This is a genomic window from Streptomyces sp. NBC_01116 (assembly GCF_041435495.1).
Classification (GTDB): Bacteria; Actinomycetota; Actinomycetes; order Streptomycetales; family Streptomycetaceae; genus Streptomyces.
In genome coordinates this window covers 5,717,833-5,774,025 of the sequence record NZ_CP108644.1, presented here as the reverse complement: position 1 = coordinate 5,774,025, position 56,193 = coordinate 5,717,833, and the positions used below count along the sequence as shown (strand labels likewise).

General features: G+C 73.3%; 53 protein-coding genes (1 of these 53 only partly in view). 21 read left to right on the top strand and 32 right to left on the bottom strand.

Annotation, left to right across the window (positions count from 1 at the left end; all coding sequences use genetic code 11):
* Positions 1-22 precede the first annotated feature (22 nt).
* Positions 23-2,287, top strand: coding sequence for a DEAD/DEAH box helicase (locus OG245_RS25545; RefSeq protein ID WP_371625781.1), 2,265 nt, complete (start codon positions 23-25; stop codon positions 2,285-2,287).
* A gap of 142 nt (positions 2,288-2,429) precedes the next feature.
* On the top strand, positions 2,430-3,287 hold the full coding sequence (locus OG245_RS25540; protein WP_371625780.1) for an alpha/beta fold hydrolase: 858 nt from the start codon (positions 2,430-2,432) through the stop codon (positions 3,285-3,287).
* Between the two features lie 67 nt (positions 3,288-3,354).
* Here OG245_RS25540 and OG245_RS25535 read toward each other — a convergent pair whose 3' ends face one another.
* Positions 3,355-4,266, bottom strand: a complete 912-nt coding sequence (locus tag OG245_RS25535) for an NYN domain-containing protein (RefSeq protein WP_371625779.1) — start codon at positions 4,264-4,266, stop codon at positions 3,355-3,357.
* Positions 4,267-4,473: 207 nt separating this feature from the next.
* Here OG245_RS25535 and OG245_RS25530 point away from each other — a divergent pair, with 207 nt between their 5' ends.
* Positions 4,474-4,626, top strand: coding sequence for a hypothetical protein (locus OG245_RS25530; protein ID WP_007446805.1), 153 nt, complete (start codon positions 4,474-4,476; stop codon positions 4,624-4,626).
* A gap of 117 nt (positions 4,627-4,743) precedes the next feature.
* Here the strand turns inward: OG245_RS25530 and OG245_RS25525 are convergent, their stop codons facing one another.
* The 3 genes from OG245_RS25525 to OG245_RS25515 form a co-directional block, all read right to left on the bottom strand.
* A complete protein-coding gene (locus OG245_RS25525; RefSeq protein WP_371625778.1) occupies positions 4,744-5,349 on the bottom strand; it encodes a MarC family protein in 606 nt (201 codons plus the stop codon).
* A gap of 228 nt (positions 5,350-5,577) precedes the next feature.
* A complete protein-coding gene (locus OG245_RS25520; protein WP_371625777.1) occupies positions 5,578-6,453 on the bottom strand; it encodes a PHP domain-containing protein in 876 nt (291 codons plus the stop codon).
* Between the two features lie 98 nt (positions 6,454-6,551).
* A complete protein-coding gene (locus OG245_RS25515; protein WP_371625776.1) occupies positions 6,552-7,229 on the bottom strand; it encodes a DUF6758 family protein in 678 nt (225 codons plus the stop codon).
* A 180-nt stretch (positions 7,230-7,409) separates the two neighbouring features.
* Here OG245_RS25515 and OG245_RS25510 point away from each other — a divergent pair, with 180 nt between their 5' ends.
* Positions 7,410-8,648 (top strand): MFS transporter, encoded by a 1,239-nt coding sequence (locus OG245_RS25510; protein WP_371625775.1) that lies wholly within the window; start codon positions 7,410-7,412, stop codon positions 8,646-8,648.
* A 34-nt stretch (positions 8,649-8,682) separates the two neighbouring features.
* On the opposite strand, the gene OG245_RS25505 is transcribed toward OG245_RS25510, so the two are convergent.
* Positions 8,683-9,267, bottom strand: coding sequence for a suppressor of fused domain protein (locus OG245_RS25505; protein ID WP_371625774.1), 585 nt, complete (start codon positions 9,265-9,267; stop codon positions 8,683-8,685).
* A 445-nt stretch (positions 9,268-9,712) separates the two neighbouring features.
* Between OG245_RS25505 and OG245_RS25500 the strand changes: the two genes are divergently transcribed.
* Both OG245_RS25500 and OG245_RS25495 read left to right on the top strand, forming a co-directional pair.
* Positions 9,713-10,840 (top strand): magnesium and cobalt transport protein CorA, encoded by a 1,128-nt coding sequence (locus tag OG245_RS25500; RefSeq protein ID WP_371625773.1) that lies wholly within the window; start codon positions 9,713-9,715, stop codon positions 10,838-10,840.
* Between the two features lie 49 nt (positions 10,841-10,889).
* A complete protein-coding gene (locus tag OG245_RS25495; protein WP_371625772.1) occupies positions 10,890-11,426 on the top strand; it encodes a hypothetical protein in 537 nt (178 codons plus the stop codon).
* 20 nt (positions 11,427-11,446) lie between these two features.
* On the opposite strand, the gene OG245_RS25490 is transcribed toward OG245_RS25495, so the two are convergent.
* On the bottom strand, positions 11,447-12,217 hold the full coding sequence (locus OG245_RS25490) for a hypothetical protein (protein WP_371625771.1): 771 nt from the start codon (positions 12,215-12,217) through the stop codon (positions 11,447-11,449).
* 245 nt (positions 12,218-12,462) lie between these two features.
* Between OG245_RS25490 and OG245_RS25485 the strand changes: the two genes are divergently transcribed.
* Genes OG245_RS25485 through OG245_RS25475 form a run of 3 tightly spaced genes read left to right on the top strand, consistent with a single transcriptional unit; the run spans position 12,463 to position 15,476 of the window.
* A complete protein-coding gene (locus tag OG245_RS25485; RefSeq protein WP_371625770.1) occupies positions 12,463-13,752 on the top strand; it encodes a magnesium transporter MgtE N-terminal domain-containing protein in 1,290 nt (429 codons plus the stop codon).
* Positions 13,739-14,299, top strand: coding sequence for a DUF1003 domain-containing protein (locus tag OG245_RS25480; RefSeq protein ID WP_371625769.1), 561 nt, complete (start codon positions 13,739-13,741; stop codon positions 14,297-14,299). Before OG245_RS25485 ends, OG245_RS25480 begins: the two co-directional genes overlap by 14 nt.
* A gap of 43 nt (positions 14,300-14,342) precedes the next feature.
* The gene (locus tag OG245_RS25475) at positions 14,343-15,476 is read left to right on the top strand and encodes an Mrp/NBP35 family ATP-binding protein (protein ID WP_371625768.1); all 1,134 of its coding nucleotides are present in this window, start codon (positions 14,343-14,345) and stop codon (positions 15,474-15,476) included.
* Between the two features lie 142 nt (positions 15,477-15,618).
* On the opposite strand, the gene OG245_RS25470 is transcribed toward OG245_RS25475, so the two are convergent.
* From OG245_RS25470 to sigE, 5 genes are all read right to left on the bottom strand, one after another.
* Entirely contained in the window at positions 15,619-16,278 is a 660-nt protein-coding gene (locus OG245_RS25470; RefSeq protein WP_371625767.1) for a hypothetical protein, read from the bottom strand.
* A gap of 126 nt (positions 16,279-16,404) precedes the next feature.
* Complete coding sequence (locus OG245_RS25465) at positions 16,405-16,905, bottom strand: sec-independent translocase (RefSeq protein WP_371625766.1); 501 nt, start codon at positions 16,903-16,905, stop codon at positions 16,405-16,407.
* 119 nt (positions 16,906-17,024) lie between these two features.
* Entirely contained in the window at positions 17,025-18,911 is a 1,887-nt protein-coding gene (locus tag OG245_RS25460) for a trypsin-like peptidase domain-containing protein (protein ID WP_371625765.1), read from the bottom strand.
* Between the two features lie 89 nt (positions 18,912-19,000).
* On the bottom strand, positions 19,001-20,056 hold the full coding sequence (locus OG245_RS25455) for an anti-sigma factor (protein ID WP_371625764.1): 1,056 nt from the start codon (positions 20,054-20,056) through the stop codon (positions 19,001-19,003).
* A complete protein-coding gene (gene sigE / locus OG245_RS25450; protein WP_176726485.1) occupies positions 20,053-20,814 on the bottom strand; it encodes an RNA polymerase sigma factor SigE in 762 nt (253 codons plus the stop codon). Before sigE ends, OG245_RS25455 begins: the two co-directional genes overlap by 4 nt.
* A gap of 178 nt (positions 20,815-20,992) precedes the next feature.
* Between sigE and OG245_RS25445 the strand changes: the two genes are divergently transcribed.
* Positions 20,993-21,658, top strand: a complete 666-nt coding sequence (locus tag OG245_RS25445) for an O-methyltransferase (protein ID WP_097871002.1) — start codon at positions 20,993-20,995, stop codon at positions 21,656-21,658.
* A gap of 138 nt (positions 21,659-21,796) precedes the next feature.
* On the opposite strand, the gene OG245_RS25440 is transcribed toward OG245_RS25445, so the two are convergent.
* A complete protein-coding gene (locus OG245_RS25440; RefSeq protein WP_003966491.1) occupies positions 21,797-21,964 on the bottom strand; it encodes a DUF3117 domain-containing protein in 168 nt (55 codons plus the stop codon).
* A gap of 315 nt (positions 21,965-22,279) precedes the next feature.
* On the opposite strand from OG245_RS25440, the gene OG245_RS25435 reads away from it, so the two are divergent.
* The gene (locus OG245_RS25435; RefSeq protein WP_371625763.1) at positions 22,280-23,092 is read left to right on the top strand and encodes an enoyl-CoA hydratase/isomerase family protein; all 813 of its coding nucleotides are present in this window, start codon (positions 22,280-22,282) and stop codon (positions 23,090-23,092) included.
* A 7-nt stretch (positions 23,093-23,099) separates the two neighbouring features.
* On the opposite strand, the gene OG245_RS25430 is transcribed toward OG245_RS25435, so the two are convergent.
* Together OG245_RS25430 and OG245_RS25425 are read right to left on the bottom strand one after the other, a co-directional pair.
* The gene (locus OG245_RS25430; protein WP_371625762.1) at positions 23,100-23,696 is read right to left on the bottom strand and encodes a DNA-3-methyladenine glycosylase I; all 597 of its coding nucleotides are present in this window, start codon (positions 23,694-23,696) and stop codon (positions 23,100-23,102) included.
* The gene (locus OG245_RS25425; protein ID WP_371625761.1) at positions 23,693-24,145 is read right to left on the bottom strand and encodes a DivIVA domain-containing protein; all 453 of its coding nucleotides are present in this window, start codon (positions 24,143-24,145) and stop codon (positions 23,693-23,695) included. Before OG245_RS25425 ends, OG245_RS25430 begins: the two co-directional genes overlap by 4 nt.
* A 76-nt stretch (positions 24,146-24,221) precedes the next feature.
* Between OG245_RS25425 and folP the strand changes: the two genes are divergently transcribed.
* Positions 24,222-25,094, top strand: a complete 873-nt coding sequence (gene folP / locus OG245_RS25420) for a dihydropteroate synthase (protein WP_371625760.1) — start codon at positions 24,222-24,224, stop codon at positions 25,092-25,094.
* 126 nt (positions 25,095-25,220) lie between these two features.
* Here the strand turns inward: folP and OG245_RS25415 are convergent, their stop codons facing one another.
* Together OG245_RS25415 and dapE are read right to left on the bottom strand one after the other, a co-directional pair.
* Positions 25,221-26,006 carry a TIGR00730 family Rossman fold protein gene (locus OG245_RS25415; RefSeq protein WP_371625759.1) on the bottom strand — a complete coding sequence of 262 codons (786 nt, stop codon included), beginning with the start codon at positions 26,004-26,006 and terminating at the stop codon, positions 25,221-25,223.
* A gap of 115 nt (positions 26,007-26,121) precedes the next feature.
* The gene (dapE, locus tag OG245_RS25410; protein ID WP_371625758.1) at positions 26,122-27,201 is read right to left on the bottom strand and encodes a succinyl-diaminopimelate desuccinylase; all 1,080 of its coding nucleotides are present in this window, start codon (positions 27,199-27,201) and stop codon (positions 26,122-26,124) included.
* A gap of 61 nt (positions 27,202-27,262) precedes the next feature.
* Here dapE and OG245_RS25405 point away from each other — a divergent pair, with 61 nt between their 5' ends.
* Positions 27,263-28,189, top strand: coding sequence for a hypothetical protein (locus OG245_RS25405; RefSeq protein ID WP_371625757.1), 927 nt, complete (start codon positions 27,263-27,265; stop codon positions 28,187-28,189).
* A 290-nt stretch (positions 28,190-28,479) separates the two neighbouring features.
* Entirely contained in the window at positions 28,480-28,935 is a 456-nt protein-coding gene (locus OG245_RS25400) for an ATP-binding protein (protein WP_371625756.1), read from the top strand.
* A 94-nt stretch (positions 28,936-29,029) separates the two neighbouring features.
* On the opposite strand, the gene dapC is transcribed toward OG245_RS25400, so the two are convergent.
* Together dapC and fdxA are read right to left on the bottom strand one after the other, a co-directional pair.
* Positions 29,030-30,124 carry a succinyldiaminopimelate transaminase gene (gene dapC / locus OG245_RS25395; protein WP_371625755.1) on the bottom strand — a complete coding sequence of 365 codons (1,095 nt, stop codon included), beginning with the start codon at positions 30,122-30,124 and terminating at the stop codon, positions 29,030-29,032.
* Positions 30,125-30,319: 195 nt separating this feature from the next.
* Positions 30,320-30,640 (bottom strand): ferredoxin, encoded by a 321-nt coding sequence (gene fdxA / locus OG245_RS25390; protein ID WP_007446848.1) that lies wholly within the window; start codon positions 30,638-30,640, stop codon positions 30,320-30,322.
* Between the two features lie 117 nt (positions 30,641-30,757).
* Between fdxA and OG245_RS25385 the strand changes: the two genes are divergently transcribed.
* From OG245_RS25385 to OG245_RS25375, 3 genes are all read left to right on the top strand, one after another.
* Positions 30,758-31,810, top strand: coding sequence for a GNAT family N-acetyltransferase (locus OG245_RS25385; RefSeq protein ID WP_371625754.1), 1,053 nt, complete (start codon positions 30,758-30,760; stop codon positions 31,808-31,810).
* Between the two features lie 81 nt (positions 31,811-31,891).
* A complete protein-coding gene (locus OG245_RS25380) occupies positions 31,892-32,773 on the top strand; it encodes a tetratricopeptide repeat protein (RefSeq protein ID WP_371625753.1) in 882 nt (293 codons plus the stop codon).
* A 281-nt stretch (positions 32,774-33,054) separates the two neighbouring features.
* Positions 33,055-33,660 (top strand): LuxR C-terminal-related transcriptional regulator, encoded by a 606-nt coding sequence (locus tag OG245_RS25375; protein WP_371625752.1) that lies wholly within the window; start codon positions 33,055-33,057, stop codon positions 33,658-33,660.
* Here the strand turns inward: OG245_RS25375 and OG245_RS25370 are convergent.
* From OG245_RS25370 to OG245_RS25350, 5 genes are all read right to left on the bottom strand, one after another.
* On the bottom strand, positions 33,629-35,458 hold the full coding sequence (locus OG245_RS25370) for an ATP-binding cassette domain-containing protein (protein ID WP_371625751.1): 1,830 nt from the start codon (positions 35,456-35,458) through the stop codon (positions 33,629-33,631). The genes OG245_RS25375 and OG245_RS25370 overlap by 32 nt on opposite strands.
* Entirely contained in the window at positions 35,455-37,299 is a 1,845-nt protein-coding gene (locus OG245_RS25365) for an ABC transporter ATP-binding protein (RefSeq protein WP_371625750.1), read from the bottom strand. The genes OG245_RS25370 and OG245_RS25365 overlap by 4 nt, the downstream gene beginning before the upstream one ends.
* A 74-nt stretch (positions 37,300-37,373) precedes the next feature.
* A complete protein-coding gene (locus tag OG245_RS25360) occupies positions 37,374-37,505 on the bottom strand; it encodes a SapB/AmfS family lanthipeptide (protein ID WP_003966507.1) in 132 nt (43 codons plus the stop codon).
* A gap of 45 nt (positions 37,506-37,550) precedes the next feature.
* Complete coding sequence (lanKC, locus tag OG245_RS25355; RefSeq protein ID WP_371625749.1) at positions 37,551-40,175, bottom strand: class III lanthionine synthetase LanKC; 2,625 nt, start codon at positions 40,173-40,175, stop codon at positions 37,551-37,553.
* A 209-nt stretch (positions 40,176-40,384) separates the two neighbouring features.
* Positions 40,385-41,362 carry a winged helix-turn-helix domain-containing protein gene (locus OG245_RS25350; protein WP_371625748.1) on the bottom strand — a complete coding sequence of 326 codons (978 nt, stop codon included), beginning with the start codon at positions 41,360-41,362 and terminating at the stop codon, positions 40,385-40,387.
* Positions 41,363-41,514: 152 nt separating this feature from the next.
* Between OG245_RS25350 and OG245_RS25345 the strand changes: the two genes are divergently transcribed.
* Together OG245_RS25345 and OG245_RS25340 are read left to right on the top strand one after the other, a co-directional pair.
* Complete coding sequence (locus OG245_RS25345) at positions 41,515-42,753, top strand: MFS transporter (RefSeq protein WP_371625747.1); 1,239 nt, start codon at positions 41,515-41,517, stop codon at positions 42,751-42,753.
* Entirely contained in the window at positions 42,750-43,334 is a 585-nt protein-coding gene (locus OG245_RS25340) for a sugar O-acetyltransferase (RefSeq protein ID WP_371625746.1), read from the top strand. The genes OG245_RS25345 and OG245_RS25340 overlap by 4 nt, the downstream gene beginning before the upstream one ends.
* A 64-nt stretch (positions 43,335-43,398) precedes the next feature.
* On the opposite strand, the gene OG245_RS25335 is transcribed toward OG245_RS25340, so the two are convergent.
* A complete protein-coding gene (locus OG245_RS25335) occupies positions 43,399-43,902 on the bottom strand; it encodes a DUF4265 domain-containing protein (RefSeq protein WP_371625745.1) in 504 nt (167 codons plus the stop codon).
* 298 nt (positions 43,903-44,200) lie between these two features.
* On the opposite strand from OG245_RS25335, the gene OG245_RS25330 reads away from it, so the two are divergent.
* Positions 44,201-45,976, top strand: a complete 1,776-nt coding sequence (locus OG245_RS25330) for a coagulation factor 5/8 type domain-containing protein (protein WP_371625744.1) — start codon at positions 44,201-44,203, stop codon at positions 45,974-45,976.
* A 217-nt stretch (positions 45,977-46,193) separates the two neighbouring features.
* Here OG245_RS25330 and OG245_RS25325 read toward each other — a convergent pair whose 3' ends face one another.
* The 4 genes from OG245_RS25325 to OG245_RS25310 all read right to left on the bottom strand — a co-directional run bounded on the left by OG245_RS25325 (position 46,194) and on the right by OG245_RS25310 (position 50,226).
* Positions 46,194-48,320 (bottom strand): hypothetical protein, encoded by a 2,127-nt coding sequence (locus tag OG245_RS25325; protein WP_371625743.1) that lies wholly within the window; start codon positions 48,318-48,320, stop codon positions 46,194-46,196.
* A 175-nt stretch (positions 48,321-48,495) separates the two neighbouring features.
* Entirely contained in the window at positions 48,496-48,969 is a 474-nt protein-coding gene (locus tag OG245_RS25320; protein WP_371625742.1) for a DUF6113 family protein, read from the bottom strand.
* Positions 48,966-49,940: an N-acetyl-1-D-myo-inositol-2-amino-2-deoxy-alpha-D-glucopyranoside deacetylase gene (gene mshB / locus OG245_RS25315; RefSeq protein ID WP_371625741.1), complete on the bottom strand. Its 975-nt coding sequence runs from the start codon at positions 49,938-49,940 to the stop codon at positions 48,966-48,968. The genes OG245_RS25320 and mshB overlap by 4 nt, the downstream gene beginning before the upstream one ends.
* 91 nt (positions 49,941-50,031) lie before the next feature.
* A complete protein-coding gene (locus tag OG245_RS25310; protein ID WP_097870105.1) occupies positions 50,032-50,226 on the bottom strand; it encodes a hypothetical protein in 195 nt (64 codons plus the stop codon).
* 170 nt (positions 50,227-50,396) lie between these two features.
* On the opposite strand from OG245_RS25310, the gene OG245_RS25305 reads away from it, so the two are divergent.
* Positions 50,397-52,523 (top strand): prolyl oligopeptidase family serine peptidase, encoded by a 2,127-nt coding sequence (locus OG245_RS25305; RefSeq protein ID WP_371625740.1) that lies wholly within the window; start codon positions 50,397-50,399, stop codon positions 52,521-52,523.
* A gap of 41 nt (positions 52,524-52,564) precedes the next feature.
* Here OG245_RS25305 and OG245_RS25300 read toward each other — a convergent pair whose 3' ends face one another.
* From OG245_RS25300 to OG245_RS25285, 4 genes are all read right to left on the bottom strand, one after another.
* Complete coding sequence (locus tag OG245_RS25300; protein ID WP_371625739.1) at positions 52,565-53,602, bottom strand: hypothetical protein; 1,038 nt, start codon at positions 53,600-53,602, stop codon at positions 52,565-52,567.
* Positions 53,603-53,810: 208 nt separating this feature from the next.
* On the bottom strand, positions 53,811-55,049 hold the full coding sequence (locus tag OG245_RS25295; protein WP_371625738.1) for an ABC transporter ATP-binding protein: 1,239 nt from the start codon (positions 55,047-55,049) through the stop codon (positions 53,811-53,813).
* Positions 55,039-56,016: an ABC transporter ATP-binding protein gene (locus OG245_RS25290; protein ID WP_371625737.1), complete on the bottom strand. Its 978-nt coding sequence runs from the start codon at positions 56,014-56,016 to the stop codon at positions 55,039-55,041. The genes OG245_RS25295 and OG245_RS25290 overlap by 11 nt, the downstream gene beginning before the upstream one ends.
* Positions 56,017-56,029: 13 nt before the next feature.
* Positions 56,030-56,193: the 3' end of an ABC transporter permease gene (locus OG245_RS25285; protein WP_371625736.1), read on the bottom strand. 814 nt of this gene lie beyond the right edge of the window; only the last 164 of its 978 coding nucleotides appear in the window; its start codon lies beyond the right edge, outside the window — the gene reads right to left on this strand; its stop codon occupies positions 56,030-56,032.

Genomic DNA, 56,193 nt, shown 5'->3' with positions numbered 1-56,193 from the left:
AGCCCTTGAGGCTGTCGGCATCATGTCCCCCTTCCCCATCCAGGAGCTGACGCTCCCCGTCGCCCTCTCCGGCTCCGACGTCATCGGCCAGGCCAAGACCGGCACCGGCAAGACGCTCGGCTTCGGTCTCCCGCTCCTGGAGCGCGTGACCGTCCCCGCCGACGTCGAGGCGGGCCGCGCCAAGCCCGAGCAGCTGACCGACGCGCCGCAGGCGCTCGTCGTCGTCCCCACCCGCGAGCTGTGCCAGCAGGTCACCAACGACCTGCTCACGGCCGGCAAGGTCCGTAACGTCCGCGTTCTCGCGATCTACGGCGGCCGGGCGTACGAGCCCCAGGTCGAGGCCCTCAAGAAGGGCGTCGACGTGATCGTCGGCACCCCGGGCCGTCTCCTGGACCTGGCGGGCCAGCGCAAGCTCGACCTCTCCCACATCCGCGGGCTCGTCCTCGACGAGGCCGACGAGATGCTGGACCTGGGCTTCCTGCCCGACGTCGAGCGCATCATCACGATGCTGCCGCCCAAGCGTCAGACGATGCTGTTCTCGGCCACCATGCCCGGTGCCGTCATCAGCCTCGCGCGCCGCTACATGTCGCAGCCGACGCACATCAACGCCACGTCGCCCGACGACGAGGGCACGACCGTGAAGAACACGGTCCAGCACGTCTACCGCGCCCACAACATGGACAAGCCGGAGATGCTCTCCCGCATCCTCCAGGCCGACGGCCGCGGGCTCGCGATGATCTTCTGCCGTACGAAGCGCACGGCCGCCGACATCGCCGAGCAGCTGGAGAAGCGCGGCTTCGCCTCCGGCGCGGTCCACGGCGACCTCGGCCAGGGCGCCCGCGAGCAGGCGCTGCGCGCCTTCCGCAACGGCAAGGTCGACGTCCTGGTCTGCACCGACGTCGCCGCGCGCGGTATCGATGTCGAGGGTGTGACCCACGTCATCAACTACCAGTCGCCGGAGGACGAGAAGACCTACCTCCACCGCATCGGCCGCACCGGCCGCGCGGGCGCCAAGGGCATCGCGATCACGCTGGTCGACTGGGACGACATCCCGCGCTGGCAGCTGATCAACAAGGCCCTGGACCTGAAGTTCCCGGACCCGCCCGAGACGTACTCCACCTCGCCGCACCTCTTCGAGGAGCTCGGCATCCCGGCGGGCACCAAGGGTGTGCTGCCGCGCGCCGACCGGACCCGTGCCGGTCTGCGGGCGGAGGAGGTCGAGGACCTCGGCGAGACCGGCGGCCGCGGCCGCAAGGCCGCCGCGCCGGCCCCCGCCCGTGAGGAGCGCGAGCCCCGCACCCGTACGCCGCGTCAGCGTCGCCGCACCCGTGGCGGCTCCGCTGCGGAGGAGGGCGCCGCGACGGTGCCCGCACCCTCCAAGGAGACCGCCCCGGTCGCCGCGGTCGCACCGGCCGGCGCGGAGGCGTCCGAGGACGCGCCGCGCACCCCGCGCCGTCGCCGCCGTACCCGCGTCAGCGCCCCCGAGGCCGTCACCGAGGCGGCCGTGGCGGTCGCCGAGGCTCCGGTGGTTCCCGCTCCGGTGGCCGAGGCCGCGCCCGTGACCGAGGCGGCGCCCGTGGCCGAGCCGGTCGCGGAGACCGCGCCGGAGGCCAAGCCGCGTCGTCGTCGCAGCCGTGCCGCCGTGAAGCCGGTGACCGAGGAGACGGCGTCGCCCGTCGCCGCGGCTCCGGCCGCACCGGCCCCGGCCGAGTTCCAGACCGTGGCCGTCGCCGCGGGTGTCGCGGAGCCGGTCGCCGAGCCGAAGGCCGTCAAGCCGCGCCGCCGCACCCGGATCGTGAAGCCGGCCGACGAGGTCGACTTCCAGATCGCCCCGGCCTCCGAGCCGGAGCCCGAGGTGAAGACGCGTCGCCGTCCGGCCCGCGCCACGACGAAGGCCAAGTCGGAGCCGAAGGCCGCGGTCACGTCGGCCGAGCCGAAGGCCCGGGCGGCCAGGACGACGAAGTCCCGGGCGAAGGCGGAGACCGTGGAGCCCGCGGCGATCGAGGAGAAGATCACCGCGAAGGTCGCCTCGAAGGCCACCGCGAAGAAGGCCACCGCGAAGGCGGTCGCCGCCGAGCAGCCCGCCGTCGAGGCACCGGCCGCCGAGGCGGACGCCAAGCCGCGCCGCCGCCGCGCCACCCGCAGCGTCACCTCGACCGCGACCCAGGAGGCCGCCGTGGTCTCCGAGGCCGAGGCCGTGGTGAGCGAGGCCGCCGCCGAGACCAAGCCGCGCCGCCGTCGCGCCACCCGCCCGGCGGGCACGGCCTCGGCGACGACCGAGGGCTGACCCTCCCGGCGACACAGCACCACCTACGGCCCCGGCCCCCGCACACGCGGGGGCCGGGGCCGTTTCGCCGCCCGGGGCGCCTGTAGGGCCGGGTGGGCCACCCGTGACGCGAGGAGGGGTGCGGCGGCGATAGCCTCGCCGTATGAGCCGCCCGCCCACCTTCGTCCCGCCGCCCTGTGCCCACGCCCGTGTCCTGGCGACCGAGCGCGGCGACTTCGCCGTCCTGGACGCCGTACCGCGTACCCCGGCACGGGCCACCGCCCTGCTGCTGCCCGGATACACCGGCAGCAAGGAGGACTTCATCGCGCTGCTGGAACCGCTGTGCGCGGCGGGCTACCGGGTGGTCGCCGTGGACGGCCGGGGTCAGTACGAATCGAAGGGGACGGACCGTCAGGAAACCTACTCCCAGGGCGAGTTGGCGCGTGATGTGCTGGCCCAGGCGGCGGCCCTGGGCGGCGGGGACGGCGGGCTGCACCTGCTCGGGCACTCGCTCGGCGGTCAGATCGCCCGCGCCGCCGTGCTGCTGGACACCACCCCGTTCCGCTCGCTGACGCTGATGTCCTCGGGTCCGGCGGAGGTCGTCGCGGCCCAGCGGGACAAGGTGAAGATGCTGGGCGACGCGCTGGCCGTGCTGTCCATGGACGAGGTGTGGGAGGCGATGCGGGCGCTCGATCCGCCGCAGGACGCGGACACCGGCGACGGTGCGGACATGCGCCACCGCTGGCTCGCCCACCACCCGGCCCAGTTGATCGCCACCGGGGCCCAACTGGCGTCCGAACCGGACCGGGTGGACGAGCTGGCCGCCGTCGGGCTGCCCGTCCACGTCCTGTCCGGGGAGCGCGACGACGTCTGGCCGGTGGAGCTGTTCGACTCCATGGCGCGGCGCCTCGACGCCCGCCGCACCACGATCGCCGGCGCGGAGCACTCCCCCAACACCGCCCGCCCGCAGGAGACCGCGCGGGCACTGGCCGCCTTCTGGGACGGCCTGCCGGCGGGCTGACGCGCCGGCGGCGCCCCGCGGCACGTCCCACCGGCCGTCCGGGGCGCCGCCACCGGCCCCGCTGTCGTCAGTACTGCGCCTGCAGGTGCTGCCAGAAGCCGTCGCGGAGCGCCCGTCGCAGGTGCGCGTGGCCGCGCAGCGAGTGCTGGAGCAGGCGTTCCGCCTCCACCAGCAGGTCCTGGTCGACGGAGCCCGGCAGATAGGGGTGGCCTGGCAGCAGGTCGGCGAGGGACTCCCGGCCCCGGGCGGCGAGCCAGGCGGCGGCGATCTGCGCGCCGACGAAGCGGACGTCCTCCCGGGACGGGGCCGGGCTGTCGTCCTCGTACGTGGTGACGGGCCGCCGCGTGACGTAGGGGCGGCAGAAGTCGAGTTCGAAGGTGCGCTGGCTGTCGACCTCCCAGAGCAGGGGTTCGGCCTGGTTGCGTCCTTCGGCGGCCTCGATGCCCCAGAGGTGCACGCGCGCCCCGTAGCCCTGGGCGGCCTCGACCGCCGAGACCAGGTCCTCGTCGCCGCCGACGAGCGCCGCGTCGCTGATCGCGCGGTGCCGGGCGAGGGATTCGAGGTCGGTGCGGATGAGCGAGTCGACGCCCTTCTGCTGGTTGTTGGCGTTGAGGTTGCCGAGCCGCACCTTGACGTCGGGGAGTTCGGCGATGGCCTGCTGCTCGGTGGTGTGGATGCGGCGGCGGGCTCCGTCGTACCAGTAGACGCGCAGCAGCCTGCTGTCCGCGAAGATCGTGCGGGCCTTGTCGATGAAGGCCTCGATCAGCCCTTCGGCGTCGAGGTCGAAGGAGCGCCGGTCCTCCGTGCCGGTGACGAGCAGCCCGGCCGCGGCGTACACATAGCCGGCGTCCACGAAGATGGCGTGCGTCGACGGGGTCTTGGAGACCTCGATGAGCATCCGCTGGAGCAGCTCGTTGGTGCGGTCCAGGCGGGCGCCGAGGCCGGCTTCGCCGCTGGACTGCGAGTCCGCCTCGTTCATGCGAACCTCATGGTCTGTGGTGGCGTGACTACCGACGGGTACTTAGACATCCAAAAAATTTCCTTAGCGTAGGGAATGTTTGCAGGAGGCAAGCCGTTGTCACCCATGTGGAACGCGAGGGAAACCTCGCGTTCCTAGCCTTGCCGGTGGGACGCCCCACCGGCGCCAGCAGTTCTCCAGCAGGAGGATCAGACGAAGGGAAGCCCTATGCGCTTCGAGATCATGCGACTCGACGACGTCGACGGTACCGCCGTGGACAGCACCGTCGTGGACGCCGCCTCCGTCAACCGGATCGTGCAGCAGGCCGCAGCGATGGGCCAGCGCATCTACATCCGGCCGGCCGACAGCTCGGCTTCGTAACGCATCTGGGCTCATGACGCCTGTCGAGGCCCCGCGCCTCACCGCATTGCGCCGCTAAAGACGAAGCGCCCCCGCACGGAACGTCCGTGCGGGGGCGCTGTGGTGTGCGGGGCGGGTTCAGGAGTTCTGGATGACCTGGGTGACGCCGTTGATGATCTGCTGGACGGCGATGGCGGAGAGCATCATGCCCGCCAGCCGGGTCACCAGCACCACGCCGCCGTCCTTGATCACACGGATGATGACCAGCGAGTAGCGCATGGCCAGCCAGAGCACCACGTGCATGGCGACGATCGCGGACCAGACCGGGAGCTGGCCGCCCAGGCCGTCGGCGTGCTGCACCGCGAGGATGACCGAGACGATGGCGCCGGGCCCGGCCAGCAGCGGCATGCCCAGCGGTACGAGCGCCACGTTGACGTCCTTGGTCTGCGTCGGCTCGTCCGTCTTGCCGGTCAGCAGGTCGAGCGCGATGAGCAGCAGCAGGAGTCCGCCCGCGATCATCAGGGCGGGCACGGAGACGTGCAGATAGTCCAGGATCTGCTGACCGAGCAGACCGAAGACGGCGATCACGCCGAACGCGACCATGACCGCCTGGAGCGCCATCCTGCGCTGCACCTTGGCGGGGCGGCCAGCGGTGAGGGCGAGGAAGATCGGCGTGATCCCGGGCGGGTCCATGATCACAAATAGGGTGAGAAAAAGGGATCCGAAGACAGCGACGTCGAACACAGTGAGCCTTGCGAGAGAAGAGCGGGCGGTACGGAGGCGGCGCGGGGGTCCGGGCGGTGGCCGTCGCCGTGTCGGGCACGCGGCGGTACGCACGGGGGCGCGCGGGGAGTGCAGAAGGTGGTGCGGTGAAAGCGGGGGCCCGGGAGCCGTCCGGCCGTGGTCCGCCGGAGGCTCCGGGGCCTGTCCGGCCGTTCCCGTCGTCGCCCGCAGGGCGGCGGACGGGAAGGATCAGAGGCCCTGTCGGGGACCGGCTCCGCCGGCGCCCGGCACCGGGAAGGCTCCCGTGGCGCGCCGGGTGATCTCGCCGTAGATCTCGGGGTCGGTGGTGCACGCGCCGAGCTCGACGGGCTTCCGGCTGCCGTGGTAGTCGCTGGAGCCGGTCGTGAGCAGCCCCAGTTCGCGGGCGAGGCCGCGCAGTCGGGCGCGGGTGGGCTCGTCGTGGTCCAGGTGGTCGACCTCGACGCCGTCGAGGCCGGCCTCGGCGAGCGCGGCGATGGTGGACTCGGGGACCACCGCGCCGCGTTTCACGGCGGCCGGGTGGGCGAAGACGGTGACCCCGCCCGCCGCCTTCACCAGGCGGACCGCCTCGAAGGGGTCGAACTCGTGCTTCTCGGCGTGCGCCCGGCCGCCGTCGCCCAGCCAGTCGGGCGTGAAGGCGTCGGAGACGGTGGGCACGACGCCGAGTTCGACGAGGGCGGCGGCGACGTGCGGGCGGCCGACCGAACCGTCCCCGGCGATCCGGGCGACCTGCTCCCAGGTGATGGGGATGTCGAGGGCGCGCAGCTTGCGGACCATCTCCCGGGCGCGCGGCACCCGGTCGTCGCGGACGAGTTCCCGGGCGCGCTCCAGCTCGGCGTCGGCGGGGTCGAAGAGGTAGGCCAGCATGTGCATGCTCACGCCGTCGACGCGGCAGGAGAGTTCGGCGCCGGTGACGAGGGTGAGCCCTTCGGGCAGCGCGTCGATGGCCTGCTTGTGGCCGCCCACGGTGTCGTGGTCGGTGAGGGCGACGACGTCCAGCCCCGCGGCGGCGGCGTTCGCGACCAGCTCGGCGGGGGTGTCCGTGCCGTCCGAAGCGGTGGAGTGGGTGTGCAGGTCGATGCGCACGACGCGTGACTCCGGGGCTCGCTGACGGACGGGGACCGCTCAAGGATAACCGCCGCGCGCCGGGCGTCCGGTCGCGATCGCCCCCGGTCCGGCGTGATCTACCGCTCGCCCGTCGCCTGCCGTGGCGGCGCCTCGGGTGCGGCGAGCAGGCGGGGGGTGAGCGCACCGCAGGGGACGAGGTCCACCTCTCCTCCGGCGTCCCGCAGGTCGGTCAGCACCAGCTCGTCGTACATCAGCAGCCCCGACTGCTCGGGCCACAGGATCGCCCAGAGCCACAGCCCGCGCGCCTCGCCCGCGAAGACGGCGCGGTCGGGCGGAGCGTTACGGACGTGCCAGAGGGGGGTGGGGCGGCCGGCGGCGTGGACCTTGGCGTCGGGTGCGGAGTCGACGTCCAGGTGGGGACCGGGGTCAGGGCCGTCGATTCCCGCGTACCGCGCGCCGAGCCCGACGCCCAGTTCCTCGGCGACCAGCAGCAGCTCGCCCATCCCGCCCAGCGGTCCGGGCCCGGAGCAGGCCAGGGCGCTCGCGCGGCCGCCGCTGCGGTCGTCGCCCGCGCTGGCGACCCCGGTGAACAGCCAGCCCACGGGGAGCGGCCAGGGCATCCAGACGGGGACCTGGGCGCGGTGCACCACGACGCCGAGACCTTCGACGCTCGGCGGGATGACCGGCTGCATCGGATGGACCTGGCCGTGCGCGGAGCACTGCCAGGCATCGGCGAAGAGACCGGGCGCCCTGACCCGGCCACCGCACTTCGGGCAACTGGGTTCGCCCCTCATAGGGACCCACCGTCCTCCCCGCCGGTCCTCGCGTCAAGGACGATCACCCGTCCGCAGCGTGGCCCTGACCGGGGAAAATAGGTGTAGCTTGCACTCATTAGCTTGCCTAACTTATTCTGTGCATAACGCATCGATCCGGAGCGAAGACCTCCGGAGACGCCGGAGGAGAAGGAGAGACCCATGCAGGGAGAGGATCCGTTCGACGAAGGAGCGACGGGAGGCGGCATCCTGCGCCAGCCGAAGGCCGTCTGGGCCACGGCGGGCGCCTCGGTGGTGGCCTTCATGGGCATCGGCCTGGTGGACCCGATCCTGCCGTCCATCGCCCAGGGGCTGGACGCCTCGGCGAGCCAGGTGTCGCTGCTGTTCACCTCGTACTTCCTGATCACCGCCTTCGCGATGCTGGTCACCGGCTTCGTCTCCAGCCGCATCGGCGGCCGCAGGACCCTGCTGGCCGGCCTCGCCCTCGTGATCGTCTTCGCCGCGCTCTCCGGCACCTCGTCCTCCGTCGCCGAACTGGTCGGCTTCCGGGCCGGCTGGGGCCTGGGCAACGCGCTGTTCGTCTCCACCGCCCTCGCGGTGATCGTCGGGGCGGCGGCGGGCGGCAGCGCGGCGGCGATCCTGCTGTACGAGTCGGCGCTCGGCCTCGGCATGGCGTGCGGGCCGCTGCTCGGCGCGCTGCTCGGGGACGCCAGCTGGCGCTACCCCTTCTTCGGCACGGCGGTGCTGATGGCGATCGGCTTCCTCTGCATCGCCGCGTTCCTCAAGGAGCAGCCGAAGCCCGCGCGCAGGACATCACTGCTCGACCCGGTGAAGGCGCTGGGGCACGGCGGGCTGGCCTCGGTCGCGGCCTCGGCGTTCTTCTACAACTACGCGTTCTTCACGATCCTGGCCTTCACACCGTTCGTGCTGGACATGACCCCGTACAGGTCCGGCGCGGTCTTCTTCGCCTGGGGCCTGCTGCTGGCCGTCTTCTCCGTGCTGGTCGCCCCGCGTCTCCAGCGCCGCTTCGGCTCGCTGAAGGTGCTGGGCGCCTCCCTGGTGCTGCTCGCCGCCGACCTGCTGGTCCTCGGATACGGCAGCCACGGCACGGCCGTCGTCGCCACGATCGTCTCCGGCGCGTTCATCGGCATGAACAACACCGTCTTCACCGAACTGGCCCTCGGGGTCTCGGACGCACCGCGACCGGTGGCGAGCGCCGGATACAACTTCGTCCGCTGGTTCGCGGCGGCGGCCGCCCCCTTCCTCGCCCCGAAGATCGAGGAGTGGACCGACGTCCACATCCCGTTCGTGGTGGCCGCGCTCGCCGCCCTCGTCGGAGCGGCGGTCGTGGGCGTACGGCGTACGGCGCTGACCCACGAGGCCGAGGAGCTGGAGCCGGTCCACGCGCGTGAGGACGGCGTGGCGGTCTTCGCCGACTGACCGTCGGGCCGGCGGTACGACCACGCGCAGCCGGTCAGTCCAGCGGTACGGACGTGCGCAGCGGGTCGCGCAGGTCCGTACCGTGCGTCAGCCACCGCTCCTGGAGCTCCTGCGCGCCGCGCACCCGCTTCCAGGCGGCCTCGTTGCGCGTCATCGGCAGCAGCGGCAGGAAGCGCACCGGGTCCATCGGCTCGTCCAGCTCCAGGTCCTCCACCAGACCGCCGGACTCCGCGACCAGCACCGAGGTGAACGGCGCCCCGGTCCACAGCGGCTCCCCCAGGTCCAGCGAGGCGCCGGCGGCCACGATCAACCCCTCGACCTGCGGGGACGCGGCCAGCACGGCGAGCGGGCGCAGCACCTGGTCGGTGTCGGCGAGCCCGCCCCGTACGGACAGGACCAGCTCGGCGCGGGGGCCCTTCACCGGGTCGGCGAGCGGGGAGGTGGGGTCGGCCATCGGCTGACCGGACATGCCGAGCGTCGCGTAGCGCACCACGTCGCCGTCGAGGAAGCGCAGCACCTCGATGCGGTCGGTGCCCAGGAACGTGACGTCGGCGCGGGCGTCCGGTTCCCCGAGGGCGGAGACGAGCCGGGCCTCGACCAGAGCGAGAATTTCTGCCATGCCGCGAGCATAGATCGCGTAGGGAATGGGCAAAGTACGGGATTGGGCCTCGGGTGGCTGATAGCCTGACCGCCGGTCGGGACAGCACGCAGAAGCGTCGCTCTTCTTCGTCCCGACGACACGTCGTCCCCCACGGGGGACCGGCCGGAGGAGGTGGGGACTGCTATGGATCCAAGTCGACCGTGCAGTACCAACCGCTCTTCCGCGCCTCGCGTTTCCCGTTGATCCGACGCCTCGTCGGTCGCCCGGTGCCGACATCGCCGTCGTGTCCGGATGACTCCTCGACAGCAGTTCGCGCGACGGAAGAGCCCTTCGTTTTTGCCTGTCTGTAGCGAACGCCGTCATCGCGCCCGCGCGGTGCCGCCCGCTTTGCGGACGTGAGCTCACGTCCTCGTTCCGGGCTGTTCCACGCCCTCGCCGACGGCCCTCCGTGAAGGAGCCAGCCATGTCGATGATCCGTGACCTGCGCGCCGCCGTGCGCCCGTCCCTGCGCCCGTCCCTCCGTAAGAACAGCGCCCCCTACAGCGCGTACGACTCCACGCGCGACCCGTCCGCCTCCAGCGCCGTCGTCGACTGCGCCGTCTACCGCGACGGCCGCCGGCTGGCGACGCCCGCGGCCCCGACGCCGCACGAGGCCATGCTCCAGGTGCGGGAGGAGGGCGGCTTCGCGTGGATCGGTCTGCACGAGCCTACCGAGGCCGAGTTCGCGGGCATCGCCCGGGAGTTCGGGCTGCACCCGCTGGCCGTCGAGGACGCCGTCCACGCCCACCAGCGGCCCAAGCTGGAGCGTTACGACGACACGCTGTTCACCGTCTTCAAGACGATCCACTACGTGGAGCACGCCGAACTGACCGCGACCAGCGAGGTCGTGGAGACCGGCGAGGTGATGTGCTTCACCGGCCGGGACTTCGTCATCACCGTCCGGCACGGCGGCCAGGGCTCCCTGCGCGCCCTGCGCCACCGCCTCCAGGACGATCCGGAACTGCTCGCCAAGGGCCCCTCCGCCGTGCTGCACGCCATCGCCGACCATGTGGTCGACGGGTACATCGCGGTGGCCGAGGCCGTGCAGGACGACATCGACGAGGTGGAGATCGACGTCTTCTCCACCCCGGCCAAGGGCAGCCCGCGCGGTTCGGACGCGGGCCGGATCTACCAGCTCAAGCGCGAGGTGCTGGAGTTCAAGCGGGCCGTCTCGCCGCTGCTGCGGCCGATGCAGCTGCTGAGCGAGCGTCCGATGCGGCTGATCGACCCCGACATCCAGAAGTACTTCCGCGACGTCGCCGACCACCTCGCCCGGGTCCAGGAGGAGGTCCTCGGCTTCGACGAACTGCTGAACTCGATCCTCCAGGCCAATCTGGCGCAGGCGACCGTCACGCAGAACGAGGACATGCGCAAGATCACCTCCTGGGCGGCGATCATCGCCGTGCCGACGATGATCTGCGGCGTCTACGGCATGAACTTCGACCACATGCCCGAGTTGCAGTGGAAGTACGGCTATCCGCTGGTGCTCGGCGTCATCGGGGCGGTCTGTTTCTCCATCCACCGCATCCTCAAGCGCAACGGCTGGCTCTGAGCGCCCGCGCCGGACGCCGGGCGGGACCGACCGGTCTAAGCTCGCGCCCATGACTGACGCCGCCGCGCCCGATACCGCCGCCGCCCTGCTGGAGAGGGCCCTCGTCGAGGAGGCCACGAAGAAGTCCGGCCTCGTCTGGGTGCGGGGCGACGGGCCGGCCCGTGCCGTCTGGCACGTCTGGCACGACGGCGCGGCACACCTGGTCGGCGGCGGCCGGGGCGAGCAGCCGCTGCCCGAGGGCCTGGCCGACGGCGGCCGCGCCGAGGTGACCGTACGCAGCAAGGACAAGGGCGGCCGGATCGTCGCCTGGACCGCGGCGGTACGTCTCCTCCCGCCGCGCTCCGAGGAGTGGGAGGCGGCGGTCGCCGAGCTGAAGGGCAAGCGGCTGAACGCGCCGGACGCCGAGTCGATGACGGAGCGGTGGGCGCGCGAGTGCACCGTGGTGCGGCTGACGCCGGACACCGTCAGCACCGCGCTGCCGGACACCTCGCTGGCGGCCGTCCCCCTGCCGACCGGGGCCACCACCCGGCGGCCCGCCCCGGCGGCGCTCCCCCGGCTGCTGCTGAAGCGGCGCGGGAAGCGCTGAGCCGGCGGCCCCGTCCCGGCTCAGCCGGAGGACTTGGGGAGCTGGCCGCCGTAGTCGACGGTGTCGTCCTCCTCGGGCACCTCCAGGGGGAAGGCCTGCCCCCAGTCGGCCAGGGTGACCGTGCCCCCGCCGCCGCCCCGGGCCACCCGGACCGGATACGGCTGGTCCTCCAGCGATACGTCGAACGCCCCGCCCTCGCCCTTGCCGCCCAGGATCTGGATGGTGCGGTGCCCGGCGACCGTGTCCCGGCCGCCCTTGTTGACCTTTCCGTTCAGCGCGAGGAGCCCGTCGAGCAGGACCTTCTTGTCGGTGAAGCCGCGCAGCTGGCGGTAGCTCGGGTCGTCCTCGGGGACCTTCACGTACTTGCCGCCGAGCTTGTCGGCGGCCGCCACGTCGGAGGACCCGCCCTCGCCGACGCCGCTCTCCTCGTGGGTCCAGAACGCGGCGGGCGCCTTCAGATAGAGCTCGTCGTCGACCCGCAGCAGGGCGAAGCTCTGCTTCTTGGAGGTCACCGAGCCCATGCCGCCCTCCGCGTTGAGCTGCATCTCCAGCCGGTAGGTGCCGCCCTTGCTGACGAGCGTGCCCGACAGGCGTACGGCGCTCGCCGCTCCGGCCGCCGCTCTGGCCTTCTCGTCGATCTCGGCGGCCGGGAGTCTGGCGACGCCGTTGGTCCCCTTGTCCGGGTCCTCCTCCGTGCCGCAGGCGGCCAGGGCCGCGGTGAGCCCTCCGCACAGCACGAGAGCGAGGGCGGTCCGGCGGTGGTTCCGCACGGCCGGGGCGGAAGAGGTCACGGGCGCACTGCCTCTCAACGGCGATCGGGGGTGGCAGACGGCAGCGTACCCGGGCGGCGCGCACCGTCCGGCAGCCAGCCGTGCGGACGGGTCCGCCGGGGCGCGGAGCGGGGTTACGGGCTAGCCTGATCCCGGCGTACCGGCGAAACCCGCTGGTCCGCGGCGGCGGGCCGGGACGGGCGGACGCGGGCCTTCCCGCGGAACGTGACGGCACGGTGGACACGGACGGACGAAGGAGGCCGAGGATGGCGGCAGTCACCCCCAGGGTCTTCGTCTCGCACCTGTCCGGTGTACCCGTTTTCGACCCGAACGGGGACCAGGTCGGCCGGGTCCGCGACCTGGTGGCGATGCTGCGGGTCGGCGGCCGTCCGCCGCGCATCCTGGGCCTGGTGGTCGAGGTGATCAGCCGCCGGCGGATCTTCCTGCCGATGACCCGGGTGACGGGCGTCGAGTCCGGCCAGGTCATCACCACCGGCGTCGTCAACATGCGGCGCTTCGAACAGCGGCCCACCGAACGTCTCGTCCTCGGCGAGTTCCTGGACCGGCGGGTGCGGCTGGTGGAGGGCCACGGCGAGGAAGGTGAGGAGGTCACCGTCCTGGACGTGGCCATCCAGCAGCTGCCGGCCCGCCGCGACTGGGAGATCGACAAGTACTTCGTCCGCAAGGGGCGCGGCGGGGCGCTGCGCCGCAAGGGCGAGACCCTGACGGTGGAGTGGTCGGCGGTCAGCGGCTTCTCGCTGGACGAGCACGGCCAGGGCGCGGAGAGCCTGGTCGCCACGTTCGAGCGGCTGCGGCCCACCGACGTGGCGAACGCCCTGCACCACCTCTCGCCGAAACGCCGGGCGGAGGTCGCCGCCGCCCTGGACGACGACCGGCTCGCCGACGTGCTGGAGGAGCTGCCCGAGGACGACCAGGTGGAGATCATCGGCAAGCTCGCCGAGGAGCGGGCCGCCGACGTCCTGGAGGCGATGGACCCCGACGACGCGGCCGACCTGCTGTCCGAGCTGCCGGAGGAGGACAAGGAGCGGCTGCTGGCGCTGATGCGGCCGGACGACGCCGCCGACGTCCGCCGTCTGATGTCGTACGAGGAGCGGACGGCGGGCGGTCTGATGACGACCGAGCCGATCGTGCTGCTGCCCGACGCGACGGTGGCCGACGCGCTGGCCCGCGTACGGCAGGCGGACCTGTCCCCGGCGCTCGCCGCGCAGGTGTACGTGTGCCGCTCGCCCGACGACACCCCGACCGGGAAGTACCTGGGCACGGTGCACTTCCAGCGGCTGCTGCGCGACCCGCCGTTCACCCTGGTCAGCTCGATCGTCGACAGCGACCTGGTGCCGCTGTCGCCGGACACCCCGCTGCCGACGGTCACCAGCTATCTCGCCGCGTACAACATGGTCTCGGTGCCCGTCGTGGACGAGACCGGTTCGCTGCTGGGCGCGGTGACCGTGGACGACGTCCTGGACCACCTGCTGCCGGACGACTGGCGCGAGACGGATCTGCACGGGGAGGAGGGGATCGGTCATGGCGGGCGATGAGCGGGCGAAGGCGGCGTCGACCGGCGCCTCGGGCCTGGTGCGGCCCCCGCGCACCCGGCTGGACCAGCCGAAGGACCCGCGCCGGCGGCTGCTGCCGGAGTACGACCCGGAGGCGTTCGGCCGGTTCTCGGAGCGGATCGCGCGGTTCCTGGGGACCGGGCGGTTCATCGTCTGGATGACGCTGATCATCATCGTCTGGGTGCTCTGGAACATCTTCGCGCCCGAGGACCTGCGCTTCGACCAGTACCCGTTCATCTTCCTGACGCTGATGCTGTCGCTCCAGGCCTCCTACGCCGCGCCGCTGATCCTCCTGGCGCAGAACCGTCAGGACGACCGCGACCGGGTCACGCACGAGCAGGACCGCAAGCAGAACGAGCGCTCCATCGCCGACACCGAGTACCTGACGCGGGAGATCGCGGCGCTGCGCATGGGCCTGGGCGAGGTCGCCACCCGGGACTGGATCCGCTCGGAGCTCCAGGACATGGTGAGGGACCTGGAGGACCGGCAGGGGCGCTTCCCGGCCGAGAGTGACGAAGGCGACCGCTGAAGAGCTACCCGCCCGTAGCGCTCCGCGCCGTAACATCGTCCGTATGGCTACGGAAGACGCGGTGCTTGAGGCACTGGCGACAGTGAACGACCCGGAGATCCACCGCCCGATCACCGAGCTGGGCATGGTGAAATCGGTCGAGATCGATCCTGACGGTGTAGTCGCTGTCACGGTGTATCTCACGGTCTCCGGCTGTCCGATGCGCGAGACGATCACCCGGAACGTGACCGAGGCGGTCGCCCGGGTCGAGGGCGTCTCGCGGGTCGAGGTGACCCTCGACGTCATGAGCGACGAACAGCGCAAGGACCTGGCGAACTCGCTGCGCGGCGGCACCGCCGAGCGGGAGGTGCCCTTCGCCCAGCCCGGCTCGCTGACCCGGGTGTACGCGGTCGCCTCCGGCAAGGGCGGCGTCGGCAAGTCGTCGGTGACGGTGAACCTCGCCGCGGCGATGGCGGCCGACGGGCTGAAGGTCGGCGTCGTGGACGCGGACATCTACGGGCACAGCGTGCCCCGGATGCTCGGTGCGGACGGCAAGCCCACCCAGGTCGAGAACATGATCATGCCGCCGTCCGCGCACGGTGTGAAGGTCATCTCCATCGGCATGTTCACCCCGGGCAACGCGCCCGTGGTCTGGCGCGGTCCGATGCTGCACCGGGCGCTCCAGCAGTTCCTCGCCGATGTGTTCTGGGGCGACCTGGACGTCCTGCTGCTCGACCTGCCGCCGGGCACCGGCGACATCGCGATCTCGGTCGCACAGCTCGTGCCGAACGCGGAGATCCTGGTCGTCACGACCCCGCAGCAGGCGGCGGCCGAGGTGGCCGAGCGGGCCGGCTCGATCGCCGTGCAGACCCACCAGAAGATCGTCGGCGTGGTGGAGAACATGTCGGGCATGCCGTGCCCGCACTGCGACGAGATGGTCGACGTGTTCGGCTCGGGCGGCGGCGCACGGGTCGCCGAGGGGCTGACGCGGACCGTCGGCGCCGAGGTGCCGGTGCTCGGCTCGATCCCGATCGACGTACGGCTGCGCGAGGGCGGCGACGAGGGCAAGCCGGTCGTCCTGTCCGACCCCGACTCCCCGGCCGGCAGCGCGCTGCGCTCGATCGCGCAGAAGCTGGGCGGCCGTCAGCGCGGCCTGTCGGGCATGTCGCTGGGGATCACCCCGCGCAACAAGTTCTGACGCTCCTCGGGGCGGCACAGGGCGGGCCGGTGGTCATCCGGCCCGCCCTGTCGCGTCGCCGCGCGCAGGCCGCGCGGGGCGGGTCGCTTCGCCCGGGCCGCGCGGGGCGGGTCGCCGCGCGCACGTCCCGGCTGTCGCGTCGCTACGCGTACGTCCCGATGTCCTTGATGGCCGCGAAGCCGAGGCCGTACGCGCTCATCCCCCGCCCGTAAGCGCCGATGTGCACGCCCTCGTGGGCGGATCCGGCGAGGATCCAGCCGAACTCGGACTCCCGGTAGTGGAACTCCACCGGCACGCCGTCCACCGGGAGGGAGAGCGTCGTCCAGGGCGCGCTGCCGAGGTCGTCGGCGAGGGTGAACGCCGTCTCGGTCTGCTGGTCCAGCCAGTCGTCGCGCAGGGTGTGGTCCATCTGGGGCGGCCAGGTGTACGCCAGCAGGCCGGAGCCCGCGAGCCAGGCCGCCGAGGACACCGTGGTGGCGTCCAGCACGCCCGTACCGTCGCCGCTGCGTCTCACCGGGCTCGCGGCCACGGTGATCACCGCCGCGAACCGCTCCTTGTCGGTGGAACCGTCCGACTTCACCGACGGCTCGTCGCCGTGCCCGGTCGCGCCGTGCTGCACCGTGCCGTCCGCGGCGGTGCCGACCTGCATCAGCCAGCGCGGGCCGGTGAAGGCCTCGTCCAGCCCGTACCAGGGGAAGGTCGCTTCCCGGTAGCCGTCGACGGCACGCCGCGTCGCCGGCCCCTCCTCCGCCGTGGCCGTGCCCGGGACACCGTCCGTATCAATCCGACTCGTCGTCTCCATCTGCGCGGCCGCCTCCTCGATCAGTCATGATCCGGAGCGGCCCGCCCCCCGCGGGCTTGGGCATCCTCGCAACCGGACAGATGGAGAATAGCCATACCGTCCGGACGAGTCGGGATTGACCGGGGGTCAGGTGGCGTCCGCATCGAACGGCGGGCGCTCGGGCTGCGTCTGCTGCGGGGTCTTCTTCAGCAGGTCAGGGGCGGTGTCGCCGGTCTTGGTGAGGCTGGTCACCGTGCCGTCCGACGACGCGCCCGCCGAGCCGTTCGCCGCACTGTTGGCGGTATCGGACGCGGTCGGGGTGCGCCCGTTGACCGCGTCGGTGACGTCGGCCAGGTCCTTGCGCAGGTCGAAGCTCTCGCGGATCTCCTTCAGCCCCAGGTCGTCGTTGCCGTCCATCAGCTGCTTGCGGACGAACGTCTTGGGGTTGAGGTCCTCGAACTCGAAGTCCTTGAACTGCGGGCCCAGCTCCGAGCGGATGTCTTCCTTCGCGCTGTCGGAGAACTCGCGGATCTTACGGATGGTGCGCGTGACGTCCTGGATCAGCTTGGGCAGCTTGTCGGGGCCGAAGACCAGCACGGCCAGCACCCCGAGCGTCAACAGCTCCAGTGCGCCAATGTCATTGAACACCTTGTTGCTCCTCGTGTTCTCCGCGTGTTCTCCGTGCGATCGCGGCCCGGGTCTCCCAGCTGCCCGGACCGGTCAAAGGTACCTGTCGAAGGTGTCCGGGCGGTACCTCGCGGTGGACGTCACGTGCCGCTCGCCGAGCCGAGCGTCAGGGTCACCGTGCGCTCCTCGCCGCCGCGGGTCAGCTTGAGGTCGAGCTCGTCGCCGGGGCGGTGGGCCCGGATCTTGACGATCAGCTCCTCGCCGCTGTGCACCCGCTGGCCCTTGACGTGGGTGATGACGTCGCCGGACCGGATGCCCGCCCGGGCGGCGGGGCCGTCCTTCGCGACGGCGGGCGCGCCGTCGGCGCCCTCCGTGCCGACCTTGGCCCCGTCGCCGGTGTACTTCATGTCCAGCGTGACGCCGATGACGGGATGGGTGGCCTTGCCCGTGCTGATCAGCTCCTCGGCGACGCGCTTGCCCTGGTTGATGGGTATCGCGAAGCCGAGGCCGATGGAGCCGGACTGGCCGCCCGCCTCGGGGCCCTTGGCGCTGTCGGCGGCGCGGATGGCGCTGTTGATGCCGATGACGTGGGCCTGGGTGTCGACCAGCGGTCCGCCGGAGTTGCCCGGGTTGATCGGGGCGTCGGTCTGGAGGGCGTCGACGTAGCTGATGTCGCTGCCGTCGCCCTTCTCGCCGCCCGCGGTGATCGGCCGCTGCTTGGCGCTGATGATGCCCGAGGTCACCGTGTTGGACAGGTCGAAGGGGGCGCCGATGGCCACCACCGGGTCGCCGACCTGGACGTTGTCGGAGTTGCCGAGCGGCAGGGGCTTGAGTCCGGAGACCCCGCGGACCTTGACGACCGCGAGGTCGTAGCCGCTGTCCTTGCCGACGAGCTCGGCGGACGCCGTCTCGCCGCTGCTGAACGTCACGGTGATGTCGCCGCTGGTCCCGGCCGGGGCGACGACGTGGTTGTTGGTGAGGATGTGGCCCTGGCCGTCGAGGACGAAGCCGGTGCCCGTGCCGGACTCGGCGGTGCCGCTGACATGCAGGGTGACCACGCTGGGCAGGGCGCTGGCGGCGATGCCCGCGACGCTGTCGGGGGCCCGGTCGCCGGTGTCGCGGCCCGCCTGCGGCAGCTCGACGGTGGTCAGGCCGCCGTTGCGCTCGATGTACGCGCCGACGCCGCCGCCGATGCCGCCGGCGACCAGGGTGAGCAGGAGCACCCCCATGAACGCCCCGCCACGGCGCTTCTTCCCGCGGCCGGGCTCGGCGCCCTCGGGCGGTCCCGGACGGGTCAGCGGCTGCCCGGGAGCGCCCCACGGGTCGTACTGGAGCCACTGCGTGTGCTGCTGCGCCCGCGGGTGCGGCGCGGGGTGCTGCCCCTGGTGCTCGGGGGCTCCGTGCGGCGGCTGCTCGGGGGCTCCGTGCGGCGGCTGCGGTGCGTGGGCGGCGTGGGCCCCGGGGGCCACCGTGTGCTGGGCAGGCGCGTGGGCCTGCGCGTGGGACCCCGGGGGCGTGAAGGCGTCGGCGGGAGCGGATCGCGGCGCCGGGGCCGGGGCCGGGGCGGGCGCCGGCGCGGGGGGCGGGGTTCCGGCGCCGTTCGTCCCGGCGTACGGCGGGGCCGGTGTTCCGGCCCCCGGCGGTACGACGGTGCCGTGGGCCGGGGTGGGCCGCTGCACCGGCGGGGCGGGCGCCCAGGGGCCGGGGCCGCCGTAGGGCGGGGTGCTGTACTCGTCGGGCTCGTGCAGCGGGGCCCCGGACGGGCGGGGCCGCGGAACCTCCTGGCCTGCGTGCTCCTCCGGCCGGCCCGCGAGGTCGGAAGGCGGCGCCGGGGCCATGCGATCCGGAGCCGGGGCCGGGGCCGGGGTCGTGGCCGGGTCCGGGGCCGTCGGTTCGCGGTCCTCGGCCGGGCCCGGCCGAGCGTCGGACGGGGCCGGCCCGCTGTCCGGCTCCGTGCGCTCGGCACGCCCCGCCGTGGGGCGGCTCCACCACTTCGCCTGCGGCCCGGTGGGCTTCCCGTCGTCCATGCTCTCCCCGCAACTGGCCTCTGTACGCCCCACCGAGGCGTCCCTCACCGGAATTCAACCAGGTTTGCGAACGCCCGCGCAGGGCCCGGTCAGGGCCGGGGGGAAAGCGGGCTCGCCAGATCGTTGGCGGGCGAGCCCGGGGCCACCGAGGAGGGGACCGCCTTGGGTGTCGCACCGCCGCCGAGCGCCGCCGCCAGCAGCGGGGTGCCGCTGCCGGACATCGCCGGGCGTATCAGTGGCGACACGGACACGTTCAGCACGGGGAGCGTGAAGGGGTGCCCGCCCGCGGCCTGCACGCCGAACAGCGGCGGGGCGGTCGGCGGGCCCTGCCGGTTCACCGGAGGGGTGACGGACGGAACCACCGGTGTCGCACCGCTGAGCGTCGAGGGCACCCGGTTCGTCCCGGCGGGGGCCGTGCCGAAACCGGGCCGCTCGGCCGCCCGGCCGTCGCCGGTCACCGCGAGGGCGCCGCCGCCCCGGCGGCTTACCGCTTTCGCGCCGTTCTCGGCACGGGTCGCGGCGTCGAGCGGGGTGACGTTGTTGCCGGCGCCCTCGGCGCGCAGGGAGGGCTCGGGGCCGGAGCCCAGCGGCAGGGTGCCGCCCAGCGCGATGGCCGCGAGGGAGACGGCGCTGGCCGCGGCGAACGCGAAGCGCCGCCCGCGCCAGGGCGAGCGGTCCGCGTCGCGGGCCACGTCGTGTATGCGGAAGACCGAACCGGAGGCGGGGCCGCCGGGCAGCACTGCGGTGGAGCCGTGGGCGGCGGGGAGGTAGCCGAAGCCGTCCAGGGGGGAGGACGCGGTGTCGGTGCGGGTGCTGCCGCCGGAGGGCCGCAGCCCGGGGAAGAACTCGTCGGCGAAGGGCCCCCGACCGCCGAACGGTCCGCCGGAGCCGGTGTCGTCGCCGCCAGGACCCCCGGGAAGGCCCTGCAAGCGGGCCAGGAACCCCTCGGAGGGCGAAGGGGAGGAGGACATGGCGAAAGCGCTCTTGAGGCGGCGCTGGGCGTCGGCCTCGGCCTTGCACTTGGCGCAGGTCGCCAGGTGGGCCAGGACCCGCTCGCGGGCGTCGTGTTTCAGCTCGCCGTCGACCAGCGCGGCGAGTCGGTCCCCCAGGTGCGCTTCCGCGGGGGTGGGTCCTGTGCCGCTCACGCCGTTCCGCCCTCCCCCGCCAGGACCGCGTCCGCCAGGGACCGCTGCTCGGCGCGGGCCTCGGGCGAACGGTGCTTGAGCGCCTTGCGCAGGTGCGAGCGGCCGCGGTGGATACGGCTGCGGACGGTGCCGAGCTTCACCCCGAGGGTCGCGGCGATCTCCTCGTAGCTGAGGCCCTCGATGTCGCAGAGGACCACGGCCGCACGGAATTCGGGCGCGAGGGTGTCCAGCGCCTGCTGCACGTCGGCGTCGAAGTGGGTGTCGTTGAAGACCTGCTGCGGGGACGGCTCACGGCTCGGCAGGCGCTCGGCCGCGTCGTCGCCGAGCGAGTCGAAGCGGATGCGCTGCTTGCGCCGGACCATGTCCAGGAAGAGATTGGTGGTGATGCGGTGGAGCCAGCCCTCGAAGGTGCCGGGCGTGTACGTCGACAGCGAGCGGAACACCCGGACGAAGACCTCCTGGGTCAGGTCCTCGGCGTCGTGCTGGTTTCCCGTCAGCCGGTAGGCGAGGCGGTACACACGACCGCTGTGCGTGCTGACGATCTCTTCCCATGAGGGCGGGGTCCACGCCTGAGAATCCGCATCAGAGGCGAAGGTCGCGGTTGGTGCGGAGTCTTCGGAAGAACGGTCAGCAATGTCGGTCACGGATTTCGGCTCACCGGCCGACCTGAGGAGACGCCGCAGCATCCCTCCCCGGTCCACAGGCGCAGCCGCACCTCCCCTATCGGCTCTGGTGGTGTCCAGTGGAGCCCCTACCATAGCCACCTCGCCCGTTAGCTCCGGATAAGCCTTTTTCCCTGCTGGGGCCGGGCGTCACCCGGGACTTTCCCGCAGCTCGCCGGTCCGATCCGCGGACCTGCTCGCTGCGCTTTCCCCACTGCATGCACAACGCCCGGTCCCATCTGCGGGTTCCCGGGTCCAGCGGATACAGTCACCGTTGCGCCAACTACGGGGACAGGAGAGGGTCATCACCGCCAACCGGCAGACGAGCTGGGCGTTCGCCGACGCCTTTGTCGCCGAGGACGAAGCACTGCACGGGGCCCGGGAGCGGGCCTGCGAGCTGGGGCTTCGCTCGGTGTCACCGGGCACCGGCGCCGCGCTGCGCCTGCTGGCAGCCGCCGCCGACGCCAAAGCGGTCGCGGAGATCGGCACGGGCACCGGCGTGTCCGGCATCTACCTCCTGCACGGAATGCGGCCGGACGGAGTCCTGACCACGGTGGACCCCGAGCCCGAGCGCCAGCAGTTCGCCCGTGCGGCGTTCCGCGAGGCGGGCTTCGCCACCAACCGGGCCCGGTTCATTCCCGGCCGCGCCCTGGACGTCCTGCCCCGGCTCGCGGACGGCGGCTACGACCTCGTCTTCTGTGACGGCGACCGGCTGGAGAGCCTCGATGTGCTCGCTGAATCGTTGCGCCTGCTGCGGCCCGGCGGGCTGGTCTGCTTCGAGGGCGTCTTCGCCGACGGCCGCACGGTCGACTCCGCGGCCCAGCCGCCCGAGGTGCTGCGGCTGCGGGACCTGCTGCGGGCGGTGCGCGAGAGCCAGGAGCTGATGTCGACCCTGCTGCCGGTCGGCGACGGCCTGCTCTGCGCGGTCCGGCGCGGCTGAACGGGCGGAACCGCGCGGCTGAGCGGGCGGAACCCCGGGCGGGCACGGAGAACCCCGGCAGGACGCACCACTGCCCGGCACGGAGATCCGTAACAGAGATCCGTACCGGGCAGGGGTGAAGGTGATGGGCGTTCCGCGTCAGCCGACGACCTTCTTCAGCGCGTCGCCGAGGGCATCGGCCTCGTCCGGAGTCAGCTCGACAACAAGCCGACCGCCGCCTTCGAGCGGAACGCGCATGACGATGCCCCGCCCCTCCTTTGTCACCTCGAGCGGGCCGTCGCCCGTCCGCGGCTTCATGGCCGCCATGCTCGTTCCCCTTCCTGAAACCAGCTCATCGCAACCGGCGGCCCCATGACAGGCGCTGCCTCACCGGCATCGAACACATTGCTTCTTCGCCATTATCCCGCATCAATGACCCCGATGACCAACATCGGTCTGCATCGCTTGCGCAACGCGCTCTCTCAAAACCACCCAATTCGGCGATCCGGCTGCGATACTGCGCCGCCCCGGACCCCCAGGTGAGAGCCAATTGTTAGACGCAGGTCACATCTCTGCCCAGCTCCGGATCGGCCATGCTTGCCTGACGTGGCAACGATGCCCGAGCAGCGAGGGGATACCGGAATGGCCGACGAGCCGGCGAACACCGTCCTGTACGACGTGAGCGAAGGTCTCGCGACGATCACGATCAACCGACCCGGCGCGATGAACGCCATGAACACCGCGGCGAAGGTCGCTCTGAGGGACGCGCTGCTGGCGGCGTCGGCGGACGCGGGGGTCCGGGCGGTGCTGCTCACGGCCACCGGGCGCGCCTTCTGCGTCGGCCAGGACCTCAAGGAGCACGTCGCCACGCTCACGGCCACCCGCGACGCCGGCGGCGGGAACGCGCTGAGCACCGTGCGGGAGCACTACAACCCGATCGTGCGGGCGATCACCGGGATGGCGAAGCCGGTCGTCGCCGGAGTGAACGGCGTCGCGGCCGGGGCCGGCTTCGGATTCGCGCTCGCGGCCGACTACCGGGTGGTCGCCGACACCGCCTCCTTCACCACCTCGTTCGCGGGCGTCGCACTCACCGCCGACTCGGGCGTGTCCTGGACCCTGCCCCGGCTGGTCGGGCAGAGCCGCGCCGCCGATCTGCTGTTCTTCCCGCGGTCGGTCTCCGCGCAGGAGGCGCTGGAGCTGGGCATCGTCAACCGGGTCGTGCCCGCGGCCGAGCTGGCCGAACAGGCCGCGGCGGTGGCCCGAGCCCTGGCGGAGGGCCCCACGGTGGCGTACGCGGCACTGAAGGAGTCGATGGCCTACGGCGCCGGGCACACGCTCGCCGAGGCGCTGGAGAAGGAGGACGAGCTCCAGACCCGGGCGGGCGCGTCGCAGGACCACACCATCGCGGTGGAGGCGTTCCTGGCCAAGGAGAAGCCGGTCTACCTCGGGAAGTAGCGGCGGCTCAGCGCGCCGCGCCCCCGCCGCCGCGCGCCACGCAGTCCGCGAGGTGGTCGTCGACCAGCCCGCAGGCCTGCATCAGCGCGTAGGCGGTGGTGGGGCCCACGAAGCGGATCGAGCGCTTCTTCAGCGCCTTGGCGAGCGCGGTGGACTCCGGCGTCACGGCCGGGACGTCCGAGAGGCTGCGCGGGGCGGGCCGGCCGGCCGGATCGGGGGCGTAGGACCAGATCAGCTCGTCCAGCTCCCCTTCCGGCCAGTCGGCGAGCACCTTCGCGTTGGCGAGGGTCGCGTCGACCTTGGCCCTGTTGCGGATGATCCCCGGATCGGCCAGGAGCCGCTCCCGGTCGGCGTCGGTGAACTTCGCGACGGCCCCGATCCGGAATCCCTCGAACGCGGTACGGAAGGTCTCGCGGCGGCGCAGGATCGTGATCCAGGAGAGCCCCGACTGGAAGGCCTCCAGGCAGAGCCGTTCGAACAGGGCGTCGTCCCCGTGGACCGTCCTGCCCCACTCGGTGTCGTGGTAGGCGAGGTAGTCCTCGGCGGACAGGCCCCACGGGCAGCGCAGCCCGCCGTCGGGGCCCGCCACGGCCGCGCCGCTCATCGCCCGTCCTCCTCGGCGCGGTCCGGGCCGTTCGCGTGGCCGCCCGGATCCGCGGGCCGGTCGCCGGGCTGCTTGAACAGATCGGTGCCCGTCGTCACCGCTGCGGCCTGCACTCCGGCCAGGGAGGATTCCAGCTCCGCGATCCGGGCGTCGCGCTCGGCCAGTTCGGCGCCGAGCCGGGAGAGCGCCTCGTCGACGTCGGCCATCCGGTAGCCGCGGAGGGCCATCGGCAGGCGCAGCGCCTCGATGTCCGCCCGGCCGACCGGACGGGTCGCGGGCAGCGGATCGGTGAACCGGTCGGGCGGGACGTCCTGGAGCACCGCGCTCCCCCCGCCTCCGACCACCGCGAGGGTGACGGCGGTGACGACCACGACCATCGTGAGCAGCAAGAACCAGAACACGCGCATCTCCCCGGGGGCGGAAACCTCGTCCGGCTCCGATCGTGCCATGCGGCACGGACAAGTCGGGGCCCGACCCGATAAGGCCGTAGGGTCGCAGGCGGGCTATCTGAGGAGGAAAGACGGGATGCGCAGCGGTGCACTCAGGCTGGGGCGGCGGGAATTCGGTCCGCACGAGCCGGTGATCATGGCGATCGTGAACCGGACCCCGGACTCCTTCTACGACCAGGGCGCCACCTTCGGGGACGAGCCGGCGCTGGCCCGGGTCGAGCAGGCGGTGGCCGAGGGCGCCGCGATCATCGACATCGGCGGGGTGAAGGCGGGTCCCGGCGACGAGGTGAGCGCCGAGGAGGAGGCGCGCCGCACGGTCGGGTTCGTCGCCGAGGTCCGCCGCCGTCACCCGTCCGTGGTGATCAGCGTGGACACCTGGCGGCACGAGGTCGGCGAGGCGGTCTGCGAGGCCGGTGCGGACCTGCTGAACGACGCGTGGGGCGGGGTCGACCCGAAGCTGGCGGAGATCGCGGCGCGGTACGGGGCGGGCCTCGTGTGCACGCACGCGGGCGGCGCGGAGCCGCGGACCCGGCCGCACCGGATCGCGTACGAGGATGTGATGGCGGACGTCCTGCGGGTGACGGTGGGGCTGGCCGAGCGTGCGGTGGAGCTCGGGGTGCGGCCGGACGGGATCATGATCGATCCGGGTCACGACTTCGGGAAGAACACCCGGCACTCGCTGGAGGCGACGCGGCGGCTCGGGGAGATGGCGGAGACCGGGTGGCCGGTGCTGGTGTCCCTGTCCAACAAGGACTTCGTGGGCGAGACGCTGGACCGGCCGGTGAAGGAGCGCGTCATCGGCACGCTGGCGACGACGGCGGTCTCGGCGTGGCTGGGGGCGCGGGTGTACCGGGTGCACGAGGTGGCGGAGACGCGGCAGGTCCTGGACATGGTGGCGTCCATCGCCGGGCATCGGCCGCCGGCCGTGGCTCGGCGGGGGCTGGCGTAGGGCCTGAGGGCCTGCCCGCCGCCGCCCGGCCGGCGGCGGGGTCCGGGGCGCCGCCCCGGACCCCGCTCCCCCAGCACCGGAGGGGCTGGAACCGATGTCCTCAATCGCCGGACGGGCCGAGAACGGTCACCGCCCGACCTCCTTCGTGACCAGTGCCACCGCCTCCTCCACGTCGTCCGTCACGTGGAAGAGCAGGAGGTCCTTCTCCGAGGCCTTGCCCTGGGCCACCACCGTGTCCCGGAGCCAGTCGATCAGGCCGCCCCAGTAGGCCGTGCCGAACAGGACGATCGGGAAGCGCGTGACCTTGCCGGTCTGGACGAGGGTCAGCGCCTCGAAGAGTTCGTCCAGGGTGCCGAGGCCGCCGGGCAGGACCACGAAGCCCTGGGCGTACTTCACGAACATCGTCTTGCGGACGAAGAAGTAGCGGAAGTTGACGCCGATGTCGACGTGCGGGTTGAGGCCCGACTCGAAGGGCAGCTCGATGCCCAGGCCGACCGAGACGCCCTTCGCCTCCCGGGCGCCCTTGTTGGCCGCCTCCATCGCGCCCGGACCGCCGCCGGTGATCACCGCGAAGCCCGCGTCGACCAGTGCCTTGCCGATCCGGACCCCGGCCTCGTACTCCGGTGATCCGTCCGGGGTGCGGGCCGAGCCGAAGACGCTGATCGCGCTCGGCAGTTCGGCGAGCGCGCCGAAGCCCTCGACGAACTCCGACTGGATGCGCATCACCCGCCAGGGGTCGGTGTGCACCCACTCGGAATCGCCCTCGGAGTCCAGCAGCCGCTGGTCGGTCGTGCCGGGCTGGACCTGCTCCCTGCGGCGCAGGACCGGGCCCAGCCACTGTTCCCCGGGGCTGACCGCGCCCTCGGGAACCTCCGCACCCTCGGGGATCCGTGCGTCTTCGGCGTTGCCCATGTTCCGCTCCCTCCACCGACCCGCGTCGCGCTGGGTCGTGTCGTACTGCGTACGGCCAGCGTAGATCGGCGGAGGTTACGTGCGGGGGAATGCCGTGCGTCCGCCGGTCAGCCGGTCAGCCGGTCAGCCAGGAGCGCAGCCGGTCCTCGCAGTGGGTGATCTTCGCGACCGCCACGTGCTCGTCGCGCTTGTGGGCGTACATCGCGTCGCCGGGGCCGTAGTTCACCGCGGGGACGCCGAGCGAGCCGAAGCGGGAGACGTCGGTCCAGCCGAACTTGGGCCTGGCGGTGCCGCCGACGGCGGTCATGAACGCCTGGGCGGCGGGGTGGGAGAGGCCGGGCATGGCGGCGCCGGAGTGGTCGTCGACGACGAACTCGGCCACGCCGCAGTCGGCGAAGACCTCGCGGACGTGGGCGATGGCCTCCTCCTTGGTGCGGTCGGGGGCGTAGCGGTAGTTGACGACGACGGTGCAGGCGTCCGGGATGACGTTGGTGGCGACGCCGCCCTCGATGCCGACGGCGTTGAGGCCCTCGTGGTATTCGAGGCCGTCGATGACCGGGAGGCGGGGTTCGTACGCGGCGAGCTTCGCGAGGATCGGGGCGGCGGCGTGGACGGCGTTGTGGCCCATCCAGCTGCGCGCGGAGTGGGCCCGCTCCCCCGTCGTGCGCAGGTGGACCCGGAGCGTGCCCTGGCAGCCGCCCTCGACCTCGCCGTCGGAGGGCTCCAGCAGGACGGCGAAGTCTCCGGCGAGCCAGTCGGGGTGGGCTTCGGCGACGTGGCCGAGGCCGTTGAGGTGCGCGGCGACCTCTTCGTTGTCGTAGAAGATGAAGGTCAGGTCCCGGTTGGGCTCGGGGACCGTCGCGGCGATCCGGAGCTGGACGGCGACGCCGGACTTCATGTCGGTGGTCCCGCAGCCCCAGAGGATCCCGTTCTCGTCGAGGCGGGAGGGGAGGTTGTCGGCGATCGGCACGGTGTCGATGTGCCCGGCGAGGACGACGCGCTCGGCGCGGCCCAGGTTCGTCCGGGCGACGACGTTGTTGCCGTGGCGGTCGACGGTGAGGTGGGGCAGGGCGCGCAGGGCCGATTCGATCGCGTCGGCGAGGGTCTTCTCCTCTCCGCTGACCGAAGGGAAGTCGACGAGCCGGGCGGTGAGCGCCGGTCCGTCCAGGGTGAGGTCAAGGGTGTTGTCGGCCATGGGCCCGACCCTAAGGGACTTGGGTACCGGCCCCGGCCGGGCCCTCCAGTACGGTGGGCTCGTGCCCCGGACAGCCAGCCCCGCCCGCCGCAGCCGCCTCATCCGATGCGCGGCGGCCTTCGCCGTGCTCGGCGCTCTGGGCGGTTATGTGGCCGTGCAGTACGACTCGTCCGGTTCGAAGAACCCGCCCCGCTGCGTCGTCCAGGCCTCCGACGGGGACGGCGGGACGTCACACACGTACGAGATGAGCCTGGCCCAGGCGGTGAACGCGGCGACGATCTCCGCGGTCGGCACGACCCGGGGCATGCCCGAGCGGGCGGTGACGATCGCCCTGGCCACCGCGCTCCAGGAGTCCACGCTCCGGAACATCGACTACGGGGACCGGGACTCGCTGGGCCTGTTCCAGCAGCGCCCGTCGCAGGGCTGGGGCACGCCCGCGCAGCTGATGGACCCGGTCTACTCCGCCGGTGAGTTCTACGACCATCTCGCCGAGGTTCCGGGCTACTCGCGGCTGCCGCTGACCGTGGCCGCGCAGCGCGTGCAGCGCAGTGGTTTCCCGCAGGCGTACGCGAAGCACGAGCCGGACGCCGCGCTGCTGGCCGCCGCGCTGACCGGGCGTCGGCCGGCCTCGCTGAACTGCACGCCGTCGACGGCCACGGCGGACGGCCCGGGGGACGCCGCACGGGTGCGGGCCGAGCTGGTGCGCGCCTTCGGCAAGGACGTGCTGCCCGCCGCGAAGGCCGCGGGCGCGTCCGCGGCGTCGTCCGTCTCGGTGCCGGTCCCGGCGGCCGCCGCGCGGTCGGAGGGCAGGTCCGCACAGCGCGGCTGGGAGCTGGCGCACTGGGCCGTGGCGCAGTCCGAGGCCCTGCGGATCGAGCGCGTGAGCTACGGGGACCGGGTCTGGGACGCCGGTTCGGGCTGGCGGACGGAACGCGCGAAGGATAAGGAAACGGGCACGACGGCGGTCAGGATCCGGGTCGTTCAGTAGTACGTCCCATCACCCGTACGGACCCTGGGGACCGTGGCCCCGGACGTTTTCCGCGTGGTCTCTCGCGACCTGGCAGACCTGCTCCGATTCCCTTGCCGCGCAAGGGAAGTGACGGTTCAGCGCAGCGCGCCGGTATGGATCGTTTGCCCGGGTTCTTCCGCTGCGGATAATCGGACGCATTACTCAGTCTTTACCTTCGCCCACCGCAACCTCCCCCTCCCCCGGAGCGGTTGTCAGTGCGTCCGATCACCGGACAGACGGATTCGTGCACAACCCGCTGAAGGAGCATCATGTCCCTCCCCCTGACCCGTCGGATCGCTCGTGCCGCGCTGCTGATCGCCGCAGGCGCAGCCCCCGTGGTCGGTGCGGCCGGCGCCGCGAGCGCCGCAGATCTCCCGGCGACCCCGGACCTGGGCGGCCTGACCGCGCTGGACGGCGCCGGTCTCGGCGACACCGTGGACAGCGCCGTGCAGCAGGGCACCCAGGCGGCCGGCGAAACCGGCGGCCGGCTCGTCGGCACGGCGCTCCCGGCCGCGGGCAAGACCGTCGGCACGTCCGCCGGGGTGGCCATCCCGGCCGCCCAGGAGACCGCCGGCCAGGCCGCGGGCAACGCGGGCCAGGCCGTGGGCGGCGTGGCCGAGGCCGCCGGCGGCGGTCTGCCCACGGACGCGCTCGGCGGCGGCCTGCCCACCGACGCCCTGACCAAGGGCGGGCTCCCGCTGGGCGGTCTGCCGATCGGCGGCTGATCCACCGCGGTACCGGCAGACGCGCCGAGGGCCTCGGGAGTGCGCACTCCCGAGGCCCTCGGTGCGTAGCGTCGCCGTGCGGCGACGGCTCCGGTCAGGACAGGCGCTTGACCGCCGCGGCCACCCGCTCGTCGGTCGCGGTGAACGCCACCCGGACGAAACGCGCGCCCGCCGCGCCGTAGAAGTCGCCCGGCGCCACCAGGATGCCCAGCTCCGCGAGGTACGCCACGGTCTCCCAGCACGGCTCGTCGCGGGTCGCCCACAGGTAGAGGCTCGCCTCGCTGTGCTCGATCCGGAAGCCGTGCGCCTCCAGCGCCGAGCGCAGGGCGAGGCGCCGGTCCGCGTAACGGGCACGCTGCTCGGACACGTGCACGTCGTCGCCGAGCGCGGCGACGGCCGCGGCCTGGACGGGGGCGGGCGTCATCATCCCGCCGTGCTTGCGAATGAGCAGCAGCTCGCCCAGGACGGCCGCGTCGCCCGCGATGAACGCCGCCCGGTACCCGGCCAGGTTGGAGCGCTTGGAGAGCGAGTGGACGGCGACGATGCCGTCGTAGTGGCCGCCGCAGACGTCCGGGTGGAGCACCGACACCGGTTCGGCGTCCCAGCCCAGCTCCAGGTAGCACTCGTCGCTGAAGACCAGCACGCCGTGCTCGCGCGCCCAGGCGACGATCCGGGTCAGCTCGTCCTTGGACAGCACCTTGCCGGTCGGGTTGGAGGGCGAGTTGAGCCAGAGGAGCTTCAGCCCCACCGGGTCCAGCTCGGTCGGGTCGTCGTAGACGACGGGCTCCGCACCGCAGAGCCGGGCGCCGACCTCGTACGTCGGGTAGGCGAGCCGGGGGTAGGCCACCCTGTCGCCCGCGCCGAGCCCGAGCTGCGTCGGCAGCCAGGCCACCAACTCCTTGGATCCGACGACCGGCAGCACGTGGGCGTGGGTCACGCCGACCGCCCCGAGGCGGCGCTCCACCCAGCCGGTGAGGGCGTCCCGCAGGGCCTCGGTGCCCCACACCGTCGGATAGCCGGGGCTGTCCGCGGCGGCGACCAGCGCGCGCCGGATCACCTCGGGGACCGGGTCGACCGGGGTGCCGACGGACAGGTCCACGAGGCCGCCCGGGTGGGCCTGGGCCGTCGACTTGTAGGGCGCGAGCCTGTCCCAGGGGAAGACCGGGAGGCGGGAGGAGACTGCGGACACGGCGTTCTGCTTTCTCGGGTGTTCTCGTACGGGCGGCGGAGCGGACGCGCGGTGACGGGCCCGGCGGCACCGGAACACGTCAGCGGGGCCCGGCGGTGCCGGGACCCGGCGACGGCCCCGGCGGTACGGGGAAACGCCTCGGTCCCGCACGGTGACAAGCCGTACGGGACCGGGCCGCGCGCGTGGTGCCTCCGCTTACTGGTTCTGCGGCGGCAGCCCGGCGATGAACGCGTGGTCGCGCTCGATGAGACCGAGCTTCGAAGCACCGCCCGGCGAGCCGAGGTCGTCGAAGAACTCGACGTTCGCCTTGTAGTAGTCCTTCCACTCCTCCGGAGTGTCGTCCTCGTAGAAGATCGCCTCGACCGGGCAGACCGGCTCACAGGCTCCACAGTCGACGCACTCGTCCGGGTGGATGTACAAGGACCGCTGACCCTCGTAGATGCAGTCGACGGGGCACTCTTCGATGCAGGCCTTGTCCTTCACGTCGACACAAGGCTGCGCGATGACGTAGGTCACGCTGTCGTTCCTCCTCGGTAGGGCGTTGGCTCTCGCGCGGGAGCGCGGCGTCGTCGATGCCCACCCCTAGTATCTCCGTTCTCGGGCACGATCCGAACAGGAGGGGCGGACAGAGCTGTGGAATTCACCATCGGCGGACGGCTGGAAGTCCGCATCACACCCACTGACGTGGGCAAACGCGTGTCCGTTCGACGGCGGACGGACGACGGGGGCACGGGCGCGGAGTTCACCGATGTGGTCGGGGTGCTCACATCATGGAACAACGGTGTGCTCTCGATCACACGAAAGAGCGGGGAATCCGTCCACATCGTGGAATCCACCGTGGTCGCGGGCAAGGTCGTGCCCGCCGCCCCGGCCCGTCGGCGCGGCCCCGCCGCCTCCTTCGGGGAACTGGCCACCGTCACCGCGCGCGCCTGGCAGCCCGTGGAGAGCGAGGCGCTGGGCGACTGGCGGCTGCGCGCCGCCGGGGGCTTCACCCGGCGTGCCAACTCCGCGCTGCCGCTCGGCGATCCGGGCCTGCCGGTCGGCGAGGCGCTCGATCGGGTCCGGGACTGGTACGAGGAACGGGGCCTGCCCGCGTACGTCCAGACGGCGACCGGGGCCGAGGGCACGCAGGAGCCGCTGTGCGCGGAGTTGGAGCGGCGCGGCTGGCGGCGCGAGGTCTCGGCGGAGGTGCGGATCGCCGCGCTGGCGCCGGTCGGTGACCTGGAGGCGGAGGTGCGGGCGGTCCGCCTGACCCGCGAACCGGACGCGGCCTGGCTCGCCCGCTACCAGCGCTTGGCCGCCCCCGGGCCCTCCGCGTTGCGGGTGCTGGGCAGCGGCCCTTCGGTCTGGTTCGCCACGGTGCCGGGGGACACCGGGGACACGGGAGCCCCGGCCGCGGATCCGGACGCGGATCCCCTCGCGGCGTCGGCCGCCCCGCCGGCCGCGATCGGGCGGTGTGTCGTGGACGGGCGGTGGGCGGGGTTCATGGCCGTCGAGGTCGCTCCGGAGCAGCGGCGGCGCGGCCTGGCCACCACCGTGATGGCCGCGCTGGCGCGCCGGGCACAGGACGAGGGCGCTTCGGCGGCCTGGCTCCAGGTCGAGGACGACAACGAGGGGGCGCGGGCGCTGTACGACGGCATGGGCTTCGCGACCCACCACCGCTACCACCACTACCGCTCGGCGTGACGGGCCCCGGAGGCCCCGCGCCGGGCCCTCCGGCGGATCGGCGCACATGAGCGGGGACATGAGCAGGGACAGGGTTCGCATATGAGCGCGCTGGATTCCGGAACGGCCGAGCGGCGGCGGCGGTTCGCCGAGGAGGCCCGGTCCGAGCGGCCGGACCTCGCCCTCCTGTGCCTGCTGCTGGGCGCGGAGGCCGGACCGGTGGGCCCGGCCGAGGTCCGCCCGGTGAAGGCGGGAGAGGACGCCCCCGACCCGTACGGCATCGACGCCTCCCAGATCGAGCTGGACCGGCTGGCGGGACTGCTGCCGTACGGCTCCCGCTCCCCCGCCGCCTGGGCCTCGGCGCTGGCCGAACTGCTCGGCGAACGCTGCGGCTTCGGCGGCTCCTCCAGCGACTACCAGCGGCTGGACTCCTCGCTGCTCCAGCAGGTGCTGCGGCGCCGCCGGGGCCTGCCGATCCTGTTGTCGGTCGTCTGGATCGAGGTCGCCAGGAGGGCGGGCGCACCGGTGTACGGGGTGGCGCTGCCCGGTCACTTCGTGGTCGGTTTCGGGGATCGGGAGCACCCGGTGCTGGCCGATCCGTTCGCCGGGGGCGCGCCGCTGACCGGTCGGGAGGCGGAGCTGCTGGTCACGGGGGTCACCGGGGCGGCACTCGAACCGTCGACGATGACGCCCGCGCGGCCGCTGGAGATCGTGCTGCGGATCCTGAACAACGTGCGGGCGTGGGCGGCGGCCCGTCCCGAGCGCACGGACGTGGGCCTGTGGGCGGTGGAGCTGTCGCTGCTCCTGCCCTCGCATCCGGCCAGGCTCCGCTTCGAGCGCGCCCAGCTCCTCGTCCAGCGCGGTGAATTCCTGCGCGGGGCGGCGGAGATGGAGGAGTATGCGGAGATCCTGGACGGCATCGAGCCGACGACGGCCGAGAACATCCGGCGCAAGGCCCACGCCGCGCGCGCCCTGCTGAACTGAACCCCGGTCGTCCGGCGGGAACGCCGCGGGAATCCGCCCTGCCGCCGCTCCTTCCGCCGCCCGTTGTCCGTGGCGGTGGCGAGACGGATGGGTCCGTGAGCGATGTGCGCTCCCGTTTTACATCCGGCCGCCCCCTTCCGCGCCCAACAGGAGCGCTATTCGGCCCGTTTGTCGGCGTACGCGAATGCCCATGCGCTCAACTGGATACCCGTCACCGGATGCGTACAGCCCGTCGCATTCCGCGTCGGGCGGGCCGGAAGAGAAAAGCTGAGGGCAGACTGATGACAACCGTGCTGCTGGTCCACACCGTGCCGTTGTGGCGCGCGTCGCTGGCGTCACTCCTCGGCACGGGGCGGGGGATAGAGGTCCGCACCGCCGAACACGGTGCGATACGCACCGCGCTGTGCGGGCCGGGTCCCGATGTGCTCCTCACCGACCTCGACTGTCCGGGCGCGCTGGACGTCCTCGACGAGATGAAGACGATGACCGCGCCGCACGGCGGACCGTGTCCGCTCGCCGTGCTCACCCGCAGCGACCGGCCGAGCGGCCTGCGGCGGGCGTACGAGGCGGGAGCGCTCGGGTACATCGACAAGTACCGCCCGGTGGACGACCTGTCCGAGGTGATGCACAAACTGGCGGACGGGGGGCGGCACATCGACGAGTCGCTGGCCTTCAGCCTCCTCCAGGTGGCCGACATGCCGTTATCGCCACGGGAACTGAGTGTGCTTTCGATGGCCGAAGGGGGTGACACCGTGGCCGGGATCGCCGGTCGGCTGCACCTGACGCCGGGGACGGTGCGCAACTATCTGGCCGCCGCCATCCGGAAGGCCGGGGCGCGCAATCGGCTGGACGCGATCAGACGGGCGAAGGAGGCGGGGTGGATCTGATGCCGCGCAGCGCCTTCCCTCCCCCGTCCACCGGCTCCCAGAGGCCGGCCAGGTCCCGGTAGAGGGCGCAGGAGCGCAGGAGTTCACCGTGGGTGCCGCACTGGGTGCGCGGGCCGTCCATCACCAGGGTCCGCCCGGCGCGGCGGGCCGAGCTGAGCCGGTGGGCGACGACGACGAGCGCGCCCGGCAGGGCCCCGAACGCCAGCTCGGCGCGGGTCTCGGCGGCCGGGTCCAGCCGGCTGGTGGCCTCGTCGAGGATCAGCAGCGGCGGGGCGGCGAGGTAGGCGCGGCCCAGGGCGATCAGCTGCCGTTCGCCCTGGGAGAGCCGGTCCGGTTCGACGTCCGCGTCGAGGGAGCCGAGCCGGGAGAGCAGCGCGTCCAGGCCGAGCGCGTCCGCCATGGCCGCGATCTCCCGGTCGCGGACGTCGGGGCGCAGATAGCGGAGGTTGTCCCGCAGCGAGCCGCTGAACACGTAGGCGTGCTGGGGCAGCAGGACGCGTACGGAGGTGGCGTCGGCCGGGCGCACCGGCCGCCCCCGCCACCGCACCGCTCCCCCGGTGGGCCGCTCGGTCCCGGCGAGGACGGCGGCCAGGGTCGACTTGCCGCTGCCGCTCGGGCCGACGACCGCGAGGTGCTCCCCCGCCCCGATCGTCAGGGAGAGCCGGTCCAGGACGGGCAGGGCGCCGGGCCCGTACGCGAAGCTGACCTCGTGGAGCTCGGCGACCGGGGTCCCGCGCGGCGGCGGGGCGGCCTCCCGGGCGGGCGGCGGGTCCTCGGAGGGCGGTGGCGGCGCGTCCGTGAACCGGTCCAGGACCACGACGAGCCGGCCCCCGGCGGTGCCCAGCATGGTCATCAGCGCCTGGACGGCGGGGGCGAGCGCCTGGGTGAGGTAGGTCAGGGCGCCGACCAGCGCGCCCGGGGTGAGTCCGTTCCGCAGCAGCCAGGGCGCGCCCAGGAGCAGCAGGAGCGGCGGGAACCGGCCACAGACGGCGAGGGCCAGCACCCGCACGCCCGACCAGCGGGCCAGCGAACGGGAGGCGGCGAGCTGCGCCCCGGCGAGGTCCCGGGACTCGGCCACCGTCCGCTCGGCGGCCCCGGCGGCGGCGATGTCGCGTACGGAGGCGGCGAGCAGGCCCGCGTGGGCGGCGTACGCCTCGTCGGCGGCGAGGTAGTCGCGCTGGCGGGCCGCCATCGGCGGCAGGGTGCCGAGGAACAGGACGGACCCGAGGACCAGCGGGGGCAGCACGATCAGGAGGAGGGCGGGCGAGAGGGCCAGCAGGCCGGTGACGGCCCCCGCCGCCGTGAACACGAACGAGCGCAGCGTCAGGACGAGTCCGGCCCAGCCGTCGCGGGCGATCTCGCTCTGATGGGTGACCTGCGACAGGGACCGGGTGCTCACGTCGCCGGAGCGGTCGAGCGCGCCGGACAGCGCCCGGGACACGGCGCGCCGCACCAGTCCGTCGCGCAGCGGCTCCACCAGGTCCGCGAGCCGGCCGAACACCCCGCGGGCGGCGGGCACGGAGGGCAGCACGGCGACCGCGGCGACGGCCAGCCAGAGGAGTCCGGTCGGCGGGCGTCCGGCGAGGAAGCCGTCGTCGAGGGCGCGGGCGACCCCGAATCCGCCGAGGAAGGTCTGGGCGAACTCCAGCAGGGACCAGCCGGCCAGGCGCAGGACCGCGCCGGTCCGCGCCCGCAGAAAGGGCCGGGCCTCGCGGCCGACCCGGCGCAGCGACGTGTCACGCCGGGAGCGGGTCCCCTGTTGCTCTTCGCGCCCGGGGTGGGCCTTGTCCGCCTTCACGGGGCCTCCGCTCCGGCGGCCGGTGTCACCGGGGGCGGTGTCATGACGGTCGGTTTCACGGCGGTCGGTGGCACGGCGGCCGGTGCCACTGCGGTCGGTGCCACGGGCGTACGGTCTGCGGGAACAGGGCCCTCGGCGGGGGCGTCCGTCCGGAAGACCGCCCGGTAGTCCGGGTCCGCCCAGAGTTCGTCGTGGCGGCCCGTCGCGCGGATCCGGCCGTCCTCCAGCCAGGCGACCCGGTCCGCCCGCGCGGCCGAGGACAGCCGGTGGGCGACGATGATCCGGGTGCAGTGCCCGGCCCGCGCGTCGAGCGCGCGGCGTACGTGGTGTTCGGTCACGGTGTCCAGGCTGGACAGCGCGTCGTCGAGGATCATCAGGCGGCCGGGGTGGGCGAACGCACGGGCCAGGCCGAGGCGCTGGCGTTCGCCGCCGGAGAGCGGGGCGTCGGCGACCGGGGTGGCGTAGCCGTACGGGAGCAGCGCGAGGAACCCGTCGGCGCGGGCCGCGCGGGCGGCGTCGCGTACGGCTTCGGGCGACGCGGTCCAGGGCCCGTAGGCGATCGTGTCCTCGACGGTGACGCCGGTCAGGGCCGGGCGGGCGAAGGCGTACGCCACCTCGCGGCGCAGCCGGGCCGGTTCCATGCCGTCCATCGGGACGCCGTCCAGCAGCACGCTGCCGGTGTCCGGGTCGAGCAGCCGCCCGGCGACCGCGGCGAGCACCGACTTGCCGGAGCCGGAGCGCCCGACGACCGCCAGGGAGGTGCCGCCGGGGACGGTCAGGTGGACGCCGGTCAGCAGCGGGCCGCCGTCCTGTTCGACGCCGACGTCCCGGAGTTCGAGGTGTCCGGGGGCGCCGGGCGCCGGGCCCAGGCCGCGGTGCGGCAGCGGTGCGAGGGCGAGGAGGGGCTCCAGGGTGCGGGCGGCGGCGCGGCTGCGGGCGAGGGCGCCGAGCGCGCCGGTCAGGGCGCCGATGCCGACGGCGAGGCTCGCGTAGCGGGAGGCGGCGACCAGGTCGCCGACGCCCATCGCGCCCGCGCCGAGCCGGAGGCCGGCGACCGCGAGGACCAGCAGCATGAGCAGGGGCAGCAGGAGGCCACTGGTGCCGACGGCCCGCCCGTACACGGTCCAGGTGCGCCTGCCGTGTTCGGCGAGGGCGGCCAGGGGTTCCAGGACGCGGCGGTGCTCGTGTGCGCCGGTGCGGGCGGCGCGGATGGTGTCGGCGCCGTCGAGGGCCTCGGTGAGCCGGTGGGCGATGAGCGACTGGGCGCGCTGGTAGTCGGCCCCGGCGTCGGCGGTCCGGCGGGAGAAGGCGCGCAGCAGGGCGACGAGGAGAGGGGCGCCGACGAGGAGGGCGGCGGCCGTCCAGACATCGATGAGGAGGAGGCCGACGATCGCGCCGAGCGGGAGCAGGACCCCGGAGACGGCTCCGGCCGCGGTGACGGGCGCGGACGCGGCGTCGGCGGTGCGGGCGGTGAGCCGGGCGGTGAGGTCGCCGGTGGGCAGGGCGAGGGCGCGGCGGGGTTCGGCGGCCAGGACCCGGGCGGCGGTGCGGGTGCGCAGGGACGCGGTGAGCCTGGCGGTGGTGGTCGCGCCGGTCACGGCGGCCGCGGCGTCGAACCCGGTCTCGGCGAGGGTCAGGGCGGCGCAGAGCAGCAGCCCGGACCAGGGCACGGGGCCGCCGGCGACGAGCCGGTCGACGGTGTGGCCGAGGGCGGCGGGCAGGGCGAGGGCGGCGAGCGCCCCGCCGGTGGAGCAGAGGAGGAGCCAGAGAAGGGCCGCCGGGTGCTGCCGGGCGAGCCGCCGGGCGCCGGACTCGGTGCCCGGGCGTGGGTGCAGCCGCACGGGGTGGCCTTTCCGGGTGCACGTGGGCCGGCCGGCCCACCGGTGAGGAACACCGGTGGGCCGGCCGGTGCGGGTCACGGGGTGCAGAGGACCACGCTGAGGGAGCTGTACTCACAGACCAGCAGCGAGACCTGGCTGCCCGTGGCGAGCTCGCCGAAGGAGTCCTCGGCCGGGGTGTCCATCGCCTGAAGGTCGAGAAGCGCCATGATGATGTCCTTTCGGGGACGTAGGTGGTGCTGAACGGTGTGTTGCTACGACCCCTGGCGGGGCCGGTCCGTGGGGCCGCTCGCGCGGCCGGGGGGCGCCGCCGGAGCGGCGGGCAGGAAGGGAAGTCCGGTGGTGCCGCCGAGCGCGGCGCCCAGGGCGAGGAGGGCGCCGGCGGTTCCGGTGGCCAGGTCCATCGACAGGCGCATCAGCTGCTCGCCGGGGAAGGCGAGTCCGCCTCCGTACGGGAGGGCGTGGCTGCGCAGCAGATCGGTGTGGCGGGCGATCGCGCGCTGCCGGTCCGCCTCGTCGCACAGCGGGGTGGCCGCGAGGTGCAGGAGGAGGCCGGCGGAGCCCCGGAGCAGGCCGGGCTGGACGTAGAAGGCGGAGAGCGCGGCGGGCAGGAGGGCGCGGCCGGCCGCTTCGAGCGCGGGGTCCGGGCGGTGGGCCAGGTAGGCGTCGATGACGGCCGCGATGCCGGCGCTGCCCGAACCGAGGTACGGCATCAGCCGCTTACCCTCGACGACGAGCAGTTCGCCTTCGTCGCCGGTCCGGCAGCGGTCCAGGTCGCGGCGCAGGGCGGTGGCCGCCAGGTCGAGCAGGGCGGGGTCCCCGGTGGTCGCGTACCGGCGCACCAGGAGCAGGGCGATGCCGCTCGCGCCGTGCAGCAGTCCGGTGCGGGGCGACGGCGGGCCGTCGCGGAGCGCGCGGACGGCGAGGGCGGTGCAGCGGGCGGCCGCGTCGGAGAGCGCCGGTGCGTCGGTGGCGGAGGCGGTGCGGGCCAGGTCGTCGAGGGCGAGGCCGATGCCCGCGTACCCGTTGTGGAGGCCGGGCGCGAGGCCCTCCAGGGGCTGGTCGAGGATGATCCGGAGGAGGTCGGCGGCTTCGGCGGTGCGGCCGATCCGGTGCAGGGTCCAGGCGATGCCGGTGAGCCCGTCGTAGAAGCCGAGGGGGCTGCCGGACGCCGGGTCCTTGGCGTGCCGCAGGAGCCGGTCCTCGGCCTCCTCGCACGGCGGGGCGCCCGTCTCGTGGAGGGCGTAGAGCACTCCGGCGGTCCCGTACGCGAAGGACTGGCCGCCGGTGGCCGTGGCGAACTGGGCGATGTCCCCGGGGAAACATCGGTCCTCGCGCTCCGGTGTGCAGGACGCGGTGATGGCCCGGACCATGGCGTCACGGCTGCGCGGCCAGTCGCCGAGGTCGGGGTCGGCGTCGGGAGCGGGCCGCGGGTCGGGCGTTCCCGTTCGGCGCAGGATCTCCGCGACCGCGGGCCGCAGCGCCTTCTCGGTGACCGGGAAGACGCGGGCGATGTCCCGGGCGAGACCGGCGGCCTTGGTGCGGTCGATGCCGAACAGCGTGGTGAGCGGCAGGTACAGGGCGAGCCGCAGACAGGCCAGCGCGTAGCGGTCGATGTCGGCGCCGCGCCGGTCGGGCGGGGCGACGAAGGCCGGGTTGGCGACGATCTGGCGGCGGCGTTCGGCGGCCGGGGAGGCTGCCTCGAAGTCGAGCAGGACGATGCGCGCGTTCTCCTCGTCGACCATGACGTTGCTCATGTGCAGGTCGCTGATGACGATGCCCCGGTCGTGCACCGCGGCGACGGCGCGCTCGACCTGTCCGTACAACTCCTCCGCCCAGGCCGCGTGTTCGGCGAGCAGCTCGGGTGACGGGTGCTGCCGGGCGAGCGGGAAGCGGCGGGCGAAGACGGTGTTGAGGGTGGTGCCGGGGATGTACTGGAGGACCAGGAAGTGGTGGTCGCCGACCTCGAAGACGTCCCGGACGGCGGGTACGCAGTCCAGTCCGGCCAGTTGCTCCAGGGCGGTCCGCTCGCGCTCCAGCCGGGCCACGGCGTCCGCCCCGTCGGCGGCCAGACCGGCGTACGGCCGCGCCTCCTTGAGGACGACCTGCTCGCCGGTGCGGGTGTCGCGGCCGAGGTAGACGCCGCCGCCGTTGGAGAAGTGCAGCGCCTTCTCCACGGTGTACGGGAGGCCCGTGAGGCCCACGGCGGCGCGGGCTTCGAGGTGCGGCGTCAGGAAGCCGGGCGGGGGCACCCAGGAGGGGACGCGGAAGGACGGGCCCCGGTCGTCCGGGACGAGCCGGCCCTGCGGATCGGCCACGGCGGGCACGGGCCGCCCGTCCGGACCGGAGCAGAAGCGGGCGGCGAACGCCCCGTACCGGGTGTGCACCGGTCCGTTCCCGCACCGCAGGTCGCTCAGGATGTACGGGCCGTGCTCACCCTCCAGCAGCCGCATCAGCGCGGTGCACACCTCGGGGAACGCCTCGTCGGACGGCGGGTAGACGGTGATGAACTTCCCGCTGCCCGCCCGGTCCGCGTACTTGGCGTTCCGCAGCGCCAACAGCCCCGCGTTGGGGACGCACTTGAAGGCCAGCCGGTGCTCCAGGCAGTGGGCGAGGACCCGTTCCAGCACGGAGGACGCGTTGTCGAGGGCGGCCGAGACGTGGATCTTCCAGCCCTGGGGCGGCAGTCGCAGCCCGTCGGGGCTGTACGCCAGCCAGTCGCCGCGCCGGGTGCGTGTCCAGCCGTCGGGTACGGCGCCCCGGAGCGGCGCGTAGAGCGAGCGCTCCTCGTCCGCGGCTCCGTCCGGGCCGGGAGAGCGGTGGGGTGCGTCGTAGAAGCGGCGGTCCGCCTGGCAGTACGCGGCGTACTCCGGATTCACGCACGGTCCCCTCGCTCGGTTCTTTCGTGGCGAGAGAGAAATTGTCACAACGAGGAGCCCTGCCCATAGTCACTGTTGTCACGACTCGTACATGCGCGCCAACCATGCGGAGCGCACCGCGTACTGATGGGTAGGCGATGGTCGCCCAGCCCGGGACGGGTGCGGGCCGGGGGCGCGCGGGGGCGCGCACGGAGCGCACTCGCATGCACTCAGCTCGCGCCGCGCACCAGGACGTTCCCCGCCTCCGTACGGAAATAGAGCACGGAGCGGCCCGCGCGCCGGCGGCGGACCAGTCCGGCGTCCAGCAGGATCCGCAGATGGCGGCCCACCGAGCCCAGCCCCTGGCCGGTCAGCGCGACGAGCTGCGTCGTGCTGAGCGGGGAGGCGAGCAGCAGCAGGACGGCCGCGCGCGCCGGGCCGATCAGCGCCCCCAGGGCGGCGGGCACGGGATCGCTCCCGGCCCCGGCGAGCGCGCCGGAGCACGGGTACACCAGCGCGTACCGGCTCGGGACGTCCCAGCAGACCCAGGACTGGTACGGGTTCACGGGGACGAACAGCAGCTGCGCGCCGCCCAGTTCGCGGGGCGGGTTGTCGTGCGTGTTGATCTGGAGCCGGCTGTCGCCCAGCCAACGGATGCCGGGGCGCATGCCGTTCAGCGCCTCGGCCCATCCGCCGCGCCCCAACTGGGCGGAACGGGCCACCACATCGGCCTCCAGGATCCGCCGCCGCCTCGGCCAGTCGGGCAGCACGGTGTGCGTCCAGACCCACTCCAGGGCATGGGCGGCGCGCAGGGCCAGGTCGCCCCGGTCCAGCACGGCGGGCAACGGCCCGCGCAGCGCCTCGGCCAGGTCGGCGCGGGCCCGGCCGGGCTCCGTGGCCCGGACCGGCGTCAGCTCGTCGGCGAAGGAGGGCGGGGCCCCGCCGGGCGGGGCGGAGGCCGGCACGGGGACGAGGAAGTCGGCGATCCACCGGGGCGTGAGGGCCGCGCCGATCACCAGCGCGGAGACCGGGTCGTCGGCCTTCCACCGCCGGTAGGCGGGCAGATGGGTCTCCAGCCAGGCGCGCTCACCCGGGTGCGCGGCGGCGGCCCGCTCCAGGACCAGCAGGCTCGCGACGGCCTCCGCGAGCGGCGAGACGACGAAACGGCTGTTCGCGAGGGTGTCCGCACCGACCTTCCACCAGCCCACGCGCCCCCGCCTCCCCGCTCCCCGTCGGCCCTCCGGCCCTCGCCGCCCGCCGTCCGCCGCCCCGCCCACCGCGGGCCTTCGCGTCCGCGCCGGGCTTTCGCGTCCGCGCGAAACAGTAACGGTCCCGGCGACGGCGTCCGAGACTCCACCTCATGCGCACCTACCGCGAGCTGTTCCGGACCCCGGAGTTCACCCCCTTCTTCGCCGCCGTCTCCGTGCAGACGGCCGCCCAGACCGCGACCGGCCTGGCGCTGGGCACCCTCGTGTACGCGCGGACGGGCTCACCCCTGCTGTCGGCGCTGGCGATGTTCGGCCCGTCGCTGGCCCAGGTGGCCGGGGCGCTCACGTGGCTGTCGGCGGCGGACCGGCTGCCGCCGCGCGCCGCGCTGACCGCACTGGCGCTGCTCTCCGCCGGGGCCGCCTGCGTCCAGGCCGCTCCCGGGCTGCCGCTGTGGGCCGCGTTCGCCGTCCTGCTGGTGGTGGGCGCGGCCTCGTCACCGGGCGGGGGCGTGCGCTACGGGCTGCTCAACGAGATCGTTCCGCGCGAGGGATTCCTGCTCGGCCGCTCCGTGCTCAACATGACGGGCGGCGCGACGCAGATCTGCGGGTTCGCGGTGGGCGGGCTGCTGGTGACGGTGTTCTCGGCGCGCGGCACCCTGCTGATCGGGGCGGGCCTGTACGTCGTCGCGGCGGCCGTGACCCGCCTCGGACTGACCGCCCGGCCGCCCCGGGCCACCGGCCGCCCGTCGGTCCGGGAGACGCGGCGGACGAACGCGCTGCTCTGGTCGTCCACGCCGCGCCGGTACGTGTTCCTGGCACTGTGGGTGCCCAACGGGCTCGTCGTCGGGGCCGAGTCCCTGTACGTCGCGTACGCGCCCGGGCACGCCGGGCTCCTCTTCGCCGGCGGGGCCCTGGGCATGCTGGCCGGGGACACGCTGGTCGGGCGGTTCGTCACGGCACGGTGGCGGGCCCGGCTGGGGGCCCCGCTCCGGCTGCTGCTCGCCGCGCCCTATCTGCTCTTCGCGCTGCGCCCGGAGCTGCCCCTCGCGCTGGCCGCGGTCGTCCTGGCGAGCGTGGGCTTCGCCGCGAGTCTGCTGCTCCAGGAACGGCTGATGGCCCTCACCCCGCAGGAGCTGAGCGGCCAGGCGCTCGGGCTCAGCTCCTCGGGGATGCTCGCGATGCAGGGCGTGGGGGCGGCCGTGGCGGGCGGCATCGCCCAGCTGACCTCCCCCGCCACGGGCATGGCGGCGGTCGCGGGGCTCTCGGTGGCGGTGACACTGGTGCTGGCCCCGGGGCTGCGTGACCGGTCCGGGGTCGCCGGGGGCAGACTGCCGGTAGCGGACGGATCACCGCGAGCGCCCCGTACACCCCGCACGGAAGAGACCACATGAGCGACGAGACCAGGCCCAGCCAGAAGGAAGCCATGCTCTCCGGCGAGCTCTACATCGCCGACGACCCCGAGCTCGCGGCGGAGGCGCAGCACGCGGCCGTGCTCAGCGAGCGCTTCAACGCCACCTCGGCCGCCGACCCCGAGGCCCGGCGCGCCGCCCTCGCCGAGCTCCTCGGCGAGCTGGGCGAGGGCGTGGAGGTCCGGCCGCCGCTGCGGGTCGACTACGGCTACCGGACCAGCATCGGACCCCGGACGTTCATCAACTTCGGCGCGGTCCTCCTGGACGTCGCCCGCATCACCATCGGCGCGGACGTCCAGATGGGCCCGAACGTCCAACTGCTCACCCCGACCCACCCGATCGACCCCGAGCCGCGCCGCGCCAAGTGGGAGGCCGCGGAGCCGATCACCATCGGCGACAACGTCTGGCTGGGCGGCGGGGTGATCGTCTGCCCCGGGGTGACCATCGGCGAGAACACGGTGGTCGGCGCGGGAGCCGTCGTCACGAAGGACCTGCCGGGAAACGTGGTGGCGGTCGGCAACCCGGCCCGGGTGATCCGGAGGATCGGCGGGACGGAGGCGTAACCCTCGGGCGCCCGGCGGGGCGCGTAACGCACCCGGACGGCGGAACGCGTGACGCACCCGGGCGCTACGCGTTCCGCCACGCGTCGGTGACGCACGAGACCTCGAAGTGCCACCAGCCCTCGTCCCGGCCACGGGCGAGCAGCTCCTTGACCCCGCGCAGGTCCGCGCCGCCCGGCACGGTCAGGGCGACCAGCGGGAACTCGGCGCTGAAGACCTCGCCCGTGAGCCCGTAGCCGGCCAGCCGCTCGTGCACGGCCCGGGCGTCGCGCCCGAGCGGCCCGTCCGGCAACGGCAGCACGCGTACGGTGCAGTTGCCCGAGTCGGCCACACGGCCGACGGCCCAGTGCACCCCGTCGCCGTCCGTGCGGAACCGTACGGTCTCGCCCTCGGCGACCCCGTCGTGGAGGAAGGGCACGTTGTCCACCCGCGCGGTGTCCGGGCCGAGCCGCGTCGCCCACAACCCCTCGGTGTCGTAGGGCAGCCGGCCCTCGCGCGGGACGAAGCGGAACCAGACCTTGATCCGATCGGCTTCGCGGGGCGGGCGTTCCGGACCGGCGGGGGAACTCATGGCCCCATGGTCCCCCGCGCCCAGCGCGCCCGCCTGTCCACCTCCACGACCAGGCACGACGTCAGCTTCTGAAGCCAGAGGCCGCCCCCACCACGCCGCGACCGCCAATTCCCCAACACCTGAGGCCAGTTGTTGGATCCCGTGGTATCTCCTGAGGCTCCTGATGCACACCTCTTGACGCGTACAGGCCCACGGGGGAAACATCACCGTTACGAGAGAGCGCTCTCCCGGCACCTCCCCCCAAAGCTCTCCCGTCCGTTCGTCGTGCACACGTACCACGACCCAGGAGACGTACCTCATGCATGCTCCCCCCACCGCACCACGCGCCCGCCGCCGCACCCGGGCCCTCGGCTTCGCCGCGCTCGCCGTGGCGATGCTCATGTCCGTGCCCACCGCGCAGACCGCCTTCGGCGAGGAGGTCCGGGCGGTGCCGGGCGGCGGCGACCTCGGTCCCAACGTCCATGTCTTCGACCCCTCCACGCCCGATATCCAGGGCAAGGTCGACGAGATCTTCGAGAAGCAGGAGTCCGACCAGTTCGGCACCGACCGCTACGCACTGATGTTCAAGCCGGGCACGTACGACGACATCAACGCGCAGATCGGCTTCTACACGCAGATCGCGGGTCTCGGACTGAACCCGGACGACACCACGTTCAACGGTGACGTGACCGTGGACGCGGGCTGGTTCGACGGCAACGCCACGCAGAACTTCTGGCGTTCGGCGGAGAACCTGACCCTGAACCCGGTCAGCGGCACCAACCGCTGGGCGGTCTCCCAGGCGGCCCCGTTCCGCCGGATGCACGTCAAGGGCGGACTCAACCTCGCACCCGACGGCTACGGCTGGGCCAGCGGCGGCTACATCGCCGACAGCAAGATCGACGGCCAGGTCGGACCCTACTCCCAGCAGCAGTGGTACACCCGCGACAGCTCCGTGGGCGGCTGGGGCAACGGCGTCTGGAACATGACGTTCTCGGGTGTCGAGGGCGCACCGGCCAACAGCTTCCCGGAGCCGCCGTACACCACCCTGGACACCACGCCCGTCTCGCGCGAGAAGCCGTTCCTCTACCTCGACGGCGACGACTACAAGGTCTTTGTCCCGGAGAAGCGCGAGAACGCGCGCGGCATCTCCTGGGGCAACGGGACGCCGGCGGGCGAGTCGATTCCGCTGGACCAGTTCTACGTCGTGAAGGAGGGGGCGGACGCCGCCACCATCAACGCGGCGGTGGAGCAGGGCCTGCACCTGCTGTTCACGCCCGGCGTCTACCACATCGACGAGACGATCAACATCGACCGCGCGGACACCGTGGCCCTCGGCCTCGGCCTGGCCACGATCATCCCGGACAACGGGGTGACCGCGATCAAGGTCGGTGACGTGTCCGGCGTGAAGCTCGCGGGCCTCCTGGTCGACGCGGGGCCGGTGAACTCGGAGACCCTGATCGAGGTCGGCCCGGAGAACGCCTCGGCGGACCACTCGGCGAACCCGACCTCGCTGCAGGACGTGTTCGTGCGGATCGGCGGCGCGGGTCCCGGCAAGGCGACCACGAGCATCGTCGTCAACAGCGACGACACGATCATCGACCACACCTGGGTCTGGCGGGCCGACCACGGCGAGGGCTGGGGCTGGGAGACCAACCGGGCCGACTACGGCGTCCGCGTCAACGGCGACGACGTCCTGGCCACCGGCCTGTTCGTCGAGCACTTCAACAAGTACGACGTGGAGTGGTACGGCGAGCGCGGCCGCACGATCTTCTTCCAGAACGAGAAGGCGTACGACGCACCCAACCAGGCCGCCATCCAGAACGGCGACACGAAGGGCTACGCCGCCTACCGCGTCGACGACTCGGTCGACCAGCACGAGGGCTGGGGCATGGGCAGCTACTGCTACTACAACGTCGACCCGACCATCATCCAGGAACACGGCTTCAAGGCCCCGGTGAAGCCCGGCGTGAAGTTCCACAGCCTGATCGTGGTCTCGCTCGGCGGCAACGGTCAGTACGAGCATGTGATCAACGACGTCGGATCCCCCACGTCCGGCCCGGACACGATCCCCTCGCAGGTCGTGAACTTCCCGTAGTCCCCGAGGCGGGAGCGATACGGGAGCGGGGCCCGGCTGCTGGTGAGCGCCGGGTCCCGCTCCGCCGCGTACGGACGCGTTCTCCGCCCGGGCCCCCGGCACCCGCGCACCCGCGCACCCGCGCACCCGCGCACCCGCGCACCCGCCGACGACTCCGCCCCCGGCCGGAGGCGTTCCCGGGCGGGGGCGGAGGGTGGCGCGCTGTCCGGGCCGGGGGTCAGCCCTGGCCGGTCAGGTCGATGGTGACCGTGCGCTCGACGGGGGTCTTCCCGGCCAGGGCGGTCTTCATCGCCTGGGCCACGTCGTCCGCGCCGACCTGGTACTTCTTGCCGTCGCCCTTGACCGCCATGACGCCGTCGAAGACGCCGTCCAGGAGCTTGTCGATCGCCTGCTTGTCGTAGACGTCGACCAGCCGGCCGTCCACGGGCTTCATGGAGAGGATCTGCGGCAGCGACCGGGCCGGGCCGAACTGGATCTCCTTGGGACCGGCCTTGATGGTGATCAGGCCGGACATCGCGGGCTCGGCGAACTCCTTCATCGCCCGGTCCAGTTCGGCCTTGGTGATGGTGGGTTCGCTGGTGGTGACGGGAAGTTCGACCAGCCGGGCCTGCCCGGTCTGCACCTGGGCGCGGTAGGCGTCCCGGACCGAGATCAGGGACTGGCCGGCGTCCAGCGTCTTGCCCGGCTTGCCCGGCACCGCCACGGCCTTGTTCGGCTCGAAGCGGATGGTGCCGTCGTTGGCCGAGCCGGACGTGCCGGCCAGGTCGGTCAGCGCGACGCCGAGCTTCTCCTCGTCGACCGGGATCACCGGGTCGGCGGGGCGCTCCCCGCCGAACAGCGAACCGATCACCGAGACGGGGTTGTAGTCGCTGCCCGCCGCGCCGCGGACGGTCTCCTGGCTGTCCAGGGTGAGACCGGCCTTCTCCGGGTCGAGCTTCTCCTCCTTGCCGTCCACCGACAGCGTCAGGGGCGTCTTGGCCCGCTCACCGAGGGCGGCTTCGAGCTTGGTGACCGCCTCCTCCTTCGTACCGCCGCCGATGTCGACGCCGAGCACCGTGGTGCCCTTGGGGACCTCGGAGTGGTTCAGCAGGAGACCCGCCCCGTACGCGATGCCGAGCAGCACGACCGCGGCCACCCCGAGGAGGACCACCTTGGAGCGGCCCTTCTTCGCGGGAGCGGGGGCGGCGGCCTGGGGCGCGGGGCGCTGGGCGGCGGGGCCGGGCGTGGGAACACCGGGTCCGCCCGGACCGCCGGGCCCGCCAGGACCGCCGGGCCCGCCAGGCATGCCGGGACCGCCCGGGAACGCGGCGCGGGGCTCGCTGGGCACCACGGGGATGCCGCTGGTCAGCGTGTCGCCGGAGACCTGGCCGGGCTCGGGCGCCGGGGGCTGCGGCGTGAGGATCGCGGTGTCGTCGGACATCCGGGGCGTTACGCCGCCGGGGGCGCCCGGGACCATCGGGCCGGGGCCGCCGAGGCCCGGGACGCCGTCGAGGTTCGGGGTCAGCGAGGAACTGCCGGTGACCGGTCCCGTGGTGGGGCCGGAGGGACCGGACGCGCCGGGCGGACGCACCCCGAGGCCGGGGGTGGAACGCGGGCCTCCGCCGGGGGGCTCGGTGCCGTAGGCGTCGAGCGCGCTGCGGCCGGGGGCGGACGCGCCCGGTCCGCCGCCGGTCTGCGGGGCGTCCGAGAAGTACGGCAGGTCGGGACGCGAGCGGCCCGCGTCGCCGTCGGACCCGCCGGGGCCGGAAGGGGCGCCGCCGGGGCCGCCCGCACCCGGTCCGCCGGGGCCGGAAGGTGCGCCGCCGGGGGCGCCGGGCGCACCGGTGCCCTGAGCGGCGGCACCCTGCCCGGTGGGCGAGGCCTTGCGCGGGGCGAACCAGTCGCTGCCGCTCTTGTCCCTGGCCGGCTTCTCCCCGGTCGCCGGATCGGCGGCCGGGCCGCCGTCCCTGGACCGGTCCGCGGGCGCCGCGCCGTTCGGGCCCGCGGACCGGTCCGGGGATCCGGGTGCGGGCGGCGGCGTGCCGGGGCGCGGGGTGGCGCCGGTGCGCTCCGCGTCGGAACGGCCGCCGGCGATGTCGCTCTCCGCCATCGGCGTACGCATCACGACCGGCGGGATGGGACGCGACCCGGGGATGTTGATCCGGATGCGCGTCGTCAGCGTCGTCTCGGTCTTCGGTTCCTCGGGCCGGGGCGGAGCCGCGGATTCCGTGGTCTCGTCAGAGCCGTCCTGCGACGGGTGGAGCGACGGATACTGGCGGGATCCGTACGGCGGTGTACCCGAGGGGTACGCGGCTCCGCCGCGGCCCTGGGGCCCGGAGGACGAACTGTCAGTTTCACGACTCAAAGCAGGTTCTCCCGATTGGCTCCGCCGCCCGTACTTCCCCCATGCCGCAGGCCAGGGGACGGCTCGGCGCGCGCACCACCATACTGGCCGCCGCCGTCGGACACTCCGCGACCGGGTGAAACCTCCACCCGTGCGTCACACCTGTGGGGGTCTTTCCGGACCCGGACTTGGCACTTCATGTACCGGACCGGCCGCTGCGGATGGCTGATTGCGGCACTTTGGACGTGGTGGCGCACATCACAGCGACGGCCGTCCCTCCGAGCATGAACAGCACCAGGCCGAGTTCGTCGCCGAAGACGTAGTCGCCCTCGGGCCGGCCGCTCAGCAGAAGGAACACCGTGATGAACCATCCGGCCGCCGGGGCGAGCGCGCCGATCTGGGTGCGGGTCAGGATCCGGCCGCCGTAGAAGAGGCCGGCCGAGGCCGCCAGCGCGATGATCAACCCGCCCGGGAACCATGCGGCTTGGACGAGTGAGCCGGCGATCGCGACCAGCACGCCGAGGACGGCGAAGCCCACGTAAGCGGCGATCCGGACCGGGTTCGGCCGGGCCGCGAAACCGGTGGGCCCGGGCTCCCTGGGCGGCGCGTTCCGCCGCGGCGCGTGGGAGGAACCGGCGCGGCCACGGCCCTTGCCCGGGTTCCCGCTCACGCCGCGCCTCCCGTGGTGCCCGCGATATCCGTAACGTCCGCAACTTCCCTACCTACCGCGCCTTCCGCAGCGTCCTCAGCGTCCTCAGCGGAAGGCAGGCCCGCGAAGAGGTCGCTCTCGCGCGTCCCCTCGGGCACGCCCGGTGCGCCCCGCACCAGTTGGTAGTGCTCGGTCGTCAGCAGCGGCTGGCCGAGGTCGTTGGAGAGGGCGAAGAACGGGCCGTCGACCGCGATCTGCGTGGCGTGGGCGCGCATCGCCGCCGACTTGGCCCCGGCGTACGCCGATCCGTCGATCTCCGCGGTGATCAGCTCCCCGTCGGTGACGCCCGGGACGTCGTCCACGGAGGCGATACCGGGGAAGGGCCCGGGGACGGTGGTGCGCAGCCGCTCGAAGCCCGCCTCGACCACGGACCGCTCCACCCGGTTCCAGTAGATCTTCGCGACGGTGTGCGGCGCGTCGGAGCCGTACGCCGGGTCGGCGGCCAGGTCGGCGGCGCGCATCGCGACGCGGTGGGCCTGGATGTGGTCGGGGTGGCCGTAGCCGCCGTCCGGGTCGTAGGTGACCAGGACCTGGGGGCGGACCTCGCGGATCACCTCGACGAGGTGGGCGGCCGCCTCGTCCACCGGGGCGGACCAGAAGGAGCCGGCGCGGCCGTTCTGCTCGGCGCCCATCATCCCGGAGTCCCGGTAGCGGCCCGCCCCGCCGAGGAAGCGGTGGTCGTCGACGCCCAGCTCCTTCATCGCGGCGGCCAGCTCGCCGACGCGGTGGGGGCCGAGCGCGTCGTCCCGGTCGGCGGTGAGGCGGGCGAGCGAGGGCGGGATGACCTCGCCCTCCTCGCCGAGCGTGCACGTCACCAGGGTGACGTGGGCGCCCTCGGCCGCGTACCTGGCCATGGTGGCGCCGTTGTTGATCGACTCGTCGTCGGGGTGCGCGTGCACCAGCAGCAGACGGCGGGCGGGGAGGTCCTTCATGGGGACCACCCTACGAGCCCGGAGGCCCCCCGTGCCTCCACGCTCCGTGCCCCGCGCCCTCACGGCCCCCCGGCCCGCCCCCGGCGCGCGGTCAGAACTTGATGCTGCTGATCATCCCCGCCACGTTGGTCGTCAGATCGGAGATGGTCGGTGCGACCGACGAGCTCGCGATGTAGAACCCGAGCAGCATGCAGACCACCGCGTGCCCTCCCTTCAGTCCGGACTTCCGGATCAGCAGGAAGACGATGATCGCCAGCAGCACTACCGCCGAAATCGAGAGCGCCACGGCGGTTCACCTCCATCGGTACGTTCGGACGGTCGGAACGGGGGTACGCGAAGCCAGCAGGTTCCTACCCACCTAGCGCTACGGATCATAACTATCCGTGCCAAGGCATTGATCGGGGCACGGCAGCACGAGGGGCGCACGAACCGCCGTACGAGGCTAAGTTCGGAGCCATGACCTCGCAGAAGCTGTCCTTTCCCCGCCAGCAAGCACGGACCCAGCGCTTCACTCTCGGCGCACCTCGCGCCTTCACCGTCTCACCGGATGAGACGCGCGTGATCTTCCTCCGCTCGATGTCCGGAACGGACCGCTCCACCCGTCTCTGGGTCCTCGACCCGGCGACCGGCGAGGAGCGGGTCGCCGCCGATCCCGAAGCCCTGCTGGGCGGTGCGGCGGAGAAGCTGTCGGCGCAGGAGCGGGCCCGGCGCGAGCGGACCCGGGAGGGGTCCTCGGGCATCGTCTCCTACGCGGTGGACGCGGCGGCGGAGTTGGCGGCGTTCGCCCTGTCCGGAAAGGTGTACGTGGCCGAACTGCGGGCCGGGACCGCGCGGGCGCTGCCGGTGCCGGGCCCGGTGATCGACCCCCGTCCGTCCCCCGACGGCCGGCACATCGCGTACGTGACCAAGGGCGCGCTGCGGGTCGTGGGCGCGGGGGGCGAGGGCGACCGGGCGCTGGCCGAGCCGGAGAACTCCCATGTCACCTACGGTCTGGCCGAGTTCATCGCGGCCGAGGAGCTGCACCGCTACCGGGGTTTCTGGTGGTCGCCGGAGTCGGACCGGCTGCTGGTCGCGCGGGCCGACGACAGCCCCGTACAGCGGTGGTACATCGCCGATCCCGCGCATCCCGAGCGCAAGCCGGCCGAGATCGCCTACCCGGCGGCGGGCACGCCCAACGCCGAGGTGCGGCTCTACGTCATGGACCTGGAGGGGGCCCGTACCGAAGTGGTCTGGGACCGGGCCGCGTTCCCGTACCTGGTCCAGGTGCACTGGTCCTCCGCGGGTGCTCCGCTGCTGCTGGTACAGGCCCGGGACCAGCGCAGTCAGCAGTATCTGGCGGTGGACCCGGAGACCGGTGCGACCCGGATCGTGCACGTCGACGAGGACCCGGTGTGGCTGGATATCTTCCCCGGGGTGCCCGCGTGGGCGCCGGACGGGCGGCTGGTGCGGATCGTCGACGAGGGCGGGGCGCGCGTGCTGGCGGTCGGGGACCGGCTGCTCACCGGGTCGCAGCTGCACGTCCAGTCGGTGCTGGACATCGGGGAGTCCGACATCCTGGTCTCGGCGGTGGCCGGTGAGGACGCGGTCGAGCCGGAGATCGGGCAGATCCATGTGTACCGGGTGAACGAGCTGGGAATCGAGCGGATTTCCGAAGGGGTGGGCGTGCACTCCGCGGTCCGCTCGGGCGGTCTCTCGGTCGTGGTCTCGGCCGTCCCCGAGGAGCCCGGAGCCGCCGCGTGGGTGGTGCGGGACGGCAAGCGGCTGGCCCGGATCCCGAGTTTCGCCCAGGAACCGGTGCTCTCCCCCCGCGTGACGCTCACCGAGGGGGGCGCACACCGAATTCCGTGCGCCGTGCTGCTCCCCTCGGACTACCAGGAGGCGGATGGTCCCCTTCCGGTCCTGATGGATCCGTACGGCGGCCCGCACGGCCGCCGGGTGGTCGCCGCCCACAACGCGTACCTGACCTCGCAGTGGTTCGCGGACCAGGGCTTCGCGGTGGTCGTGGCGGACGGGCGGGGCGCGCCGGGCCGCTCCCCGGCCTGGGAGAAGGCGGTGCGGGACAACCTCGTGATGACCATGGAGGACCAGGTCGAGGCGTTGCACGGGCTCGCCGGGCGGTTCCCGCTCGACCTGTCCCGGGTGGCGATCCGCGGCTGGTCCTACGGCGGCTACCTGGCGGGGCTCGCGGTACTGCGGCGGCCCGACGTCTTCCACGCGGCGGTGGTGGGCGCTCCCGTGACGGACCAGCGGCTGTACGACACCCACTACACCGAGCGCTATCTCGGCGACCCCGCGACGCAGCCGGAGGTGTACGCGTACAACTCGCTGCTCACCGACGACGGTCTCTCCGAGGCCGCCGACGAGGTCCGGCCGATGATGATCGTGCACGGCCTGGCCGACGACAACGTGGTGGTCGCCCACGCCCTGCGGCTGTCCTCGGCGCTGCTGGCGGCCGGGCGTCCGCACGAGGTGCTGCCGCTGAGCGGGGTGACGCACATGACGCCGCAGGAGCAGGTCGCGGAGAACCTGCTCCTGCTCCAGGTGGACTTCCTCAAGCGGTCGCTGGGTCTGACCGGAGCCTGAGCCTCCTCCGCCGGGCCCGGTCCGTCCTCCCCGTCACCCGCTCACCAGCGGGGCGGCGGGGAGGCGGGCGGGGGCCCGGAACCGGGGGCGGCCGGCTGCTGCCCGGGGGCCGCCTGGGCGGGCGGGTAGCCGGGCGGCGGGGCGCCCCAGGGGCCTGCGCCGCCCCACGGGCCCTGGGGGGCGCTGGGGGTCCGCCGGACACCCTTGCGGGCGAGGACCGCGAGCAGGGCGATCCCGGCGATGAGCGAGGTGACGAGGCTCAGCGTGTTCAGCTGCACCTCGAAGTCCTGGTCGGCGAACCGCTCGTACAGCTCGAAGCGGATGACGCGGCCCACGCCCAGCACACCGGACGAGAGAAGGAATCCGCCCGCGATCAGGCCGAGCGGTCGCGCGTAGGCCGCTCCGGCGACCGCGCCGACGGCCGCCACCAGGAACATCAGGATGAGCACCACGCTGGTCCAGCCGGGCGGCGCCTCGGTCAGCGGGACGACCACGGGACCGCCGCCGGTGAACCACTCGGGATACAGCCTGTCCGGGTAGACGAAGGCCAGCCGGATCTCCCAGCCGGCGAAGACCACCGCCTGGAAGCCGAGCAGCAGGAAGGCGATCACCCCGGCCCCCCGGCCCGGCCCGGCGGGCCGCTCCCCGCCGTCCTCCACCGGGCGGCGGCCCGCCATCCCGACGACGACCGTGGCGAGTCCGGCCACGAGGGCCGCGTACATGGTGAGCAGTGCCCGGTCGCGCAGCTCCTCCGGCGCCGGGGAGTCGGCGATGGTCCAGACGCCGGGCAGCCGCACGGCGAACGTGACGATGCCGGTGACGACCAGGGCCGGAGCGGCGACGGCGGACCGGAGCGCCGCTACCGCGGTGGCGGCGTGAACGACCAGCAGGACGAGGGTGGTGGCGGTGGTGGTGGTCGCGGGCACGGCCCAGACGTTCGCGGCGCCCGCCCAGATGTCCCAGAGCATCCCCGGTCCGTCCACCACCCGGAAGTCCCGGACCAGCCAGGCGACGGCCATCAGTGCCTGCACCGCGCACAGAACGGCGCCGGTGATTCGTGCTCCCCGTGTAAGTGTCACCCGGTGATACTCCATTGCCCCGAACGGATGAACAAGCCCGCACAGGGAACGGGCGGGACGGAAGCGGCGGGCGACCGGCCGGAGCGACAGGACGCCGCTCCGGCCGGACCACGGCACCCGCACGGCCGTACGCTGTTCAGCATGGAGCGTTCGTATATCGGTGCGGCGACGGTCAAGTTGCCTGCTTGTTAACGCGTCTGACGCCACCTCATGACGTCCCGTCCCCGGTGCGCCCCGGCTCCGTACCCCCCGGCCTCTCCTCGGCCCCCGGCTCGTCCTCGGGCTCCGGCTTCCCGGTGGGCCCCGGGACCTCCAGCTCGCCCTCCGGCGGCACCACGCGCTTCTCCTCCGCGAAGTGGCATGCCGAGTCGTGCCGGGCCGGGGTGTCGACGAGCCGGAACTCCGCGGGGACCGCCAGCAGCGGGACCTCCAGTTCGCACCGCTCCTGCGCCTTCCAGCACCGCGTGCGGAAGCGGCAGCCCGAGGGGATGTTGGCGGGCGAGGGGACGTCGCCGTGCAGGATGATCCGCTCCCGGTGGTCGCGGGCCGTCGGGTCCGGCACGGGGACGGCGGAGAGCAGCGCCTGGGTGTACGGGTGGGTGGGGTGGTCGTAGATCTCCGCGTCGGAGCCGATCTCCACGATCCGGCCGAGGTACATCACACCGACCCGGTCGGAGATGTGCCGGACGATCGAGAGGTCGTGCGCGATGAAGACGAAGCTGAGGCTGAACTCCGCCTGGAGCCGGTCCAGCAGGTTGACGACCTGCGCCTGGACGGACACGTCGAGCGCGGAGACCGGTTCGTCGGCGACGATGATCTCCGGGTTGAGGGCGAGGCCGCGGGCGATGCCGATGCGCTGGCGCTGGCCTCCGGAGAACTGGTGCGGATACCGGTTGATGTACTCCGGGTTCAGACCCACGACGTCCAGCAGGTCCTGCACCCGCTGCCGGCGGCTGCCCTTCGGGGCGACCTCGGGGTGGATCTCGTACGGCTCCCCGATGATGTCGCCGACCGTCATGCGCGGGTTCAGCGAGGTGTACGGGTCCTGGAACACCATCTGGATGTTGCGGCGCACGGCCTTCAGCGCACGGCCGGACAGCTTCGCGATGTCCTCGCCCTTGTAGCGGATCGCGCCGGCGGTGGGGCGTTCGAGGTGGACGAGCATCTTGGCGACGGTCGACTTGCCGCAGCCCGACTCCCCCACGATGCCCAGCGTCTCGCCGGCGTACAGGTCGAAGTCGACGCCGTCGACGGCCCTGACCGCGCCGATCTGCCGCTTGAGGAGGACGCCCCGGGTCAGCGGGTAGTGCTTGGCGAGGCCGCGCACCTGGAGGATCGGGTCGCCCTCCGTGTACGGAGCGACGGCGTCCTCGCGCTCAGTGGACAGCAGGGTGGAGCCGGCCGGGGCACCGCCGGTCCCCGCACTCCCGTCGCGGTCAGCGTGCATCGAGCGTCTCCTTCCAGAAGTGGCAGGCGCTCCGGCGCCGCTCGTCCACCTCGTAGAGCGGCGGCACATCGCTGCGGCACACGTCCCTCGCCATCGGGCAGCGGGGGTTGAAGGCGCAGCCGGGCGGAATGCGGGTGAGGTTGGGCGGCAGGCCCTTGATCGCGTAGAGCTCCCGGCCCTTCTGGTCCAGGCGCGGGATCGACTGGAGGAGGCCCTTGGTGTACGGGTGGGCGGGGGCCTTGTAGATGTCGTGCACGGGGGCGGTCTCGACGATGCGGCCCGCGTACATGACGGCGATCTTGTCGGCGACGTCGGCGACGACGCCGAGGTCGTGGGTGATCAGGATGAGGCCCATGTTCAGCTCGCGCTGGAGCTCGGCGAGGAGCTCCATGACCTGGGCCTGGACGGTGACGTCGAGGGCGGTCGTCGGCTCGTCGGCGATGATCAGGGACGGTTCCAGGGCCATCGCCATGGCGATCATGATGCGCTGGCGCATCCCGCCGGAGAACTGGTGCGGGTAGTTGCCGACCCGCTCCTTGGCGGCCGGGATGCGGACCCGGTCCATCAGCTCGACCGACTTGGCCTTCGCGTCCTTGCGGGACATGCCGCGGTGCACGACGAACATCTCGCCGAGCTGCTCGCCGACGGTGAGGACCGGGTTCAGCGAGGACAGGGCGTCCTGGAAGATCATGGCCATCTCCTGGCCGCGGATCTTCCGCCGCTCCTCCGGCTTGAGCTTCAGCAGGTCCTGGCCCTTGAAGAGGATCTCCCCGCCGGCGATCTTCCCGGGCGGCATGTCGAGGATGCCCATGATCGCCTGGGCGGTGACGGACTTGCCGGAGCCGGACTCGCCGAGGACGGCGAGCGTCTCGCCCTCGGCCACCGAGTAGTTGACCCCGTTGACGGCCTTGGCGACGCCTTCGCGGGTGTGGAACTCCACGTGCAGATCGCGCACTTCGAGCAACATGGCAACCGGCTCCTCAGCGCAGCTTGGGGTCGAGGGCGTCGCGCACCGCGTCGCCGAGCATGATGAACGCGAGCACGGTGATCGCCAGCGCTCCGGCGGGCCAGAGCAGCATGTGCGGGGCGTTGCGGACGTAGTTGGCGGCCGCGGAGATGTCGATGCCCCAGGAGACGGCCGGGT

Coding starts and splice junctions, on each gene's coding strand:
- OG245_RS25545 (WP_371625781.1), top strand. CDS start 23: ATGTCCCCCTTCCCCATCCAGGAGCTGACGCTCCCCGTCGCCCTCTCC.
- OG245_RS25540 (WP_371625780.1), top strand. CDS start 2,430: ATGAGCCGCCCGCCCACCTTCGTCCCGCCGCCCTGTGCCCACGCCCGT.
- OG245_RS25535 (WP_371625779.1), bottom strand. CDS start 4,266: ATGAACGAGGCGGACTCGCAGTCCAGCGGCGAAGCCGGCCTCGGCGCC.
- OG245_RS25530 (WP_007446805.1), top strand. CDS start 4,474: ATGCGCTTCGAGATCATGCGACTCGACGACGTCGACGGTACCGCCGTG.
- OG245_RS25515 (WP_371625776.1), bottom strand. CDS start 7,229: ATGAGGGGCGAACCCAGTTGCCCGAAGTGCGGTGGCCGGGTCAGGGCG.
- OG245_RS25510 (WP_371625775.1), top strand. CDS start 7,410: ATGCAGGGAGAGGATCCGTTCGACGAAGGAGCGACGGGAGGCGGCATC.
- OG245_RS25505 (WP_371625774.1), bottom strand. CDS start 9,267: ATGGCAGAAATTCTCGCTCTGGTCGAGGCCCGGCTCGTCTCCGCCCTC.
- OG245_RS25500 (WP_371625773.1), top strand. CDS start 9,713: ATGTCGATGATCCGTGACCTGCGCGCCGCCGTGCGCCCGTCCCTGCGC.
- OG245_RS25495 (WP_371625772.1), top strand. CDS start 10,890: ATGACTGACGCCGCCGCGCCCGATACCGCCGCCGCCCTGCTGGAGAGG.
- OG245_RS25485 (WP_371625770.1), top strand. CDS start 12,463: ATGGCGGCAGTCACCCCCAGGGTCTTCGTCTCGCACCTGTCCGGTGTA.
- OG245_RS25480 (WP_371625769.1), top strand. CDS start 13,739: ATGGCGGGCGATGAGCGGGCGAAGGCGGCGTCGACCGGCGCCTCGGGC.
- OG245_RS25475 (WP_371625768.1), top strand. CDS start 14,343: ATGGCTACGGAAGACGCGGTGCTTGAGGCACTGGCGACAGTGAACGAC.
- OG245_RS25470 (WP_371625767.1), bottom strand. CDS start 16,278: ATGGAGACGACGAGTCGGATTGATACGGACGGTGTCCCGGGCACGGCC.
- OG245_RS25460 (WP_371625765.1), bottom strand. CDS start 18,911: ATGGACGACGGGAAGCCCACCGGGCCGCAGGCGAAGTGGTGGAGCCGC.
- sigE (WP_176726485.1), bottom strand. CDS start 20,814: ATGGTAGGGGCTCCACTGGACACCACCAGAGCCGATAGGGGAGGTGCG.
- OG245_RS25440 (WP_003966491.1), bottom strand. CDS start 21,964: ATGGCGGCCATGAAGCCGCGGACGGGCGACGGCCCGCTCGAGGTGACA.
- OG245_RS25435 (WP_371625763.1), top strand. CDS start 22,280: ATGGCCGACGAGCCGGCGAACACCGTCCTGTACGACGTGAGCGAAGGT.
- OG245_RS25430 (WP_371625762.1), bottom strand. CDS start 23,696: ATGAGCGGCGCGGCCGTGGCGGGCCCCGACGGCGGGCTGCGCTGCCCG.
- OG245_RS25425 (WP_371625761.1), bottom strand. CDS start 24,145: ATGGCACGATCGGAGCCGGACGAGGTTTCCGCCCCCGGGGAGATGCGC.
- folP (WP_371625760.1), top strand. CDS start 24,222: ATGCGCAGCGGTGCACTCAGGCTGGGGCGGCGGGAATTCGGTCCGCAC.
- OG245_RS25415 (WP_371625759.1), bottom strand. CDS start 26,006: ATGGGCAACGCCGAAGACGCACGGATCCCCGAGGGTGCGGAGGTTCCC.
- dapE (WP_371625758.1), bottom strand. CDS start 27,201: ATGGCCGACAACACCCTTGACCTCACCCTGGACGGACCGGCGCTCACC.
- OG245_RS25400 (WP_371625756.1), top strand. CDS start 28,480: ATGTCCCTCCCCCTGACCCGTCGGATCGCTCGTGCCGCGCTGCTGATC.
- OG245_RS25380 (WP_371625753.1), top strand. CDS start 31,892: ATGAGCGCGCTGGATTCCGGAACGGCCGAGCGGCGGCGGCGGTTCGCC.
- OG245_RS25375 (WP_371625752.1), top strand. CDS start 33,055: ATGACAACCGTGCTGCTGGTCCACACCGTGCCGTTGTGGCGCGCGTCG.
- OG245_RS25360 (WP_003966507.1), bottom strand. CDS start 37,505: ATGGCGCTTCTCGACCTTCAGGCGATGGACACCCCGGCCGAGGACTCC.
- OG245_RS25345 (WP_371625747.1), top strand. CDS start 41,515: ATGCGCACCTACCGCGAGCTGTTCCGGACCCCGGAGTTCACCCCCTTC.
- OG245_RS25340 (WP_371625746.1), top strand. CDS start 42,750: ATGAGCGACGAGACCAGGCCCAGCCAGAAGGAAGCCATGCTCTCCGGC.
- OG245_RS25335 (WP_371625745.1), bottom strand. CDS start 43,902: ATGAGTTCCCCCGCCGGTCCGGAACGCCCGCCCCGCGAAGCCGATCGG.
- OG245_RS25330 (WP_371625744.1), top strand. CDS start 44,201: ATGCATGCTCCCCCCACCGCACCACGCGCCCGCCGCCGCACCCGGGCC.
- mshB (WP_371625741.1), bottom strand. CDS start 49,940: ATGAAGGACCTCCCCGCCCGCCGTCTGCTGCTGGTGCACGCGCACCCC.
- OG245_RS25305 (WP_371625740.1), top strand. CDS start 50,397: ATGACCTCGCAGAAGCTGTCCTTTCCCCGCCAGCAAGCACGGACCCAG.
- OG245_RS25295 (WP_371625738.1), bottom strand. CDS start 55,049: ATGCACGCTGACCGCGACGGGAGTGCGGGGACCGGCGGTGCCCCGGCC.
- OG245_RS25290 (WP_371625737.1), bottom strand. CDS start 56,016: ATGTTGCTCGAAGTGCGCGATCTGCACGTGGAGTTCCACACCCGCGAA.